57 protein-coding genes (2 of these 57 cut by a window edge) are annotated in these 56460 nt (G+C 66.7%); 10 read left to right on the top strand and 47 right to left on the bottom strand.

The annotated features are described in order from the left end of the window. Positions 1-92 carry the final stretch of an NADPH-dependent 2,4-dienoyl-CoA reductase gene (locus tag EAT51_RS00510; protein WP_130516050.1) on the top strand. 1966 nt of this gene lie to the left of the window's left edge, so only the last 92 of its 2058 coding nucleotides appear in the window; the start codon falls outside the window, past its left edge; its stop codon occupies positions 90-92. Positions 93-418: 326 nt separating this feature from the next. Continuing rightward, positions 419-877 (top strand): cell wall hydrolase, encoded by a 459-nt coding sequence (locus tag EAT51_RS00515; RefSeq protein ID WP_130516048.1) that lies wholly within the window; start codon positions 419-421, stop codon positions 875-877. A 105-nt stretch (positions 878-982) separates the two neighbouring features. Here the strand turns inward: EAT51_RS00515 and prpC are convergent, their stop codons facing one another. The 3 genes from prpC to prpB are packed head-to-tail and all read right to left on the bottom strand — an operon-like array spanning position 983 to position 3700. Beyond that, entirely contained in the window at positions 983-2137 is a 1155-nt protein-coding gene (gene prpC / locus EAT51_RS00520) for a bifunctional 2-methylcitrate synthase/citrate synthase (RefSeq protein ID WP_130516046.1), read from the bottom strand. Between the two features lie 36 nt (positions 2138-2173). Further along, complete coding sequence (locus tag EAT51_RS00525) at positions 2174-2779, bottom strand: DUF1003 domain-containing protein (RefSeq protein WP_130516044.1); 606 nt, start codon at positions 2777-2779, stop codon at positions 2174-2176. Positions 2780-2812: 33 nt separating this feature from the next. Next, the gene (gene prpB / locus EAT51_RS00530) at positions 2813-3700 is read right to left on the bottom strand and encodes a methylisocitrate lyase (RefSeq protein ID WP_130516042.1); all 888 of its coding nucleotides are present in this window, start codon (positions 3698-3700) and stop codon (positions 2813-2815) included. 118 nt (positions 3701-3818) lie between these two features. Here prpB and EAT51_RS00535 point away from each other — a divergent pair, with 118 nt between their 5' ends. Continuing rightward, a complete protein-coding gene (locus EAT51_RS00535; protein WP_130516040.1) occupies positions 3819-5048 on the top strand; it encodes a citrate synthase family protein in 1230 nt (409 codons plus the stop codon). 42 nt (positions 5049-5090) lie between these two features. Here EAT51_RS00535 and prpE read toward each other — a convergent pair whose 3' ends face one another. Both prpE and EAT51_RS00545 read right to left on the bottom strand, forming a co-directional pair. After that, a complete protein-coding gene (prpE, locus tag EAT51_RS00540) occupies positions 5091-6995 on the bottom strand; it encodes a propionate--CoA ligase (RefSeq protein WP_130561149.1) in 1905 nt (634 codons plus the stop codon). 111 nt (positions 6996-7106) lie between these two features. Continuing rightward, the gene (locus tag EAT51_RS00545) at positions 7107-8738 is read right to left on the bottom strand and encodes an acyl-CoA synthetase (protein WP_130561150.1); all 1632 of its coding nucleotides are present in this window, start codon (positions 8736-8738) and stop codon (positions 7107-7109) included. Between the two features lie 365 nt (positions 8739-9103). On the opposite strand from EAT51_RS00545, the gene EAT51_RS00550 reads away from it, so the two are divergent. From EAT51_RS00550 to EAT51_RS00560, 3 genes are all read left to right on the top strand, one after another. Further along, positions 9104-11932: a TonB-dependent receptor plug domain-containing protein gene (locus EAT51_RS00550; RefSeq protein ID WP_130561151.1), complete on the top strand. Its 2829-nt coding sequence runs from the start codon at positions 9104-9106 to the stop codon at positions 11930-11932. Between the two features lie 104 nt (positions 11933-12036). Further along, the gene (locus EAT51_RS00555; protein WP_165422671.1) at positions 12037-12441 is read left to right on the top strand and encodes a c-type cytochrome; all 405 of its coding nucleotides are present in this window, start codon (positions 12037-12039) and stop codon (positions 12439-12441) included. A gap of 70 nt (positions 12442-12511) precedes the next feature. Further along, complete coding sequence (locus EAT51_RS00560; RefSeq protein ID WP_130561153.1) at positions 12512-13747, top strand: FAD-dependent oxidoreductase; 1236 nt, start codon at positions 12512-12514, stop codon at positions 13745-13747. 187 nt (positions 13748-13934) lie between these two features. On the opposite strand, the gene EAT51_RS00565 is transcribed toward EAT51_RS00560, so the two are convergent. The 3 genes from EAT51_RS00565 to EAT51_RS00575 all read right to left on the bottom strand — a co-directional run bounded on the left by EAT51_RS00565 (position 13935) and on the right by EAT51_RS00575 (position 16615). Next, positions 13935-14684 (bottom strand): sel1 repeat family protein, encoded by a 750-nt coding sequence (locus tag EAT51_RS00565; RefSeq protein ID WP_130516028.1) that lies wholly within the window; start codon positions 14682-14684, stop codon positions 13935-13937. 183 nt (positions 14685-14867) lie between these two features. Beyond that, positions 14868-15854, bottom strand: coding sequence for a malate dehydrogenase (locus EAT51_RS00570; protein ID WP_130516025.1), 987 nt, complete (start codon positions 15852-15854; stop codon positions 14868-14870). A 266-nt stretch (positions 15855-16120) separates the two neighbouring features. Continuing rightward, positions 16121-16615 (bottom strand): peptidylprolyl isomerase, encoded by a 495-nt coding sequence (locus EAT51_RS00575; RefSeq protein WP_130516023.1) that lies wholly within the window; start codon positions 16613-16615, stop codon positions 16121-16123. Positions 16616-16716: 101 nt separating this feature from the next. Between EAT51_RS00575 and typA the strand changes: the two genes are divergently transcribed. The 3 genes from typA to EAT51_RS00590 all read left to right on the top strand — a co-directional run bounded on the left by typA (position 16717) and on the right by EAT51_RS00590 (position 20764). After that, positions 16717-18546, top strand: a complete 1830-nt coding sequence (gene typA, locus EAT51_RS00580; RefSeq protein ID WP_130516021.1) for a translational GTPase TypA — start codon at positions 16717-16719, stop codon at positions 18544-18546. Positions 18547-18624: 78 nt separating this feature from the next. Continuing rightward, positions 18625-19101 (top strand): DUF2127 domain-containing protein, encoded by a 477-nt coding sequence (locus tag EAT51_RS00585; protein ID WP_130516019.1) that lies wholly within the window; start codon positions 18625-18627, stop codon positions 19099-19101. 64 nt (positions 19102-19165) lie between these two features. Continuing rightward, the gene (locus EAT51_RS00590; protein ID WP_130516017.1) at positions 19166-20764 is read left to right on the top strand and encodes an amidase; all 1599 of its coding nucleotides are present in this window, start codon (positions 19166-19168) and stop codon (positions 20762-20764) included. A gap of 19 nt (positions 20765-20783) precedes the next feature. Here EAT51_RS00590 and EAT51_RS00595 read toward each other — a convergent pair whose 3' ends face one another. Both EAT51_RS00595 and EAT51_RS00600 read right to left on the bottom strand, forming a co-directional pair. Continuing rightward, entirely contained in the window at positions 20784-21947 is a 1164-nt protein-coding gene (locus EAT51_RS00595) for a mechanosensitive ion channel family protein (RefSeq protein WP_130516015.1), read from the bottom strand. 163 nt (positions 21948-22110) lie between these two features. Beyond that, entirely contained in the window at positions 22111-23502 is a 1392-nt protein-coding gene (locus EAT51_RS00600) for a class II 3-deoxy-7-phosphoheptulonate synthase (protein WP_130516013.1), read from the bottom strand. 198 nt (positions 23503-23700) lie between these two features. On the opposite strand from EAT51_RS00600, the gene EAT51_RS00605 reads away from it, so the two are divergent. Next, the gene (locus EAT51_RS00605; protein ID WP_130516011.1) at positions 23701-25824 is read left to right on the top strand and encodes a TonB-dependent receptor; all 2124 of its coding nucleotides are present in this window, start codon (positions 23701-23703) and stop codon (positions 25822-25824) included. 67 nt (positions 25825-25891) lie between these two features. On the opposite strand, the gene EAT51_RS00610 is transcribed toward EAT51_RS00605, so the two are convergent. The 37 genes from EAT51_RS00610 to rplA form a co-directional block, all read right to left on the bottom strand. After that, positions 25892-26425, bottom strand: a complete 534-nt coding sequence (locus EAT51_RS00610; RefSeq protein ID WP_130516009.1) for a disulfide bond formation protein B — start codon at positions 26423-26425, stop codon at positions 25892-25894. A 145-nt stretch (positions 26426-26570) separates the two neighbouring features. Further along, entirely contained in the window at positions 26571-26942 is a 372-nt protein-coding gene (gene rplQ / locus EAT51_RS00615; protein WP_130516007.1) for a 50S ribosomal protein L17, read from the bottom strand. Positions 26943-27214: 272 nt separating this feature from the next. Next, complete coding sequence (locus EAT51_RS00620) at positions 27215-28213, bottom strand: DNA-directed RNA polymerase subunit alpha (RefSeq protein ID WP_130516005.1); 999 nt, start codon at positions 28211-28213, stop codon at positions 27215-27217. A 49-nt stretch (positions 28214-28262) separates the two neighbouring features. Further along, the gene (gene rpsD / locus EAT51_RS00625) at positions 28263-28892 is read right to left on the bottom strand and encodes a 30S ribosomal protein S4 (RefSeq protein ID WP_014161359.1); all 630 of its coding nucleotides are present in this window, start codon (positions 28890-28892) and stop codon (positions 28263-28265) included. 15 nt (positions 28893-28907) lie between these two features. Continuing rightward, positions 28908-29303 (bottom strand): 30S ribosomal protein S11, encoded by a 396-nt coding sequence (rpsK, locus tag EAT51_RS00630; protein ID WP_130516003.1) that lies wholly within the window; start codon positions 29301-29303, stop codon positions 28908-28910. Positions 29304-29315: 12 nt separating this feature from the next. Continuing rightward, positions 29316-29672 (bottom strand): 30S ribosomal protein S13, encoded by a 357-nt coding sequence (gene rpsM, locus EAT51_RS00635; protein WP_130516001.1) that lies wholly within the window; start codon positions 29670-29672, stop codon positions 29316-29318. 355 nt (positions 29673-30027) lie between these two features. Then, entirely contained in the window at positions 30028-31371 is a 1344-nt protein-coding gene (gene secY / locus EAT51_RS00640; protein WP_130516000.1) for a preprotein translocase subunit SecY, read from the bottom strand. A gap of 7 nt (positions 31372-31378) precedes the next feature. After that, positions 31379-31822 carry a 50S ribosomal protein L15 gene (gene rplO, locus EAT51_RS00645; protein ID WP_165394587.1) on the bottom strand — a complete coding sequence of 148 codons (444 nt, stop codon included), beginning with the start codon at positions 31820-31822 and terminating at the stop codon, positions 31379-31381. Next, complete coding sequence (rpmD, locus tag EAT51_RS00650) at positions 31822-32013, bottom strand: 50S ribosomal protein L30 (RefSeq protein ID WP_014161364.1); 192 nt, start codon at positions 32011-32013, stop codon at positions 31822-31824. The genes rplO and rpmD overlap by 1 nt, the downstream gene beginning before the upstream one ends. After that, positions 32006-32542 (bottom strand): 30S ribosomal protein S5, encoded by a 537-nt coding sequence (gene rpsE / locus EAT51_RS00655; protein ID WP_130515996.1) that lies wholly within the window; start codon positions 32540-32542, stop codon positions 32006-32008. The genes rpmD and rpsE overlap by 8 nt, the downstream gene beginning before the upstream one ends. 155 nt (positions 32543-32697) lie before the next feature. Beyond that, positions 32698-33054, bottom strand: coding sequence for a 50S ribosomal protein L18 (gene rplR / locus EAT51_RS00660; protein WP_130515994.1), 357 nt, complete (start codon positions 33052-33054; stop codon positions 32698-32700). 80 nt (positions 33055-33134) lie between these two features. After that, complete coding sequence (rplF, locus tag EAT51_RS00665) at positions 33135-33662, bottom strand: 50S ribosomal protein L6 (protein ID WP_130515992.1); 528 nt, start codon at positions 33660-33662, stop codon at positions 33135-33137. Positions 33663-33678: 16 nt separating this feature from the next. Next, a complete protein-coding gene (gene rpsH, locus EAT51_RS00670) occupies positions 33679-34077 on the bottom strand; it encodes a 30S ribosomal protein S8 (protein ID WP_130515990.1) in 399 nt (132 codons plus the stop codon). A gap of 186 nt (positions 34078-34263) precedes the next feature. After that, a complete protein-coding gene (gene rpsN / locus EAT51_RS00675; protein WP_130515988.1) occupies positions 34264-34569 on the bottom strand; it encodes a 30S ribosomal protein S14 in 306 nt (101 codons plus the stop codon). 15 nt (positions 34570-34584) lie between these two features. After that, complete coding sequence (gene rplE, locus EAT51_RS00680; RefSeq protein ID WP_130515986.1) at positions 34585-35127, bottom strand: 50S ribosomal protein L5; 543 nt, start codon at positions 35125-35127, stop codon at positions 34585-34587. 11 nt (positions 35128-35138) lie between these two features. After that, the gene (rplX, locus tag EAT51_RS00685; protein WP_130515984.1) at positions 35139-35456 is read right to left on the bottom strand and encodes a 50S ribosomal protein L24; all 318 of its coding nucleotides are present in this window, start codon (positions 35454-35456) and stop codon (positions 35139-35141) included. 15 nt (positions 35457-35471) lie between these two features. Then, complete coding sequence (rplN, locus tag EAT51_RS00690) at positions 35472-35840, bottom strand: 50S ribosomal protein L14 (protein WP_014161372.1); 369 nt, start codon at positions 35838-35840, stop codon at positions 35472-35474. A gap of 15 nt (positions 35841-35855) precedes the next feature. Continuing rightward, positions 35856-36122: a 30S ribosomal protein S17 gene (gene rpsQ / locus EAT51_RS00695; protein ID WP_130515982.1), complete on the bottom strand. Its 267-nt coding sequence runs from the start codon at positions 36120-36122 to the stop codon at positions 35856-35858. Between the two features lie 11 nt (positions 36123-36133). Next, on the bottom strand, positions 36134-36319 hold the full coding sequence (rpmC, locus tag EAT51_RS00700) for a 50S ribosomal protein L29 (protein ID WP_093135061.1): 186 nt from the start codon (positions 36317-36319) through the stop codon (positions 36134-36136). After that, complete coding sequence (rplP, locus tag EAT51_RS00705) at positions 36319-36732, bottom strand: 50S ribosomal protein L16 (RefSeq protein WP_130515980.1); 414 nt, start codon at positions 36730-36732, stop codon at positions 36319-36321. Before rplP ends, rpmC begins: the two co-directional genes overlap by 1 nt. 5 nt (positions 36733-36737) lie before the next feature. Then, entirely contained in the window at positions 36738-37457 is a 720-nt protein-coding gene (gene rpsC, locus EAT51_RS00710; RefSeq protein WP_130515977.1) for a 30S ribosomal protein S3, read from the bottom strand. A gap of 4 nt (positions 37458-37461) precedes the next feature. After that, positions 37462-37803, bottom strand: coding sequence for a 50S ribosomal protein L22 (gene rplV, locus EAT51_RS00715; protein WP_130515975.1), 342 nt, complete (start codon positions 37801-37803; stop codon positions 37462-37464). A 12-nt stretch (positions 37804-37815) separates the two neighbouring features. After that, positions 37816-38091: a 30S ribosomal protein S19 gene (gene rpsS, locus EAT51_RS00720; RefSeq protein WP_130515973.1), complete on the bottom strand. Its 276-nt coding sequence runs from the start codon at positions 38089-38091 to the stop codon at positions 37816-37818. Positions 38092-38097: 6 nt separating this feature from the next. Further along, entirely contained in the window at positions 38098-38925 is an 828-nt protein-coding gene (gene rplB, locus EAT51_RS00725; protein WP_130515971.1) for a 50S ribosomal protein L2, read from the bottom strand. An 11-nt stretch (positions 38926-38936) separates the two neighbouring features. Beyond that, entirely contained in the window at positions 38937-39236 is a 300-nt protein-coding gene (gene rplW / locus EAT51_RS00730) for a 50S ribosomal protein L23 (RefSeq protein ID WP_130515969.1), read from the bottom strand. Continuing rightward, positions 39233-39838, bottom strand: coding sequence for a 50S ribosomal protein L4 (rplD, locus tag EAT51_RS00735; RefSeq protein ID WP_130515967.1), 606 nt, complete (start codon positions 39836-39838; stop codon positions 39233-39235). The genes rplW and rplD overlap by 4 nt, the downstream gene beginning before the upstream one ends. An 11-nt stretch (positions 39839-39849) precedes the next feature. Then, entirely contained in the window at positions 39850-40503 is a 654-nt protein-coding gene (gene rplC, locus EAT51_RS00740) for a 50S ribosomal protein L3 (protein WP_130515965.1), read from the bottom strand. 11 nt (positions 40504-40514) lie between these two features. Beyond that, on the bottom strand, positions 40515-40826 hold the full coding sequence (gene rpsJ, locus EAT51_RS00745) for a 30S ribosomal protein S10 (protein ID WP_014161383.1): 312 nt from the start codon (positions 40824-40826) through the stop codon (positions 40515-40517). A 508-nt stretch (positions 40827-41334) separates the two neighbouring features. Next, positions 41335-42525: an elongation factor Tu gene (gene tuf / locus EAT51_RS00750; RefSeq protein WP_130515963.1), complete on the bottom strand. Its 1191-nt coding sequence runs from the start codon at positions 42523-42525 to the stop codon at positions 41335-41337. 53 nt (positions 42526-42578) lie between these two features. Continuing rightward, positions 42579-44666, bottom strand: coding sequence for an elongation factor G (gene fusA / locus EAT51_RS00755; protein ID WP_130515961.1), 2088 nt, complete (start codon positions 44664-44666; stop codon positions 42579-42581). Between the two features lie 186 nt (positions 44667-44852). Further along, entirely contained in the window at positions 44853-45320 is a 468-nt protein-coding gene (rpsG, locus tag EAT51_RS00760) for a 30S ribosomal protein S7 (protein WP_130515959.1), read from the bottom strand. An 11-nt stretch (positions 45321-45331) separates the two neighbouring features. Further along, positions 45332-45706, bottom strand: coding sequence for a 30S ribosomal protein S12 (gene rpsL, locus EAT51_RS00765; RefSeq protein ID WP_130515957.1), 375 nt, complete (start codon positions 45704-45706; stop codon positions 45332-45334). A gap of 233 nt (positions 45707-45939) precedes the next feature. Continuing rightward, a complete protein-coding gene (gene rpoC, locus EAT51_RS00770) occupies positions 45940-50163 on the bottom strand; it encodes a DNA-directed RNA polymerase subunit beta' (protein WP_130515956.1) in 4224 nt (1407 codons plus the stop codon). A 133-nt stretch (positions 50164-50296) separates the two neighbouring features. Next, positions 50297-54490: a DNA-directed RNA polymerase subunit beta gene (gene rpoB, locus EAT51_RS00775; RefSeq protein ID WP_130515953.1), complete on the bottom strand. Its 4194-nt coding sequence runs from the start codon at positions 54488-54490 to the stop codon at positions 50297-50299. Positions 54491-54785: 295 nt separating this feature from the next. Next, complete coding sequence (gene rplL / locus EAT51_RS00780) at positions 54786-55154, bottom strand: 50S ribosomal protein L7/L12 (RefSeq protein WP_130515951.1); 369 nt, start codon at positions 55152-55154, stop codon at positions 54786-54788. A gap of 42 nt (positions 55155-55196) precedes the next feature. Then, entirely contained in the window at positions 55197-55733 is a 537-nt protein-coding gene (gene rplJ, locus EAT51_RS00785) for a 50S ribosomal protein L10 (RefSeq protein WP_130515950.1), read from the bottom strand. A 408-nt stretch (positions 55734-56141) separates the two neighbouring features. Continuing rightward, positions 56142-56460 carry the end of a 50S ribosomal protein L1 gene (gene rplA / locus EAT51_RS00790; RefSeq protein WP_130515948.1) on the bottom strand. Its footprint extends 380 nt past the window's final position, so 319 of the gene's 699 nt are visible here — the last part of the coding sequence; its start codon lies beyond the right edge, outside the window; it ends in the stop codon at positions 56142-56144.

The following is a 56460-nucleotide window of genomic DNA, read 5'->3' on the forward strand; positions in this document are numbered from 1 at the left end:
CGCCGCATCTGATCGGCGGTGCGGATGTGGCGGCCGAACTCGATGCCAAGCGTGCGATCGATCAGGCCAGTCGTCTCGCCGCAACGCTTTGAAAAACGCGCATCACGCGCGCTGCGAACGTGCTGCATCGCGGCATCAACATCGCACTGTCATGAGACGCTGACTGCCGTAGTCAGCGTCGTGATGCAAGCGTCGATATTCAGTTGACGTTTTGAATTCGGCCCGTACCTTGCGCCGACTTTCCGACCCGCCGCCCAGTTCAGGTGGGTCTTGCCTGGCCACCCTTTCATTCAAGGCCAGCATCCGGGTAGCCCGTGAGATGGCTGCCTCCCCATGACGCCCAACCGCTGTGCCGGCCGTCTTCCCCAGTTTCGTGGGACGACCCCTTCGCATGCGGCCAAACGGAGCAAGGAGTTCGATGAAACTGGCCTGGATCTTATGGCTGTCGTCACACGTGATGCCACAGCCGGCCGCCGATTCGCTATGTCTGTCCACCACCGTCTATCTCGAGGCGCGGGACCAGAGCATGCGTGGACAAGAAGCCGTTGCGGAAGTCGCGCTGCGACGCCGCGACAGCGGGCTGTGGGGCAACTCGCTGTGCGAGGTGGTCACCGCACGGCATCAATTCGCCCCTGGCATCGTGCCCAGCTCCACGCGTCTGCAGAACGGCGGCGCATGGGCGCGCTCTGTGTCGGTGGCGCTGGATTCGGAGCGCAACTGGGCGCTGCCGCGCGGCGCGCGGCGCGAGATCGTCCCGGGTGCCAGTCACTTCGCCGCGCACGAACTGGTCGCACCCAGCTGGGCCAACGCCTACACCGTGGCCACGATCGGCGATCACACCTTCTATCGCGTGCAGTCGCTCAAGCCACGCTCGTGAACACGCCGGCTTGCTGACGCAAGCGACTTCATCGCGACGCACAAAGAAGGAGGGCCGGCATTGCCGGCCCTCTTTCTTTTTTTCAGCGCCACATCGCGCGTCGCATCAGCTGCGCTTGTCGATCGGCACGAAGTCGAGATCTTCCGGACCGGTGTAGTTGGCGCTGGGACGGATGATCTTGCCGTCGATGCGCTGCTCGATCACATGCGCGCTCCAGCCCGCCGTGCGCGCGATGACGAACAGCGGCGTGAACATCGCCGTCGGCACGCCCATCATGTGATAGCTGACCGCACTGAACCAATCCAGGTTGGGGAACATCTTCTTGATGTCCCACATCACCGTCTCCAGGCGCTCGGCGATGTCATACATCTTGGTGCTGCCCTGCGCCTTGGACAGGTCGTGGGCGACCTGCTTGATCACCTTGTTGCGCGGATCGCTGACCGTGTACACCGGGTGGCCGAAGCCGATCACCACTTCCTTACGCTCAACACGCGCCTTGATGTCGGCCTCGGCCTCGTCGGGCGTGTCGTAGCGCTTCTGCACTTCGAAGGCCACTTCGTTGGCGCCGCCGTGCTTGGGCCCGCGCAGCGCGCCGATGCCGCCGCAGATGGCGCTGTACATGTCACTGCCGGTGCCGGCGATGACGCGACAGGTGAAAGTGGAGGCGTTGAATTCGTGCTCGGCGTAGAGCACCAGCGAGGTATGCATCGCCTCGACCCATTCCTTGCGCGGCTCCACACCGTGCAGCAGATGCAGGAAGTGGCCGCCGATCGAATCGTCGTCGGTCTCCACGTCGATGGCGCGGCCGTTGTGGCTCCAGTGATACCAGTACAGCAGCATCGAACCGAGGCAGGCCATCAGCTTGTCGGCGATGTCGCGGGCGCCGGGATGGTTGTGATCGTCCTTCTCGGGCAGCACGCAGCCCAGCGCCGACACGCCGCTGCGCATCACATCCATCGGGTGGGCCGAAGCGGGCAGCTCCTCGAGCACGGCCTTGACCGCGGCGGGCAGGCCGCGCAGCGACTTGAGCTTGGCCTTGTAGCCGCGCAGCTCGTCGCGCGTGGGCAGCTTGCCGTGTACCAGCAGGTAGGCGACTTCCTCGAACTCGCTCTTGGCCAAGTCCAGGATGTCGTAGCCGCGGTAGTGCAGATCGTTGCCGGTGCGGCCGACGGTGCACAGCGCGGTGTTGCCCGCCGGCGTGCCGGACAGCGCGACGGATTTCTTCGGCTTGAAGCCGGTGGCGGTGGGTTGCTCGGACACGGTGTTTCCTCCCGGGGTTTGCTTCGATGTGACGTGTTAAGGCGCAGCGGTCGGCGGCGCGTCGCGCTGGACCAGCAGCTGCTGCAGCATTTCGATCTGGCGGTTCTGCAGTTCGACCAGCGTGGCCCAGTCCTGCTCGCGCAGCTGGTTGAGCTTCTCGTGCACCTGCAGGATCTCCAGCTCGGACTTGACGTTGACCTGGTAGTCGTTCTCCGCGCGCAGGCGGTCGGCGGCGGCCTGGCGGTTCTGGCTCATCATGATGATCGGCGCCTGTATCGCGGCCAGGCAGGACAGACACAGATTGAGCAGGATGTAGGGATAGGGATCGAAGGCCTTGGCCAGCACGAAGCTGTTGATCGCCATCCATACCGCCAGGAACACGCCGAAGGCGATGATGAAGCTCCAGCTGCCACCGACCTCGGCGACCCGGTCGGCCACGCGCTCGCCCAGGCTGCGGTTCTGGCTGAACTCGCGCGCCACGTTGCGTGCGACCTGGCGCTTGGCGATGAAGCGCTCGACGATCGCGCGCTCCTCGCCCTGCAGCTTCTCCAGTTCGGTCTGCAGCAGGTGGCGCGCGGTCTCGCGCCGGTCGATGCGGGTACGGCGCTGGCGTTCTGCGGCGGGCGGACGCGAAAAGTTCATGGCATGCGCAAGATCAGGTCGAAGGGAGCCCGATCATGCCCGCTTGCCGGCGAACAGTGCGTCCAGCTTGTGCTCGAAGGCGTGGTAGCCGATGCGTTCGTACAGCTCCTCGCGGGTCTGCATGGTGTCCAGGACGGCCTGCTGCGTGCCGTCCTGGCGGATCGCCTGGTAGACGCGCTCGGCGGCCTTGTTGGCGGCACGGAAGGCCGACAGCGGGAACAGCTGGATCGCCACGCCCACGCTGGCCAGTTCGTCGCGGGTGAACAGCGGCGTGGCGCCGAACTCGGTGATGTTGGCCAGCACCGGCACCTTGACCGCCTCGACGAAGCGCCGATAGGTGTCCAGGTCGTAGGCGGCCTCGGCGAAGATGCCGTCGGCGCCGGCCTCCACGCAGGCGATGGCGCGGGCGATCGCCGCGTCCACGCCCTCGGCCTGGATCGCGTCGGTGCGGGCGATCAGGAAGAAGTCCGGATCGGTCTTGGCGTCGGCCGCGGCCTTGACCCGGTCCACCATCTCGCCCTGGCTGACGATCTCCTTGCCCGGGCGATGACCGCAGCGCTTGGCGCCGACCTGGTCCTCGATGTGGCAGGCGGCCGCGCCGGCCTTGATCAGCGACTTGATGCTGCGCTCGATGTTGAACGCGCTGGCGCCGAAGCCGGTGTCGATGTCCACCAGCAGCGGCAGCTCGCACACATCGGTGATGCGGCGGGTGTCGATGAGCACGTCTTCCAGCGTGTTGATGCCCAGGTCCGGCAGGCCCAGCGAGCCGGCCGCCACGCCGCCTCCGGACAGATAGAGCGCCTTGTAGCCGGCGCGCTTGGCCAGCAGGGCGTGGTTGGCGTTGATCGCGCCGATCACCTGCAGCGGCGACTCGGCGGCCAGGGCGGCGCGGAAGCGGGCGCCAGGGCTGGAAGTGGACATGGCGGAACTCCTGGATCGGGACGGGCGTGCGGCGCGGCAGTGGCGCACTCGCGGGGCGAGGCGCAATCTGGCACCCTGCGATGCATTGATCAATCTTGATCGCACAAATCAACCTGTCATGGACCACGACCTGATTCCGGCCGCCACGGCCTGCGAGCTACTCGGCATCACCAGCGCCACGCTCTACGCCTACGTCAGCCGCGGCCTGCTGGAATCGCGCCCCGGTCCTGACCATCGCAGCCGCATGTACCGGCGCCAGGACGTGGAGCGCCTGGCGCAGAACAAGCGCGCCGGCCGCGGCGCGGCGCGCGGCGCCGCGCAGAGCCTGGATCGCGGCCTGCCCGTCCTGGAGACCGGCATTTCATTGATCCAGGCCGATGGTCCCTATTACCGCGGCCGCTCGGCGGTGGCTGCGGTCCGCGAGGGCGCCACGCTGGAGCAGACCGCGCGGCTGCTGTGGGACAGCGCCGGTCACGATCCCTTCGCCGCCTCGCCAGCGGCCTGGCCGCCGACGGTGGTGCGACTGGCGCTGGACCAGGGCCTTCCGCCGCTGGAGCGCACCCTGGCCTGCATCCCGCTGCTGGCGCTGGAGGTGCGGCATTCGTTCAACCTGGCCCCGGCGGTGCGCTTCGACGTGGCCGCGCAGCTGGTGCGGCAGAACGCAGCGCTGCTGATCGGCCAGCAGCCCGCGTCCACTCCCGTGCATCTTCAACTGGCCCAGGCCTGGGTGCCGGGCGATGCGGACTTCGCCGCACTGGTGCGTGCCGCGCTGGTGCTGTGCGCGGACCACGAACTCAATGTCTCGGCCTTCGCCGCGCGCGTGGTGGCTTCCACCGGCGCGCACCTGCATGCCACGGTCTGCAGTGGACTGGCGGCGCTGTCCGGTCCTCGCCACGGCGGCGCCACCGCGCGCGCCTACGCGCTGCTGCAGGCCGGCGCCGACGAGGTGGCCGCCCGCTGGGCGCGCGGCGACGACCTGCCCGGCTTCGGCCATGCGATGTATCCGCATGGCGACCCGCGCGCGGCCGAACTGCTGTCGATGCTGCGCACCCACCGCGCCGACTGTCCGCGTCTGGCGCAGCTCGAAGCGCTGATCGCGCGCGCCGAGGAGGCCAGCGGCCTGCGCCCCAATATCGATCTGATGCTGGCGGCCCTGTGCTTTCTCTACGACCTGCCCGCCTCGCCCGCGCTGGTGGTCTTCGCCAGCGGCCGCCTCGCCGGCTGGCTGGCGCACGCGCTGGAACAGCAGACGCTGGGCAAGCTGATCCGTCCGCGGGCGCGGTACGTGGGCCTGCCGCCGGAGGAGCGAGCAGCGAGTGAGCAGCAGCGAGGAACGAAAGAGGAGTAGAAGCGGAAGCGTCGCTGCCGCTTTCCACGCATTCCTTTCTACTCAGCTCCCCGCGTCCGGTCCGCGCGACAGCGCGCGGCGCACTTCCTCCAGCGCGTTGGGATCGTCCAGCGTGGACAGGTCGCCCGGATCGGCGCCCTGGGCCAGGGCCTGGATCGAGCGCCGCAGCAGCTTGCCCGAGCGCGTCTTGGGCAGCGCGTTGACGATATAGACCCGCGCCGGCCGCGCCACCGCGCCCAGATCGGTCTCCACGATCCTGCGCATGCCGTCGGCCGCGCTGTTGCGTGCGGCCACCTCGTCGGTGGCCTGGCGCAGGGTGGCGAACACGATCGGCACCTGCCCCTTGACCTCGTCGGCCACGCCCACCACCGCTGCCTCGGCCACCGCACCGAAGCCGGACACCGACTCCTCGATCTCGCGCGTGCCCAGCCGGTGCCCGGCCACGTTGATCACATCGTCGGTGCGGCCGAGGATGAAGGTATAGCCGTCCTCGTCGCGGATCGCCCAGTCCAGCGAGCTGTACAGCAGCTCCTTGAAATGGCTGAAGTAGCTGTCGAGGAAGCGCTGGTCGTCGTTCCAGATCGTGCTCATGCAACCCGGCGGCAGCGGCGGCTGCATCACCAGCACGCCCTTCTGGTTGGGCGCGACTTCTTCGCCGGTGGCCTCGTCGATGACCTTCATCCGGTAGCCGAGATTCGGGAAGCCCGGCGAGCCGAAGCGCACCGGCTTCATGTCCACGCCCGGCAGCACGCACAGCGCCGGCCAACCGGTCTCGGTCTGCCAGTAGTTGTCGATCACCGGCTTGCGCAGCGCGTCGGTGATCCAGTGCGCGGTGGGCTCGTCCAGCGGTTCGCCGGCGAGGAACAGGTACTTCAGCTCGGACAAGTCGTGGCGCCGGATGAAGTCGACGTCGTGCTTCTTCAGCACGCGGATCGCGGTCGGCGAAGAGAACATCGTACGCACGCCGTACTGCTCGCACAGCGCCCACCAGATGCCCGGATCGGGATGGGTGGGCAGGCCTTCGTACAGCAGCGAGGTGCAGCCGCCGATCAGCGGCCCGTACACGTTGTACGAATGCCCCACCGCCCAGCCCACGTCCGAGGTGGAGAACATCACCTGCCCCGGCGCGCAGTCGAAGATGGTGCGCATCGACTGCGCCATCGCCACCGCGTAGCCGCCGACGTCGCGCTGCACGCCCTTGGGCTTGCCCGTGGTGCCGGACGTGTAGAGCAGATAGCTGGGCTCGTTGGATTCCAGCCATTCCACCGGCACCTGCATCTGCCCGACCTGCGCGCGCAGGGTGGCGTAGTCCTCGTCGCGCCCCGGCACCTTCGGCTCGGCCGGATCCAGATCGCGCGAGACGATCAGCACCTTGGACGGTGCGAATTTGGCCTCGGCGCAGGCCGCATCGATCATCGGCTTGTACGGAATCACCTTGCCGCCGCGGATGCCCGCGTCGGCGGCGATCAGCAGCTTGGGCTTGGCGTCGTCGATGCGCAGCGCCAGGTTGTGCGCGGCGAAGCCGCCGAACACCACCGAGTGGATCGCCCCGATGCGCGCGCAGGCCAGCATGGCGAACACCGCCTCGGCCATGTTGGGCATGTACACCACCACCCGATCGCCGCGGCCGACGCCCAGCTGCTTGAGCACGGCAGCGAAGGCGTTGACCTCCTCATGCAGCTGCCGATAGGTGATCTCGCGGGTGACGTTGGTCTCGGTGGACACGGCCACCAGCGCCAACTGGTCGGGTCGCGTCTCCAGGTGGCGGTCGACGGCGTTGTAGCAGAGGTTGGTCTGCCCGCCGACGAACCACCTGCGGAACGGCGGATTGGAATAATCCAGGATCTGCTGCGGCGGGACATGCCAGTGGATGGCCTTGGCTTCCTGCGCCCAGAACGCCTCCGGTTCCTCGACCGAACGGCGGTACACCTCTTCATACGATGACATCCAAGCCCCCTCCCGAGCGCCGATGCCAGCGAGCATAGAGGGCGCCCGCGCGCCAGACCGTTGGACCATGGTCGATGCTTGGACCATGGTCGAAGCCGCGCCGGCCCTGCCTCAGCCGTCGAGCTCCCTGGCCCGGTCGCGCAGCACGAACTTCTGCACCTTGCCGGTGGCCGTGCGCGGCAGTTCGCCGAAGACGAAGGCGCGCGGCACCTTGAACCCGGCCAGGTGCGAGCGGCAATGCAGCTGCAGGGTGGCCGCATCCAGCGGGTCGGCGCCCGACTTGAGCTCGACGAAGGCGCACGGGGTCTCGCCCCACTGCTGGTCCGGCCGCGCCACCACGGCCGCGGCCATCACCGACGGGTGCCGGCACAGTGCGTCCTCGACCTCGATGGAGGAGATGTTCTCGCCGCCGGAGATGATCACGTCCTTGGAGCGGTCGCGGATCTTGGCATAGCCATCGGGATACACCACGGCCAGGTCGCCGGTATGGAACCAGCCGCCTTCGAACGCCCGCGCCGTGGCGTCGGGATTCTTCAGATAGCCCTTCATGGTGAGGTTGCCGCGGTACATGATCTCGCCCACGGTCGTGCCGTCCCACGGCACCGGCTCCAGCGTGTCCGGGTCGAGCACCTGCATGTCCTCCTGCAGCAGGCAGGCCACGCCCTGGCGGCTGTTGCGCTCGGCGCGCTGCGCGATGTCCAACGCATCCCATTCCGGGCGCGGAATGCACAGCGAGGCCGGCCCGTAGACCTCGGTCAGGCCATAGACGTGGGTGATGTGGAAGCCCATGCGCTCCATGCCCTCGATCACCGCCGCAGGCGGCGCGGCACCGGCGATCTGCGCCCGCACGCCGCTGATGCCCTGCTTCCACGCCTCCGGCGCGGCCACCAGCGCGCTGTGGATGATCGGCGCGCCGCAGTAATGGGTGACGCCATGCTCGCGCATCAGCGCGAACACGCGCTGGGCATCGAACCGGCGCAGGCACACCTGCAGTCCGGCCACCGCCGCCATCGTCCACGGGAAGCACCAGCCGTTGCAGTGGAACATCGGCAGCGTCCACAGATAGACCGGATGCTGCGGCATGCCCCAGTCGATGATGTTGGCCACGGCATTCAAGTACGCGCCGCGGTGGTGGTAGACCACGCCCTTGGGATCGCCGGTGGTGCCGGAGGTGTAGTTGAGCGAGATCGCCTCCCACTCGTCCTGCGGCAGCTGCATCTCGAACCCGGCATCGCCTCCGGCGAGGAACGCCTCGTACTCGGTCTCGCCGAGGAAGGCGCCCTCGGTCACCTGCGCATCGTCCACATCGATCACCCGCGGCCGGTGCGTGCACAGTTCCAGCGCCTGGGCGATCACCGGCGCGAACTCGCGATCGGTGAACAGCACCTTGGCCTGCGCATGGTCGAACATGAAGGCCAGCGTCGCCGCGTCCAGGCGCGTATTGAGCGTATTGAGCACCGCACCGAGCATGGCCGGGCCGTAATGCAGCTCGAACATCGCAGGCGTGTTGGGCAGCATCGCCGCCACCGTATCGCCCTTGCCCACGCCCCAGCGCTGCAGCGCGCTGGCCAGGCGTCGGCAGCGCGCGTACTCATCGGCCCAGGTCAGTTGGCGTTCGCCATGGACCAGGGCCACGCGCTGCGGATGCACCAGCGCGGCCTTGCGCAGGAAGGTCAGCGGCGAGAGCGCGGTGAAGTTGGCCGGGTTGCGCTCCAGCCCGGCGGCATAGGCCTGCTGCGACATGACAAGTCCCTGATGGCGGAGGCGCCAGCGTAGCGACGCACCCCAGGCGGCGCGGCTCGACCTTCGTCGAAGCCGGCGCTCCACAGCGCCGATTCCCGCCACATCGATTCTGACAATAACGTCAGGATCCTTGCCACCCGCGTGATGCGGCGCACCTACCCACCCAGCAAGACCCCACTCGCGGCGATCGTCACCCGCTGTTAACGCTTACACATACTGCAGAACGTGTCCGACGCATGTCAGGCACCGCAATAGGGGATCACAGACCGTCATCCGTCCGCGCGGCCAGCAGGCCGCGCGTCGATCCCTGCATGGCCGTAGTCGTTGTCGCGCCCTCCCCTCCCCTCGCCTGGATAGAGCCCAACATGACCACCCGCCGTCTCCGCTCCCACCGCAGCCCGCGCCCGCTCCGCCGCGCCCCCCTGACCCGCCTGATCCTCCTGGCTCTGGCGATCGCCGCCACGGCGCCCGCCCAGGCGCAGGAAACCTCCGAATCCAACGCCGCCAAGACGCTGGACAACGTCATCGTGACCGGCACCCGCCGCGTGGGCATGTCGGTGGACGACAGCCCGGCCCCGGTCCAAGTCGTCACCGCCGAGGCGCTGGAGCAGTCCGGCGCCCCGGACCTGATGAATCAGCTGGCCTTCCAGGTCCCCAGCTTCAATGCCAGCCAGCAGGGCACCGACATGACCAGCGCCACGCTGGTGGCCAACATGCGCGCGCTCTCGCCCAACCACACGCTGATCCTGATCAACGGCAAGCGGCGGCACTTCACCTCCAACGTCGCGGTCACCGGCGGCTATGCGGGCGCGGCCTCGACCGACCTGAGCTTCATCCCGACCAGCGCGATCGCCAGCGCCGAGGTGCTCACCGACGGCGCCGCGGCGCTGTACGGCTCGGACGCCATCGCCGGCGTGATCAACCTGATCACCAGGAAGAACGCCAGCGGCGGCAGCGTCTCGGCCGGCACCTCCGGCTATGACGATGGCGGCGGCTTCACCACCAACTATCAGGGCGACTTCGGCATCGGCGACGACACCACCTACTTCAACCTGGCCCTGGAAAGCGAACGCCGCCAGACCATCAACCGGCCCGGCGCGCCCTACGGCGCGGCCGCCTGCGTGGCCGACCGCCTGGCCAATCCGACCCGCGGCTGCCCGGCCACCGGCACCGCGACCACGCCTAGCGGCTACCCCAGCTCGACCGGCAACGCGGCGCTGGGACGCGAGAACGAATACAACATGATCTACAACCCCTGGTTCCCCAATAACAGCCACCAGGGCGATTCGCCGGCGATCCAGCGCGATGTGGGCTTCCTGAGCGCCGGGATGTTCCTGGACGACAGCACCGAGCTCTACGGCACCGGCAGCTTCGGCAAGAAGAAGACCCAGAGCTGGCAGAGCTACCGCCGCCCCTCGCAGGACGGCGGCGTGGACCGCAATGGCGACGGCGACCGCACCGATCCCATCGGCGGCACCGGCCCGCGCAGCGGCAGGCCGCTGACCGAGGCGGACATCAACAAGTATCCCTACGGCTTCTCGCCCTCGATCGATACCGACGAGAAGGACTGGGAGGTGGGCGTGGGCATCACCGGCGAGCTGGCCGGCTGGCGCTACGACCTGTCCACCAACTACGGCAAGAACCAGATGGAAATCGACGTCACCAAGTCGATGAATTTCACCTTGTGGAACCGCACCGGCGCCTCGCCCGAGAGCTTCTACGTCGGCCGCTTCAGCGCGACGCAATGGGATACCGCGCTGGACCTGAGCCGCGACTTCGACTGGGGCCTGGCCGCGCCGACCACCATCGCGGCCGGCCTGGAGTATCGCGAGGACACCTACGGCATCGACCCGGGCGATGCGGCCTCGTACACCGGCGCGGGCTCGGCCTCCTTCCCCGGCTACAACCCGGCCGCGACCGGCAGCTGGGAGCGCAACAACAAGGCCGCCTTCGTCAACGTGATCCTCAACCCGACCGAGCACTGGATCGTCGACGCGGCCGCGCGCTACGAGCGCTACAGCGACTTCGGCAGCAAGGCGGTCGGCAAGCTGACCACACGCTACGACTTCAACGAGCGCTTCGCCGTGCGCGGCACCTACAGCACCGGCTTCCGCGCCCCGACCATGGGCGAGAGCTACTACACCGCCATCCAGGTCGGCCCGACCGCGGCCACCGCGACGCTGCAGGCGGCCAACGTCGGCAGCGGCCTGAAGCCGGAAACCAGCCGCAACTTCAGCGTGGGCCTGGTGTTCAAGCCGCTGGACAACCTGACCACCACCCTGGATGCCTACCAGATCCGCATCGACGACCGCATCCGCCTGGGCAGCACGCTGCTGTACTCGACCAGCCAGTCGGTGGACACCTTGTGCGGACGCACCGCCGGCTGCGTGCCCAACCCCAACCTGCCCGACCCGGCCGACACCAACCGCGACGGTCGCCCCGACGATGCCTACAACCAGACGCTCGGCGCCGCGCTGGTCGCGGGCGGCTTCATCTCCAACGGCAGCGATCCCACCGCGCCGGGCGGCAGCATGGACGCCACCGCGCGCGCCAACATCGGCCTGAACTTCTTCACCAACGCCATGGACACCAAGACGACCGGCGTGGACTGGGTGACGACCTACAGCATCGCCTTCGACTGGGCCGCGATCGACTGGACCCTGGCGGCCAACTACAACAAGACCGAAGTCACCCGCGTCGGCAACGCGCCCGCCGACCTCGGCGGACGCGCGCTGCTGACCGATGCCGACGTCGCCACCATCCAGTACAACAGCCCGAAGTACCGGGTCAACCTGGGTGCGAACATCCGCTTCGGCGAGCGCCTGGCCCTGAACATCCGCGAGAACGTCTACGGCCCGCAGTACACGCTGGGCACCACCAGCGCGTATGCCGCGTTCCCGCAGATCATGAACACGCTGGATCTGACCACCATCAACGGGGTGACCTACTACAAGGCCAAGATCGGCACGCTCTACACCACCAACATCGAACTGGCCTACACCCTCGATCAGCGCCTGCGTTTTAGCATCGGCGCCGACAACCTGTTCAACGCCTACCCGGACAAGACGCCCGCGGCGATCCGCCAGTACAACATCGAGCGTTATGCCACCACCGGCGCGCGCGACTACCTGCTCGGCAGTCCGCTGGGCTTCTTCGGCACGCGCTGGTTCGCCAAGGTGTCCTACACATGGTGAGCGACCGGGCCGGCGTCCGCGCATCGGCCACGGCGTCCCCGCCTTCGGGCGGGGGCGCCGGCGCGCAGACGCCTTCTTCCAGTTCCAGGTCCGCTCGCCATCGCATGCCTGGCGTGTTGGCCTTCCTGCTGCTCGCTTCGCCGGCCGTGGGCGCAAGCGGGCAGGCGGCGGACGCGGTGCCTTTCACCGCGCAGCAGAGCGCACAGGGCGCACGCGTCTACGCCCAGCACTGCGCCGCCTGCCATGGCCAGCAGCTGGAAGGCTTCTCCGGGCCGGTGCTGGCCGGCCCGGCGTTCTACGGCCGCGACATGGGCGTGCCGCTGCATGCGACCTTCCAGTACATGGCCCGGGAAATGCCGGTCGGCCGCCCCGGCTCGCTGCGTCGCGAGGACTACGCCGCGCTGATGGCCCTGATCCTGGAGAAGAACGGCTACCCCGCCGGTGACGTTGCGCTGGACTACGACACCGCCCTGCACGCCGACGCCCCGCTCTACTTCCATCGCCCCTGAGCGTGCATGCGGCGGGTGGGGGCCAGTCTCCAGCCGCGCCGCATGAATGCCCCATCCGAGGACTGCTTCGATGCAACGACGAGACTTCATGATTGGCGCGGGGGCCGCGACGCTGGCCACGCTCGGCGCGGCCGCACCGCCGGCTACTGCGGGAACGGCGACCGCACAGGCCGCGCCGCCCGGAGGGGCCTTGGCCGACCCGCTCGGCGCGCGCACGCCGCCGCCGGCGTTCGTCCCCACCTCCGGCACCATCGCACCCGTGCGTGCGCGCACCGACCGCATCGCGCGCATCACCGTCTGCACGCGCCCGTTCCGGGCGCAAGGCCCGCGCATCGAGCGCGAGAAGATCGCCGGCAGGGAGGTCATCCACAACTACGGGCACGGCGGCAGCGGCTGGTCGCTGTCCTGGGGCTCGGGCCTGGCGGCCGCGGCCGAGGTGCGCAGCACCGGCGTGCGCCAGGCCGCCGTCGTGGGCTGCGGCGTGATCGGCCTGACCACCGCCGTCGTCCTGCAGCGCCAAGGCATCAAGACCCGCATCTACACCCGCGAACGCGCCCCGGACGTGCGCTCGTTCAACGCCACCGGCCTGTGGACGCCGGACTCGCGCGTGGGCACCGTGGAGCAGGCCGACGGCGCGTTGTGGGAGGAGTTGTGCCGCAACTCCTTCCGCATGTTCCAGGCGATCATGGGCCTGCCCGGCAACCCGGTCGAATGGATCGAGTCCTACGCGCTCTCGGACATCCCCTTCGACCAGGCGCGCAGCGAGCATCTGGCCCAGGCGGCCGGCAATGCGGTCCACTTCGCCAGCTTCGCCGACCGCGTGCGCGACCTGACACCGGCGTCGGAGGATGTCCCGGCGGGCAGCCATCCGTTCCCGGCGCGCTATGTGCGGCGCGCCTCGACGATGATGTTCAACATCCCGGCCTACATGAACTGGCTGGAGCACGAATTCCTGCTCAACGGCGGCGCCATCGATTTCATCGACCTGCGCACGCCGAAGGACTTCGGCCTGATCCGCGAGAAGACCATCGTCAATGCCACCGGCTACGGCGCGCGTGCACTGATGGGCGACGAGACGCTGGTCCCCGTGCGCGGCCAGATCGCGCATCTGGTGCCGCAGCCGGAGGTCGATTACGCGCTGCGCGTCGAAGGCGTAAGCATGGTCCCCCGCCGCGACGGCCTGCTGGTGCAGGCCATCGGCGATGAGATGGACGGCTACAACAACCCCTCGGTCGTGCCCAACCGCAAGGAGTCTGAGGCCGCCGTGCTCAAGCTGGCCGCGCTTTGCGAGCGCTTCACCCGGTAACGCGGCCGGCGACAGCGCTAGAACGCAGAAACGCCGGCCCTCAAGGCCGGCGTTTGTGTTCTACGTCCCGCAGCGCCGAGGCGCGCAGGAAGATTCGACGCATCAGATTAACCGCGTGGCGAGTCGTCCGCTGCGCGGCTCGACTCTGGCCTGGACGGCGTCCGGTCGGATCCTGGCGTCTCGCCGTCTATCTGCCCGGACCGATGTCCTCGACTTCGCCTGTCCTGACCCGCCCGCTCCAGTCCTGGAAATAGATGTCATAGCGGGCCTGCAGCCCGTTGAGGACACGCTGTTCGGACAAGAGCGAGCACGGATAGACGGACTCCGGGTTTCGCGGGTTGGCGAACCCCATGCTGTTGACGCCTCTGATGCACTTGCCCGAACCGTAGACCGGATTGCTGGCCAGCTCGCGCATCTTGCGACGGAACAGTTTGTCGGCGCGGACGGCGGCGACGTCATCGGCATACTTGGCGCGCATCTGCTTGTACAGCACATCCGCCCTAGCCTTCTGCGCCGGCGTCACCTTCTCCAGCGCGGAGTTGAACAGCCCCACGTTCTCCGGCTGCATGCGTTCGGTCGAGAGCCCCAGCCAGGCCAGACCCAGCGCGCGGTCCTGGGTCGCGCCCTCGCCATTGAAATAGGCCACGCCCAGCACCTTCTGCGCCGACTTGTCGCCCCACGCCGCCGCCTCGAGCATGCGCGACAGGGCTTGGGGCATGTCGCCCTTTCGCATCGCGGCCGCCCCCATGCAGAAGTTGTAATCGCCGGGAAGCAGTTGTTCCAGCAGTTGGCTGCAAGGCGAGACGTCGACCGCGGCCCCCCGGTGCGGACGCTCTTTCGCGGCGCCCGGCGGGGAATGAACGGTAATAAAGACCACGAACGATGCCAGTAGACCGCACCGCAGGATGTGGCCGAGGGAGTGCGCGATGCGTTCCATGCAACGTTCCTCGCTGAGGCTGTCGCCCTCGATACTACGCCTGCATCACGGCGAATGCGGATCGCATTGAATCGAAGTTATTGCACGGAGTTTCCGGCCGACGGAACGGCCGGCGGCGCCCGCAAAGCAAAACGCCGGACCTCACGGCCCGGCGTCTGCGTCGCAGCGACCTCCAGCGGAGGATCAACCCAGCAGGTGGGCCACGCCGCTGCGCTCTTCTTCCAGCTCGGCCAGGGTCTTGTCGATGTACTTCTGGCTGAAGTCGTCGATCGGCAGATCCTTGACCAGGGTGTACTCACCGTTCTGGGTGGTCACCGGGAAGCCGAAGATCACGCCCTCCGGGATGCCGTAGGAGCCGTCGGACGGCACGCCCATGGTCACCCACTTGCCGTTGCTGCCCAACGCCCAGTCGCGCACGTGATCGATGGCGGCGTTGGCGGCCGAGGCGGCCGAGGACGAACCGCGCGCCTCGATGATCGCCGCGCCGCGCTTGCCCACGGTCGGGATGAAGGTGTTGGCGTTCCATTCCTGGTCGTTGATCGCCTCGCCGATCGAGGCGCCGTCGGCGGTGGCGAAGCGGTAGTCCGGATACATGGTCGGGCTGTGGTTGCCCCACACCACCAGCTTCTCCATGCCGGCCACCGGCTTGCCGAGCTTGAGCGAGAGCTGGCTCAGGGCGCGGTTGTGGTCCAGACGCAGCATCGCGGTGAAGTTCTTCGCCGGCAGGTCCGGGGCGGACTTCATGGCGATGTAGGCGTTGGTGTTGGCCGGGTTGCCGACCACCAGCACCTTCACGTTGCGCGAGGCGACCTTGTTCAGCGCGGCGCCCTGGGCGGTGAAGATCTTGGCGTTCTCCAGCAGCAGGTCCTTGCGCTCCATGCCCGGGCCGCGCGGACGGGCGCCGACCAGCAGGGCGTAGTCGGCTTCCTTGAAGGCCACTTCCGGGTCATCGGTGCCGACCATGCCGGCCAGCAGCGGGAAGGCGCAGTCCTCCAGCTCCATCATCACGCCCTTCAGCGCGGCCTGGGCCTTCTCCATCGGCAGCTCGAGCAGCTGCAGGATGACCGGCTGGTCCTTGCCCAGCATCTCGCCGGAGGCGATGCGGAACAGCAGGGCGTAGCCGATCTGGCCGGCGGCACCGGTGACGGCGACTCGGACGGGTTGTTTCATGGTGTGGATTCCTCGTGCATCGGATGGCGGGTGCGATGCCCGCCTGATGGGATAGGCGCTAGGCGCGCCAGGCGGATGGAGGGGTCACGCAGGCCGACGTCACGATCTCGCAGGCATCCAGCGGATGGCAGCGCGAAATCGGCATGGACGGCGGCTCCTGGTGGCGCCGCCTCGATTGTGCGGCGCGGAATTTTAGCACGCGCGCCCGGCGCGGCCGCGTTCGACCAATGGTCTACTTGCGGACGCACCGGGGGCGGGGGCCGTGTTCAGGCAGCCAGGAGCTTGTTCCATTCGGCCACGCGGTCGGCCTTGGCGGCCAGGACGGCGTCGGCGTCGCCCTCGATCACCACCGAGTCGATGGTGTCGCCCTGCTTGACCGCATCGACGGCCTCCAGGCCCGAGACGACCTTGCCGAACACGGTGTGCTTGCCGTCCAGCCACGGGGTGGCCACGTGGGTGATGAAGAACTGGCTGCCGTTGGTGTTGGGGCCGGCGTTGGCCATGGACAGCACGCCGCGCTCGTGGCGCACGCCGTTGTTGGTCTCGTCCTCGAAACGGTAGCCCGGGCCGCCGCGGCCGGAGCCTTCCGGGCAGCCGCCCTGGATCATGAAGTCCGGGATGACGCGGTGGAAGTTCAGCCCGTCGTAGAAGCCGCGCTTGGCCAGGTTGACGAAATTGGCCACGGTCAGCGGCGCCTTGTCCGGGTACAGCTCGACCTGGATCGGGCCGCGGGAGGTGTTGAAGGTGGCGGTGAGGGACATCGTGGAACTCCTTTGGAGCAGGCAGCCCGGTCGTGGGCGGTAACCGGCTATAATACGCGCTTCCCTCCACACCTCTGCGCGCACCGCCGCGCCCGTGCCGCATGTCCATTGAAAACCTTCGCAACATCGCCATCGTCGCCCACGTTGACCATGGCAAGACCACCCTCGTCGACTGTCTGCTGAAGCAGTCCGGCACCTTCTCCGAGCGTGCCGTCATCGCCGAGCGCGTGATGGACAGCAACGACCAGGAAAAGGAACGCGGCATCACCATCCTGGCCAAGAACACGGCCATCAAGTGGAATGGCAACCGCATCAACATCGTCGACACCCCGGGCCACGCCGACTTCGGCGGCGAGGTCGAGCGCGTGCTGTCGATGGTGGACACCGTGCTGATCCTGGTCGACGCGATGGACGGCCCGATGCCGCAAACCCGTTTCGTGACCCAGAAGGCCTTCGCGATGGGCTTCAAGCCGATCGTGGTGGTCAACAAGATCGACCGTCCCGGCGCGCGTCCGGAATGGGTCGTGGAGCAGGTGTGGGACCTGTTCGACCGCCTGGGCGCCACGCCCGAGCAGATGGACTTCCCGATCGTCTACGCCTCGGCGCTGAACGGCTACGCCTCGCTGGACGAGAACGCCCGCGACGGCGACATGACCCCGCTGTACGAGGCGATCATGCAGCACGCGCCCAAGCCGGAGGTCGATCCGGAAGGCCCGTTCCAGATGCGCATCAGCCAGCTGGACTACAACAACTTCGTCGGCGTGATCGGCATCGGCCGCATCCAGCGCGGCACGCTGCGCAAGAACATGCCGGTGGCCGTGATCGACCGCGAAGGCAAGAAGCGTCAGGGCAAGGTGCTGCAGGTGCTGGGCTTCCTCGGCCTTGAGCGCATCGAGCAGGAGACCGCCGAGGCCGGCGACATCGTGGCCATCTCCGGCATCCAGGAGCTGACCATCTCCGACACCGTCACCGCCCTGGAGGCGCCCGAGGCGCTGCCGGCGCTGACCGTGGACGAGCCGACCATCTCGATGACCTTCCAGGTCAACAACTCGCCCTTCGCCGGCAACAAGGACCTGTCCGGCGGCAAGTTCCTGACCAGCCGCCAGCTCAAGGACCGCCTGGAGCGCGAGACCGTGCACAACGTGGCGCTGAAGGTCGAGCAGCTGGAGGACGCGGACAAGTTCCTGGTCTCCGGCCGCGGCGAGCTGCACCTGTCGGTGCTGATCGAGAACATGCGCCGCGAAGGCTACGAGCTGGCCGTCTCGCGCCCGGAGGTCATCATCAAGGAGATCGACGGCCAGCAGATGGAGCCGATCGAGCAGCTGGTGGTGGACGTGGAAGAGATCCACCAGGGCGGCGTGATGGAGAAGCTGGGCGTGCGCAAGGGCCAGCTGAAGAACATGGAGCCCGACGGCAAGGGCCGCGTGCGCCTGGACTATGAAATCCCGGCGCGCGGCCTGATCGGCTTCCAGAACGAGTTCAAGACCCTGACCCAGGGCTCGGGCCTGCTGTTCCACGTGTTCGACCACTACGGCCCGAAGGAACAGGGCGCCATCGCCAAGCGTCCCAACGGCGTGATGATCGCCAATGCGCCGGGCGCCACGCCGGCCTATTCGCTGGGCCCGCTGCAGGAGCGCGGCAAGCTGTTCGCCGCCGAGGGCGACAACGTCTACGAGGGCCAGCTGATCGGCATCCACTCCAAGGACAACGATCTGACGGTCAACGCGATCAAGACCAAGCCGCTGACCAACATGCGCGCCTCGGGCAAGGACGACGCCATCCAGCTGACCCCGGCGATCAAGTTCACCCTGGAGCAGGCCCTGGACTTCATCGACGACGACGAGCTGGTGGAGATCACCCCCAAGGAGATCCGCCTGCGCAAGAAGCACCTGACCGAAAGCGAGCGCAAGAAGGCCTCGCGCGCGGCGTAAGGCGGTCTGTGCAAGCTGGCGCGGGTGGCGGCCCACGGGTCGCCGCCCGCGCACCAACCGGCGTATCCTTCCGGCCCGATGCCTCATACCCAACGTCCCTACGATCCGGATCCGCACGCGCATCCGGGCCTGCATGCGCTGGCGTTGTTCGAACTGGCCAAGGGTCTGCTGGCCCTGATCGCCGCGGCCAGCCTGGAAGTCCTCGGGCCCGACCCGATCCGGCGCGCGGTGTACTGGCTGATCGAGCGCTTCCATCTGGACCCGGCGCACGGCGCCCTGCCCTCGCTGCTCAAGCAGATCGACCCCAAGGCGGTACACCTGGCCGTGGCCGTGGTGGCCATCTATGCGCTCTGGCGGCTGGTGGAATCCTGGGGCCTGTGGCGGGCCAAGGCCTGGGCCTCGTGGCTGGGCTGCGTGGGCACGGCGGTCTACCTGCCCTTCGACATGTACGCGCTGGTCCGGCACCCGGGCTGGCATACGGCCGTGGTGGTGCTGATCAACGTGATCGTGGTGGCCGTGCTGGCCCGCGACCTGATCCGCCGCCGGCGCCACTGAGCCGCTTGCGGCCCCCGCGCCGCTGCGTTTAGCCTGCGACGATCCGCATGAGGGGATCGAACCGATGCACGCCTTCAGGCTTGCACTGACGCTGTCGTGCCTGGCCGCGCTGGCCGGCTGCACCGCCCCGGCGTCCGCGCCGCCCAAGACCGCCGCGCCCGCCCAGTTCCGCTATGCCGAGCTGACCATCGCCCAGTTGCAGGAGCAGATGCAGCGCGGCGCGCTGGACAGCCGCACCCTGACCCGCGCCTACCTGGACCGCATCGCCCAGGTCGATCGCGCCGGGCCGCACCTCAATGCCGTGATCCAGCTCAATCCCGAGGCGATGACAGAGGCGGCGCTGCGCGACCGCGAGCGCGCCGGCGGCACCGTGCGCGGGCCGCTGCAGGGCATCCCGATCCTGCTCAAGGACAACATCGACGCCACGCCGATGGCCACCACCGCCGGCTCGCTGGCGCTGCGCGATTTCCATCCCAAGGCCGACGCCTTCCTGGTCAAGCGCCTGCGCGAGGCCGGCGCGGTGATCCTGGGCAAGACCAACCTCTCGGAGTGGGCCAACTTCCGCTCCAGCGACTCGATCTCCGGCTGGAGCGCGGTCGGCGGCCAGACCCATAACCCCTATGTGCTGGACCGCAACCCCTGCGGGTCCAGCGCCGGCAGCGGCGTGGCCGCCTCGGCCAATCTGGCCGCGGCCACGGTCGGCACCGAGACCGACGGCAGCATCATCTGCCCGGCGGCGGTCAACGGCGCGGTGGGGCTGAAGCCCACCGTCGGCCTGGTCAGCCGCGACGGCATCGTGCCGATCTCCTGGAGCCAGGACACCGCCGGGCCGATCACCCGCACTGTGGCCGATGCGGCCATCCTGCTGGCGGCGATGGCCGGTCGCGACAGCGCCGATGCCAGCACCGGATACGCCACACTCAATGCCCCGCTGGACTACGTCTCGCGCCTGCGCCCCGGCGCGCTCAAGGGCGCACGCATCGGCGTGGTCCGCAGCAGCTTCAAGTTCGGCCCCGACGTGGCCAAGGCGATGGAAGGCGCGGTCGCGACCCTGCGCGCGGCGGGCGCGACCGTGGTCGACGCCGAGATCCCCACCGCCGGCCAGTGGGACCAGGACGAACTGCTGGTGCTCAAGACCGAGTTCAAGAACGGGCTGGCGCGCTATCTCACCAGCAAGGGCGCGCCGGTGGACTCGCTGCAGCAGCTGATCGGCTTCAACCAGCAGCATGCGCGCGAGGAGCTGGCGCTGTTCGGGCAGGACCTGTTCGAAGAGTCCGCGGCGATGGGCGGCCTGAACGACCCGGCCTACATCCAGGCCCGTTCGCGCATCAAGCGGCTGGCCGGCCCGGAAGGCATCGATGCGGCGCTCAAGGCGCAGCACCTGGACGCCCTGGTCGCCGCGGCGACGGGCCCGGCCTGGCGCACCGACCCGGCGTTCAAGGATCCCTTCCCCGGCGCCGGCTACGGCGCGGCGGCGGTGGCCGGCTATCCCAGCCTGACCATCCCGATGGGCGACAGCCGCGGGCTGCCGCTGGGCCTGCTGTTCATGGGCACCGCCTGGAGCGAGGCAAAGCTGATCGGGCTGGGCTACGACTACGAGCAGCGCACCCAGGCGCGCGTCCCGCCCGCGTATCGCGCCACGCTGGAACCGCGCACGCCCTGAGTGTCGCGCGCCCGGCGGATCAGTGCGACGGCGGTGGCACCGGGCCAGGCGACTCTGGCGAAACCGGCGGCGGGCCGTCCTCGGCGCCGGGCGAGGAGGTCTGGCGCGCGCTGGGCAACACCTGCGGCGTGTCGGGCGGGGTCTGTTCGCGGGTGAGCATGTTGCGCTGACGCGGCAGCGCGTCGGGATACTCGCGCGCCAGGTAGTCCAGCACGCGCTCGCGCACCACGCAGCGCAGGTCGAAGGCATCGCCGGAACTGCGCGCGCTGACCAGCAGGCGCACCTGCATGGCGGTCTCGGAGGTCTCGGTGACCTGGGCGATGCAGACCCGGCCGTCCCAGCGCGGATCCTCGCGGCACACGCGTTCGGTCTCGGCGCGCACGGCGGCCATCGGGGTGCGGTAGTCCAGCCACAGGAATACCGTGCCGAGCATGTCGGCGCTGCGCCGCGTCCAGTTCTGGAACGGATTCTCGATGAACCAGGTCAGCGGCACCACCATGCGGCGCTGATCCCAGATGTGCACCACCACGAAGGAACTGGTGATCTCCTCGATGCGGCCCCATTCGCCCTCGACGATGACCACGTCGTCCAGGCGGATCGGCTGGGTCAGCGCGATCTGCAAGCCGGCGATCAGGTTGCCGAACACCGGCTTGGCCGCGATGCCCGCCACCAGCCCGAGGATGCCGGCCGAGGCCAGCAGCGTGCGACCGAGCTGACGCACCTCGTCGAACTGCAGCAGCACCACCGAGGCGCCGACCAGGATCACCGCGCCGGAGGCCACGCGCCCCAGCACGCGCGCCTGGGTATGGATGGTGCGCGCATGCAGGTTGTCGGCCACGTCGATGCGGTTGTCGCGCAGGATCGCCGCCACGATGCCGGCCACTACGCGCACCAGCAGCCAGGTCACGCAGGCGACGATGCCGATATGCAGCAGTTGCTTGACCAGCTGCAGCTGCGCGTCCTTGAGCGGTGTGGCCTCGAGCCCGGCGCGCAGAAAGATCAGCGGCAGCACAAAGGCCAGCGGCAGGCTGAGGATGCGGGTGATGCGTGCGCGCCGGAAATCCTTGCCGCGCGAGCGCCGCTCCAGCCAGGCGAACAATCCCCAGGCGAGCACGCCCAGCGCCAGGGAAATTCCCAGCGGGATCACGTAGTCGCGCGCGGTCGTCCAGTGCAGGTCAGCCATCCCCACCGGAGACTGCCAAAACGCGCGTCGAGGGCATGTGGGCGCGCGTCTCGAACGACTGGGCGCATCACGCCTTAGAAGGGCTTGTGGGAGCCGCCATGGCGGCGATGAGGCTTTCCCGGGAAGGCCTCATCGCTGCCACGGCGGCTCCCACCGAAGACCTCTAGCCCGCCGTCGCCTGCAGCTGCCGCTGCTTGCGCACGATCGACATGGCGATCTCCAGCGACTGCTCATAGTTCAGGCGCGGATCGACGGTCGAGCGGTAGGCGCGCTCCAGGTCCACATCGGTCAGCTCGCGCGCGCCGCCGGTGCATTCGGTGACGTCCTCGCCGGTCAGCTCCAGGTGCACGCCGCCCAGGCGCGTGCCGACCGCGGCATGGATGTCGAAGGCCTGCTCGACCTCGCCGCGCACGTTGTCGAAGCGGCGCGTCTTGAAGCCGTTGCTGGTCGACTCGGTATTGCCATGCATCGCATCGCACACCCACAGCACGCGCCGGCCGTCGCGCTTGACCGCCTCCAGCAGCGGTGGCAGCTTCTCGGCGATCTGCGCCGCGCCCATGCGATGGATGAAGGTCAGCCGGCCCGGCTCGTCGTCCGGATTGAGGATGTCCATCAGCGCCAGCAACTGATCGGGCTTCACCGACGGGCCGACCTTCACCGCGATCGGATTGTGCACGCCGCGCAGATATTCCACGTGCGCGCCATCGACCGCCGCGGTGCGCATGCCGATCCAGGGATAGTGCGTGGACAGGTTGAACCAGCCGTGCTGACGCGGGACCTCGCGGGTCAGCGCCTGCTCGTAGGGCAGCAGCAGCGCTTCGTGCGAGGTGTAGAAATCGATGCGGTTGAGGTTGTGCACCTCGGCGCCGGCCAGGGTTTCCATGAAGCGCACCGCGCCGCCGATGTCGGCCACCATCTGCTGGTATTCGTTGGCCAGCGGCGAGTAGCCGACCCAGCTGAGGTTCCAGTACTCGGGATGGTGCAGGTCGGCGAAGCCGCCGTCGATCAGCGCCCGCACGAAGTTCATCGTCATGGCCGAGCGCGAATGCGCGCGGATCATGCGCTGCGGATCGGGAATGCGCGCCTGCGCGGTGAACTCGGGCCCATTGACCAGGTCGCCGCGATAGCTCGGCAGGGTGATCTCGCCGCGGGTCTCCATGTCGGTCGAACGCGGCTTGGCGTACTGCCCGGCGAAGCGCCCGACGCGCACCACCGGCAGCTGCAACCCGTGCACCAGCACCAGGCTCATCTGCAGCAGCACCTTCAGCCGGTTGGAGATCAGCCCGGACTCGCAGTCGGAGAAGCTCTCGGCGCAGTCGCCGCCCTGCAGCACGAAGCGCTTGCCTTCCTGTGCCTCGGCCAGCTGCTTCTTCAGCGCGAAGATCTCCCATGAGGTCACCAGCGGCGGCAACCGGCCGAGCTCCTCGACCGCCCGGTCCAGCGCCTCGGCGTCGGGATAGGTCGGCAGCTGCATCGCCGGGCGCGCGCGCCAGCTGTCGGGGCGCCAGTCGCCGGAGGCGGCAGGAAAGGGAATGGCGGGGGCTGCGGCGGACATGCGGGGCTCCTGGAGAAGCCGCCATGATCGCAGAGCGCGGGGCCTCGCACGCACTTCCTGTCAATTCCGACAGTTTTCTGAGGTCTCTAAACCCCAGGAAACGTAAGACACGCGCCCATGACTTTCGGCCTAGGCATGACAGTCCTGACAGGAGGACCGTTACTTCATAACATTTTCCCAACGGCCCACGCCCCCTCCATGAAGACCCCGACCCTGCTCGCCTCCGCCATCGCCCTGGCCCTGGCGACCACACCCCTGCTTGCCCTGGCCGATGACGCCCCCACCGACGCCACCGTCGACCTGGACGTGGTCAAGGTCCACGCCAAGCTGGACGAGGCGCGCAATGCGCTCTCCCCGGACATCGGCAGCAGCCAGTTCACCATCACCGCGGCCGACATCGACCGGCTGCCGCTGGGCGCCTCCACGCCGATGAACCAGGTGCTGCTGCAGGCGCCGGGCGTCGTCCAGGACTCCTACGGCGGCGTCCACGTGCGCGGCGACCACGCCAATCTGCAGTACCGCATCAACGGCGTGATCCTGCCCGAGTCGATCTCCGGCTTCGGCCAGAGCCTGGACCCGCGCACCGTGTCCAGCATCCGGCTGCTCGACGGCGCGCTGCCGGCCCAGTTCGGCGACCGGACCGCCGCGGTGGTCGACATCACCACCAAGAGCGGCCAGGCGCTCGGCAACGGCGGCAGCGTCGGGGTGACCGCGGGCTCGTTCGGCACCTTCAATCCCTCGCTGGCCTGGTGGGGCAGCCAGGGCCGCTGGAGCTGGTTCGTGACCGGCGACTATGACCAGAACAAGATCGGCCTGGAGAACCCGACCAACAGCCGCACGCCCGATCACGACAAGACCCACCAGGGCAAGGCCTTCGCCGACCTGACCTATCTGGTCAACGAGGACACGCGCCTGAGCGTGATGGCCGGCTACGCCAACAACCGCTTCCAGGTGCCCAACAACCCGGGCCAGACCCCGGCCTTCGACGACCAGGGCCAGACCGACTTCGATTCCAGCGCGCTGGACGAACGCCAGCGCGAGAACACCCGCTTCGCCACCGTCGCCCTGCAGGGCCTGGTCGGCGACAGCGCCTATCAGGTCTCGCTGGGCCAGCGCTACAGCAGCGTGGCCTTCGATCCGGACGTCACCGGCGATCTGATCTTCGACGGCGTCGCCTCGCAGGTCGATCGCGGCAACCGCGCCAACGTGCTGCAGGCCGATATCTCCACCCCGCTGGGCGCCTCGCACACCTTGCGCTACGGCCTGTACGGCGACTTCGAACACGCCACCGCCAGCAACAACAGCTGGGTCTTCCCGGCCGACGCCGACGGCAACCAGACCAGCAACATCCCCGAGCTGATCGGCGACAGCAGCCGCTTCCACGCGAGCACCACCGCGCTCTACCTGCAGGACGAGTGGAAGCTCGGCGAGGACTGGACGGTGAACTACGGCCTGCGCGGCGATCGCTACAAGGCCTTCGGGCGGACCGAGAGCCAGCTCAGCCCGCGCGTAGGCGCGATCTGGCGCGCCACCGACAGCACCACCCTGCACGCCGGCTACGCGCGCTACTTCACCCCGCCAGCCAGCGAACTGATCTCCTCCGGGGACATCGCCCTGTTCGATGGCACCACCAACCAGCAGCTGGCCGCCGGCGCGCAGATCCCGCTCAGCGAGCGCAGCGACTACTACGACCTGGGCATCTCCCAGCAGGTCGGCGACCACCTGACCCTGGGCCTGGACGCCTACGACCGCCTGGCCGACCGCCTGCAGGACGAAGGCCAGTTCGGCGCCGCCTACATCTATTCGACCTTCAACTACCGCTACGGCCACGTCCATGGCCTGGAGTTCTCGGCCGACTACAGCAACGGCCCGGTGAGCGCCTACTTCAATGCGGCCTACAGCCGGGCGATGGGCAAGCAGGTCATGACCGGCGCCTACAACTTCGACCCCGATGCCCTGGCCTATGTGGCGGACAACTGGATCCACCTGGACCACGACCAGAAGCTCACCTCGTCGGGCGGCATCAACTACAGCTTCGCCGGCAACAACCGGGTGGGCGCCAACTATCTCTATGGCAGCGGCCTGCGTACCGATACCGCCACGGTGCCCAATGGCGCGGCGCTGCCGTCCTACTTCCAGCTCAACCTGAGCGCGGGGCACGACTTCGAGGCCGACACCTCGCATCCGCTGCATGTGCAGGTCGCCGCGGTCAACGCGCTGGATCGCAGCTACCAGCTGCGCGACGGCGGCGGCATCGGCGTGTTCGCGCCGCAGTGGGCGCCGCGTCGCGGCGTGTTCCTCAGCGTGCAGCAGGACTTCTGAGGCGACCTGCGCCGCGTCCAGGCTGCGGACCGGTCGACGCGCGCGACCGGTCCGGCGCCAGGTTCGCTCAGGACGGGCGCAGCTCGCGCAGCAGCGTGCGCTTGCGCCGGCGGAAGGCGGCGAGCAGCAGCCACAGCGTCAGCACCACGAACCACAGCAGGCTCCACTCGGGCATCGACAGGCCCAGCAGACGCCAGGTCACCTCGGCGCACTCGCCCGAGCCGGTCAGCACCTGGCGCAGCACATCGCCCAGCGGGAAGGCTTCCATCATGTAGGCCAGGTCGGGGCCGCAGGCCGGCACCTTGTCGGCCGGCAGATGCTGCAGCCACACGTGGCGCCCGGCGATGCCGATGCCGATCAGCGCCGGCACCAGCCCCAGCAGGCCGTAGACGATGCGCCCGCCACGACTGCGCGGCCCATGCAGGCCGCCGATCAGGAAAACCAGGCCCAGCAGCGCGAACGCGCCGCGCTGGAAGCTGCACAGCGGACACGGGATCTGGTGCTGGTAGTACTGGGTGTACAGCGCGGCGCCCAGCAATCCGACGCACACGAGGAAACCGGCCAGGAATTGCGCGCGGAAGGACCAACGGAAAGGATTCATGGGCAGCGGCAACGGGGAAGTCCCCGCATTATCGCCACCCCGCGCGCCCAGGGCCAAATCCGCCCCTCCACGCGACCTGCGCCCCAAACGCAAAACCCCGGCCAGGAGCCGGGGTCTGCAGGTGACGCGTGCGGGACTGGGTCGATTACTCGGCCGCTTCCGGACGATCGACCAGTTCCACGTAGGCCATCGGCGCGTTGTCGCCAGCGCGGAAGCCGCACTTGAGGATGCGCAGGTAGCCGCCCGGACGCGACTGGTAGCGCGGGCCCAGGGTGGTGAACAGGGTGCCGACCGCTTCCTTGTCGCGCAGACGCGCGAAGGCCAGACGGCGGTTGGCCACGCCATCGACCTTGGCCAGGGTGATCAGCGGCTCGGCGACGCGGCGCAGTTCCTTGGCCTTGGGCAGGGTGGTCTTGATCAGGCCGTGCTTGATCAGCGAGGCGGCCATGTTGGAGAACATCGCGGCGCGATGCGAGCTGGTGCGGCTGAACTTGCGGCCGGCTTTCTGGTGACGCATGAGGTAGATTCCTGATGAATGGTGCGGCTGTTGAGGTTCGCTGTCGCCTTCGTGGCGTTGTTGCCTGGACTGCGGTTGGTCCTGATCCGGTCATCCTGTCCGGACATCGCGCGGGCCTTTGCGGCCCGTCGTCGAGGTGTTGCGGGTGAAGCGGTATCGCTGGACTTAACTGTGGTGAAGCATCGAGCCGAGACGGATCGCCCGTCCCGGCCCGGCGCAGCGCGCCGGGCGTTCGCCCAAGCGCGCGGCAGTGCCGCGCAAGCGGCTTGGGCTTACCCCATCATCCCGTGCTGGGAAACACCGGCCGGCGGCCAGTTCTCCAGCTTCATGCCGAGCGACAGGCCGCGCTGGGCCAGGACTTCCTTGATCTCGGTCAGCGACTTCTTGCCGAGGTTCGGGGTCTTGAGCAGCTCGACTTCGGTCTTCTGGATCAGATCGCCGATGTAGTAGATGCTCTCGGCCTTGAGGCAGTTGGCCGAACGCACGGTCAGCTCCAGGTCGTCGATCGGGCGCAGCAGCACCGGATCCACGCCGCCGGTCTGCTGCTTCGGCGCGCCGCGGTCGCGGTGCGTGAAGTCGCCGAACACCGACAGCTGGTCGCTCAGGATGTCGGCGGCGGTGCGCACGGCTTCCTCGGCGTCGATCGTGCCGTTGGTCTCGATGTCCAGGACCAGCTTGTCCAGGTCGGTGCGCTGTTCGACGCGAGCGGACTCGACGGCGTAGGCGACGCGACGGACCGGCGAGAACGAGGCGTCCAGCACCAGGCGGCCGATGGCGCGGTTCTCTTCGTCCGGACGACGACGGGCGGCAGCCGGCTGATAGCCGAAGCCGCGCTCGATCTTCAGGCGCAGGTTGACCGCGATGTCCTTGGTCAGGTGCGCGATCACGTGGTCGGGATTAAGGATCTCGACGTTGTGGTCGGTCTTGATGTCGCCGGCGGTGACCACGCCCGGGCCCTGCTTGGTCAGGCTCAGGGTGGCGTTGTCGCCGGTGTGGATGCGGATGGCCACATCCTTGAGGTTCAGCAAGACTTCCAGCACGTCTTCCTGCAGACCCTCGATGGTGCTGTACTCGTGCAGCACGCCGTCGATCTCGACCTCGGTGATGGCGAAGCCGGGGATGGACGACAGCAGCACGCGGCGCAGCGCATTGCCCAGCGTATGGCCGTAGCCACGCTCCAGCGGTTCGATGACCACCTTGGCGCGGTTGTCGGTCAGGCGCTCGATCTGCGGGCCGCGGGGGCGCAGCACTTGCTGAGTGATACCCGTCATGTTGCTTTGTCTCCTGCAAACCCCCGCCAGGGCGGGGGTGCGTGTGTGATTACTTCGAGTACAGCTCGACGATCAGCGCTTCGTTGATGTCGGCGGGCAGGTCCGAACGGACCGGCACGGCCTTGAACACGCCGGCGAACTTCTTCGAATCCACCTCGACCCAGGACGGGCTCAGGTCCAGCTGCTCGGCCACGGTCAGGGATTCCTGCACGCGCAGCTGCTTCTGGGCTTTCTCCGACAGCTCGATCGCGTCGCCGGCCTTGACCTGGTAGGAAGGCAGGTTGACCGACTTGCCGTTGACCAGCACGCCGCGGTGCGAGACCAGCTGGCGGGCGGCCGGACGGGTGACCGCAAAACCCATGCGGTAGATCACGTTGTCCAGACGGGTTTCCAGCAGCTGCAGCAGGTTCTCGCCGGTGTTGCCCTTCTTGGTCGAGGCCTTCTTGTAGTAGTTGCGGAACTGGCGCTCCAGCAGACCGTAGATACGCTTGACCTTCTGCTTCTCGCGCAGCTGGGTGGCGTAATCGGACAGCTTGCCCTTGCGGGCGGTGGCACCGTGCTGGCCGGGCTTCTGCTCCAGCTTGCACTTGGAGTCCAGCGCGCGCGCCGGGCTCTTGAGGGACAGGTCTGCGCCTTCGCGACGAGCGAGTTTGCAGGTAGGACCGATATAACGAGCCATTTCTAATCGCTCCCTTTAGACGCGACGCTTCTTCGGCGGACGGCACCCGTTGTGCGGGATAGGCGTCACGTCGATGATGTTGGTGATCTTGTAGCCGACGTTGTTGAGCGAACGTACGGCCGACTCACGGCCCGGACCCGGACCCTTGATGCGGACTTCCAGCGACTTCAGGCCGTAGTCCAGCGCGGCACGGCCGGCCTTCTCGGCGGCGACCTGCGCGGCGAACGGGGTGGACTTGCGCGAACCGCGGAAGCCCGCACCGCCCGACGTGGCCCACGAGAGCGCATTGCCCTGGCGGTCGGTGATGGTGACGATGGTGTTGTTGAACGAAGCGTGGACGTGGGCGACGCCGTCGGTGACGACGCGCTTGATCTTCTTCTTCGGTGCCTTGGCGGCGGACGGCTTTGCCATGATGTTCGCCCCTTACTTCTTGATGGCTTTACGCGGACCCTTGCGGGTACGGGCGTTGGTACGGGTGCGCTGGCCACGCAGCGGCAGACCACGACGATGGCGCAGGCCGCGGTAGCAGCCCAGGTCCATCAGGCGCTTGATCGCCATGCCGACTTCGCGACGCAGGTCGCCCTCGACGATGTACTTGCCGACTTCGGCGCGCAGGCGCTCGACTTCCGGCTCGGACAGGTCGCGGATCTTGGTGGTCACCGTCACGCCTGCGGCTTCGCAGACCTTCTTGGACCGGGTACGGCCAATGCCGTAAATGCTCTGCAGCCCCACCCAGACGTGCTTCTGGGCAGGCAGGTTGACACCTGCAATACGCGCCATGACGCGATTCTCCAAACTGTTTGATGGCCGGCTGCACGCCCTCCGTGAACACGGATTGACGGCATATGGCGTAGGGAACTGGAAATTGTACCAAGGTCTCGGGTTGCTTGGAAGTCCATGGAACCTGGGGAGGTTCCACGGACCCGGCATGGGGAGTGTGCCCATGCTCCGGCGCCGGAAGCCGCTTACCGGACAGACCCGCAAGGGTCCACCGGTGCCCGCGCTACTCTGGCGCAGGGACGAGCCGCTTCACACTCGCGCGCGAGACCGCCGCACGAGCCGCCCATTTTGAAAGTCCGGCCGATGGCCAGGCTTGGTGGCGGATGGGACCGCCTTAAATCACGAACCGAAGAGGTCAGCCGCGCGACAGGCCGCGGTTGCCGCCCTTCAGGTTGGCCTTCTTCAACAGGCTCTCGTACTGGTGGGACATCAGGTGCGCCTGGATCTGCGCGATGAAGTCCATCACCACCACCACCACGATCAGCAGCGAGGTGCCGCCGAAGTAGAACGAGGTACCCAGCTGGGTGCGCATCACTTCCGGCAGCAGGCACACCGCCACCAGATACAGCGAACCGGCGGCCGTCAGGCGGGTCAGCACGCCGTCGACGTAGTCGGCGGTGGCCTTGCCGGGACGGATGCCCGGGATCAGCGCGCCGGACTTCTTCAGATTCTCGGCGGTTTCCTGCGAGTTGAAGACCAGCGCGGTGTAGAAGAACGCGAAGCCGATGATCATCGCCGCGAACACGATCATGTGCAGCGGCTCGCCCGGCGACAGCGCCTGGGAGATGCGCTGCAGGGTCACCGCCATCGGCGACTGACCGGACCACATCGCCAGCGTGGCCGGGAAGGCCAGGATGGACGAGGCGAAGATCGGCGGGATCACGCCGGCCATGTTGAGCTTGAGCGGCAGGAACGAGGTCTGGTTCATGTACGCGTTGCGACCGCCCTGGCGGCGCGCGTAGTTGACCGTGATCCGGCGTTGCCCGCGCTCGACGAACACCACGAACCAGGTGAACGCGAACACCACCACCGCCACGATGATCAGCGCGATGGGGCTCATCGTGCCGTCGTTGACGGCGCCGAAGGTGTGGATCACCGCGGCCGGCAGGCCGGCGACGATGCCCGAGAAGATGATCAGCGACACACCGTTACCGATGCCGCGCTCGGTGACCTGCTCGCCGACCCACATCAGGAAGATGGTGCCCGCGGTGAGCGCCACGATCGCGGTGACCACGAAGCCCAGGCCCGGGGCATACACCACCGGCGCGCCGCCCGGCGCGGTCTGATGCTGCAGCGCCAGCGCGATGCTGCCGCCCTGCACCACCGCCAGCAGCACCGCGCCGATGCGCGAGTACTGGGTGATCTTGCGACGGCCGGACTCGCCTTCCTTCTGCAGCGCCTTGAGCGCCGGGAAGATGTGCGCACCCAGCTGGATGACGATGGACGCCGAGATGTACGGCATCACGTTCAGCGCGAAGATGCTGAAACGGTGCAGGGCGCCGCCCGAGAACATGTTGAACATGTCCACGATGCCGCCGCCCTGCGCCTGCATCAGCGCGAGCATCGCGTCCGGGTTGACGCCCGGAACCGGAACGAAGCAACCGATCCGGTAGACGACCAGGGCCCCCAGCACGAACAGCAGACGCTGCCGCAGCTCGGTGAATTTGCCCAGACCACCCGCGATGCCCTGCTGCGCCATGCCGTGCTTACTCCTGGATGCTGCCGCCGGCAGCTTCGATGGCGGCCTTCGCGCCCGCCGTGGCCTGCACGCCCTTGAGCGTGAACGCCTTGGTCAACTCGCCCTTCTTCACGATCTTGGCGCGCTTGGCGGTGCTGGGCACCAGCTTGGCAGCGCGCAGGGCCGCGAAGTCGATCTCGCCGGCTTCCAGACGATCCAGCTGATAGGACAGCACCTCGGCGGTGTCCTTCTTCAGCTTGGAGCGGAAGCCGACCTTCGGCAGACGCTTGATCAGCGGCATCTGGCCGCCTTCGAACTTCGCCTTGATCTTGCCCTTACCGGCGCGGGCGAACGAACCCTTGTGGCCGCGGCCGGCGGTCTTGCCCAGGCCCGAACCGATGCCGCGACCGACGCGCTTGCGCTCGGTGCGGGCGCCTTCTGCAGGCGACAGAGTGTTGAGACGCATGTTGATTACTCCTCGACGCGGACGAGGTAGTGAACCTTGGCGATCAGACCGCGTACCTGCGGGCTGTCTTTGAGTTCACGCACATCGTTGAGCTTGTTCAGGCCCAGCGCCTTCACCGACAGGCGGTGACGCGACTGGGAACCACGCAGGCCGCGCACCAGGCGCACCTTGACGGTCTTGTTGGACTCATTAGCCATGGGTGAGTTCCTCCACCGACTTGCCGCGCTTGGCCGCGATGCGGGCCGGCGACTGCATGTCTTCCAGGCCGCGCAGCGTGGCGCGCACCAGGTTGATCGGGTTACGCGAACCGACCGCCTTGGCCAGCACGTTCTTCACGCCCACCGCTTCCAGCACGGCGCGCATGGCGCCACCGGCGATGACACCGGTACCTTCCGAGGCCGGCTGCATGAACACGCGGGCCGCGCCGTGGCCGGCCTTGACCGGGTGCCACAGGGTGCCGTTGTTCAGATCGACGTTGAGCATGCCCTTGCGTGCGTACTCCATCGACTTCTGAATCGCCACCGGGACTTCGCGGGCCTTGCCGTAGCCGAAACCGATGCGACCGTTGCCGTCGCCCACCACCGTCAGCGCGGTGAAGGTGAACTGGCGACCACCCTTGACCGTCTTGCTGACGCGGTTGACCGCGATCAGCTTCTCGATCATGCCATCGTCGACTTTCTCTTCGCGGTTGCGATCGCGCCCGCGCGAGCGTTGTTCTTCTGCCATGTTGTTGATTCCTGTTGAGAGGGTCTGTACGGCTTGGCCGCTTATGGTTGTGGTCTACCGCGGTGGAGCGTGACGCGGCTGCAGAAGAGCCGCGGCGCCCGGCGCAATCCGCGCCGGCAGAGGTTGCGTGGGGATGGACCCCGCGCGGTTCAAGCTTAGAACTGCAGGCCGCCTTCGCGCGCGGCATCGGCCAGCGCCTTGACGCGGCCGTGGTAGCGGTAGCCCGAGCGGTCGAAAGCGACCTTCTCGACGCCAGCGGCCTTGGCGCGCTCGGCGATCAGCTTGCCGACCTTGGCGGCGGCGTCGCTGTTCTTGCCGTTCTTCAGGCCTTCCTTGACGTCGGCCTGCAGGGTGTTGGCCGAAGCCAGCACCTTGGAGCCGTCGGCAGTGAAGATCTGCGCGTACAGGTGCTGGCCGGTGCGCAGGACGCTCAGGCGCGGCACACCCAGGTTGCGGATGTGGGCGCGGGTCGACTTGGCGCGGCGCAGGCGGGCGGTGTTCTTGATGCTCATGTTCAGTGACCTCGTGGAAGCGGATCGGCGTTGAGCCAGTGGGGAAGCAGCGGCGGTGTGCGCTCGCCTCCCGACTGCCGTTAAGCCTTCTTGGCTTCCTTGCGGATGATGGTTTCGTCGGAGTACTTCACGCCCTTGCCCTTGTAGGGCTCCGGCGGACGGAATCCGCGGATCTTGGCGGCGACTTCACCGACGCGCTGCTTGTCGGCGCCCTGCACCAGGATCTCGGTCTGGGTCGGGGCGGCCAGCGTGATGCCTTCCGGGGCCTTGAACAGGATCGGGTGGGAGAAACCCAGCGACAGGTTCAGGTCCTTGCCGGACATCGCGGCGCGGTAACCCACGCCGACCAGCTCGAGCTTGCGCTCGAAGCCATCGGACACGCCCTTGACCATGTTGGCCAGGATCGCGCGGATGGTGCCGGTGATGGCGTCGTGGTCCAGCGAGGACGGCGACAGGCTCACGGTGCCGTTCTCGACGGCGATGTTCACGCCCTCGGGCTGGGCGATCGTCAGAGTGCCCTTGGGGCCCTTGACGGTCACGGTGCCGTTGGCGTTGTTCAGTTCGGTGCCCTTGGGCAGGGCAATCGGCTTCTTGGCGACGCGGGACATGTAAGAACTCCTTCCCTTAGGCCACGAAGCACAGGACTTCACCACCCACGCCGGCCGCACGGGCCTGCGCGTCGGTCATGATGCCCTTCGACGTGGAGATGATGGCAACGCCCAGGCCGTTGAGGACCTTGGGGAGTTCGTCCTTGCCGCGGTACTGGCGCAGACCCGAGCGCGACACACGCTTGAGCGTGTCGATGACCGGCTTGCCTTCGAAGTACTTCAGGACGACCTCGAGCTCGGCCTTGTTGTTCTCGGTCTTGGTGACGCGAGAATCGGCGATGTAGCCCTCGGACTTCAGGACGCCGGCGATGGCGACCTTGATGTTGGACGACGGCATCTTCACCGTCTGCTTGCCGACGGCGGCCGCATTCTTGATGCGGACCAGCATGTCGGCGATGGGATCAGTCATGCTCATGTGCGATTCCTATGAGTAGCACCGATATCCGCTTTCGCGAAAATCTCGTGTTGTGGGTGGCGCGGGCCTTGAGGCCTGCGCCCTTGCGCGGAAGATCTCTAGCACCAAAGCCTGGCGCCCATCGGGCCGCCAGGCTCTAGGTGGTGAAATTCCGGGGAGCGGATTCTACACCACTCCCTAGCTGTGTTACCAGCTGGCCTTGCGCAGGCCGGGTACGTCGCCACGCATGGTGGCTTCGCGCAGCTTGTTGCGGGCCAGGCCGAACTTGCTGTACACGGCGCGCGGACGGCCGGACAGCTCGCAACGGGTGCGGAAGCGGCTGGGCGAGGAGTCGCGCGGCAGCTTCTGCAGCTTGGTCGAGGCCTCGATCTTCTCGTCGTAGGACGCGTCCTGGCTGGAGATGATCTTCTTGAGTGCTTCGCGCTTGGCCGCGTACTTCTTGGCCAGCTTCGCCCGCTTCAGGTCGCGGTTGACCATGGAGGTCTTTGCCATGTCGTAGTCCTCGACTTAGTTGCGGAACGGGAACTTGAACGCTTCGAGCAGCGCCTTGGCTTCGGCGTCGGTCTTGGCGGTGGTGGTGATGGCGATATCCATGCCGCGGACCGCGTCGACCTGGTCGAAGTCGATTTCCGGGAAGATGATCTGTTCCTTCACGCCCATGTTGTAGTTGCCGCGGCCGTCGAACGACCGGCCGGACACGCCACGGAAGTCGCGCACGCGCGGCAGCGAGATGCTGATCAGGCGGTCCAGGAATTCGTACATGTGGGCGCGACGCAGGGTCACCTTGCAGCCGATCGGCCAGCCGTCACGGATCTTGAAGGACGCGACCGAGACGCGCGACTTCGTCGTGACCGGCTTCTGGCCGGAGATCTTGGCCAGGTCGGCGACGGCGTTCTCCAGGATCTTCTTGTTGGTCGCAGCCTCACCCACACCCATGTTGATGGTGATCTTGGTGAGCCTGGGGACCTCCATCGGGTTGGAGTAGCCGAACTTCTTGGTCAAGGCCGGGACGACCTCTTCCTTGTAGATTTTTTCGAGACGAGTGGTCATGACCTCATTCCTCAGGCGTCGAGCGCCTCACCGCTGGAGCGGAACACACGCAGTTTGCGTCCATCCTCCAGCACCTTGAAGCCAACGCGCTCGCCCTTGCCGGAAGCGGCATTGAACAAGGCGACGTTGGAGATATGGATCGAGGCTTCGCGCTCGACGACGCCGCCGGCGACACCCGCCTGCGGGTTCGGCTTGGTGTGGCGCTTGACGATGTTCACGTTGGACACGACCACACGGTCGCCATCCACGCGCAGCACATCGCCCTGCTTGCCCTTGTCCTTGCCGGTGATGACGACCACCTGGTCGCCCTTCTTGATACGGTTAGCCATTGTGATTTCCTCCGCTCACAGCACTTCGGGTGCGAGCGAGACGATCTTCATGAACTTCTCGGAGCGCAGTTCGCGGGTCACCGGTCCGAAGATACGGGTGCCGATCGGCTCCTGCTTGTTGTTCAGCAGGACGGCGGCGTTGCCGTCGAAGCGGATCAGCGAACCGTCGGCGCGACGCACACCCTTGCGGGTACGCACGACCACGGCGTCATAGACCTCGCCCTTCTTGACCTTGCCACGCGGGATCGCGTCCTTGACGGTCACCTTGATGATGTCGCCGATGCCGGCGTAACGGCGCTTGGAGCCGCCCAGCACCTTGATGCACATCAGCTCCTTGGCACCGGAGTTGTCGGCCGCATCGAGATAGCTCTGCATCTGGATCATGATTCAGGACTCCTCTTATTCGGCCGCGCGGGCGACGATCTCGACCACGCGCCAGTTCTTGGTCTTGGACAGCGGCGCGATTTCCACCACGCGGACCAGGTCGCCTTCGTTGCAGGCGTTGTCGGCGTCGTGGGCGTGCAGCTTGGTCGAGCGCTTGATGTACTTGCCGTACAGCGCGTGCTTGACCTGACGCTCGACCAGAATGGTGACCGTCTTGTCCATCTTGTTGCTGACGACACGACCTTCGATCGTGCGCTGCGTTTTCTGTTCGTTATCACTCATGTCGGCGGTCCTTACTTCTTGCTGCCGAGCAGGGTCTTGACGCGAGCAATCTCGCGGCGGACCCGGCGGGTTTCGTGGGTCTTCGGCAGCTGGCCGGTCGCCTTCTGCATGCGCAGGGAGAACTGCTCCTTGCGCAGCTCGCCCAGATGGGCGTTCAGCTCGTCGGCAGACTTCTCGCGGAGTTCCTTGATAGCCATTAGCGCACCGTCCGGGTCACGAAAGTGGTGGTGACCGAGAGCTTGGCGGCGGCCAGGCGGAACGCCTCGCGTGCCGTTGCCTCGTCCACGCCCTCGATTTCATAGATCATGCGGCCCGGCTGGATCTGGGCCACCCAGTACTCCACGTTGCCCTTACCGGAGCCCATGCGGACCTCGATCGGCTTCTTGGTGATGGGCTTGTCGGGGAACACGCGGATCCACATCTTCCCGCCGCGCTTGACGTAGCGGCTGATGGAACGGCGCGCGGCCTCGATCTGGCGCGCGGTCAGCTGACCGTGCGCGGTGGCCTTCAGGCCGTACTCGCCGAACGAGACGAGATTTCCGCTCCAGCTCAGGCCTTCGTTACGGCCCTTGTGCATCTTGCGGTATTTGGTTCGCTTGGGTTGCAACATTGCCGTTACCTCGCATCACGATCGCGGGACGGGCGCGACGGACGTTCGCTGCGCTCGGGGCGCGCGTCGTCCTGCTTCTCCTGACCCACCTGGCTGAAGTCGAACACTTCGCCCTTGTAGACCCACACCTTGATGCCGATGATGCCGTAGGTGGTCTTCGCCTCGGCAAAGCCATAGTCGATGTCGGCGCGCAGGGTGTGCAGCGGCACACGGCCTTCGCGGTACCACTCGGAACGGGCGATCTCGGCGCCGTTCAGACGGCCGGCGACGTTCACCTTGATGCCCAGAGCACCCAGGCGAATCGCGTTGCCGACCGCGCGCTTCATCGCACGGCGGAACATGATGCGGCGCTCCAGCTGCTGGGCGATGGACTCGGCGACCAGCTGGGCGTCCAGCTCGGGCTTGCGCACTTCGGTGACGTTGATGTGCGCCGGGACGCCCATCAGATCGCTCACTTCCTTGCGCAGCTTCTCGATGTCCTCACCGCGCTTGCCGATCACCACGCCCGGGCGGGCGGTGTGGATCGTCACGCGGGCGGTCTTGGCCGGACGCTCGATCAGGATCTTGCTGATCCCGGCCTGGGCCAGCTTCTTGCGGAGCATCTCGCGGACCTTGAGGTCAGCGGCCAGGTAGCTGGCGTACTCGCGCTTGTTGGCGTACCACTTGGAATTCCAGTCCTTGGCGATGCCCAGGCGAATACCGGTCGGATGTACTTTATGGCCCATAGTCTTATTTGCCCTTGCCTTCGCCAACCACCACGGTGATATGGCTGGTGCGCTTGAGGATGCGCGTGCCGCGGCCCTTGGCGCGGGCCATGAAACGCTTCAGCGTCGGGCCCTCGTCGACCATGATGGTCTGGACCTTCAGCTCGTCGACGTCGGCGCCCTGGTTGTTCTCGGCGTTGGCGATCGCCGACTCCACCACCTTCTTGATCAGGTGGGCGGCCTTCTTGTCCGAGAACTTCAGCAGGTTGACGGCGCGCTCGGCCGACAGACCACGCACCTGGTCGGCGACCAGGCGGGCCTTCTGCGGGGAGATGCGCGCGGTGCGCAGGATGGCTTTCGCTTCCATTGTCATCTCTCCTTACTTCTTGCCGCCGGCTTTCTTGTCGCCACCGTGACCCTTGAAGGTCCGGGTGACGGCAAACTCGCCGAGCTTGTGGCCGACCATGTTCTCGTTGACCAGCACCGGAACGTGGTTCTTGCCGTTGTGCACGGCGATGGTGAAACCCACCATCTCCGGCAGGATCATGGAGCGACGCGACCAGGTCTTGATCGGGCGCTTGCTACCGGCCGCAGCCTCCACCTTCTTGACCAGGTGGTGATCGACGAACGGGCCTTTCTTGAGTGAACGTGCCATGGTCGATTAGCCCCTACGATCGCGGACGATGAATTGCTGCGTGCGCTTGTTATGGCGCGTCTTGTAACCCTTGGTCGGCACGCCCCACGGGGTGACCGGATGCGGGTTGCCCTGGCCAGCCTTGGCCTCACCACCACCGTGCGGGTGGTCGACCGGGTTCATGGCCGCACCGCGAACGGTCGGACGCACGCCGCGCCAACGCTTGGCACCGGCCTTGCCCAGCTTCTCGAGGCTGTGCTCGTCGTTGCCGACTTCGCCGATGGTGGCGCAGCACTCGGCCGGAACCTTGCGCATTTCGCCCGAACGCAGGCGCAGCGTGGCGAAGCCCTGCTCGCGCGCAACCAGCTGGACCGAGGCGCCGGCGGCACGGGCGATCTGGGCGCCCTTGCCGACCTTCAGCTCGATGCAGTGCACCGTGGTGCCGACCGGGATGTTCAGCAGCGGCAGGGTGTTGCCGGTGCGGATCGGGGCGTCGCGGCCCGCGATCACCTGGTCGCCGGCCTTCAGGCCCTTGGGCGCGATGATGTAGCGGCGCTCACCGTCGACGTAGCACAGCAGCGCGATGTGCGCGGTGCGGTTCGGGTCGTACTCGATGCGCTCGACACGGGCCGGGATGCCGACCTTGTCGCGCTTGAAGTCGATGACACGGTAGTGCTGCTTGTGACCACCACCGATATGACGGGTGGTGATGCGACCGTGGTGGTTGCGACCGCCGGACTTGCTCTGCTTCTCCAGGAGCGGAGCGTGCGGAGCACCCTTGTGCAGGTCGGGCGTCACCACGCGCACGGCCGAACGGCGGCCGGCGGAAGTGGGTTTGAATTTCATCAATGGCATGTGGGTCTACCTCAGGCCGTGGCCGACACGTCGATGGCCTGGCCGTCGGCCAGACGCACATACGCCTTGCGCCAGTCGCCGCGACGGCCACCGCGGTTACGGAAGGACTTGTTCTTGCCCTTGACGTTCACCACGTTGACGGCCTCGACCTTGACGTCGAACAGCTGCTCGACCGCGGCCTTGACATCGGCCTTGGTGGCGTCGTTCGAGACTTCGAAGACGTACTGATTGCTTACTTCCTGCAGACGTGCAGTCTTTTCGGACACGCGCGGGGCGCGCAGCACGCTGAAGATTTTCTCGTTGCTGATCATGCCAGCCACTCCTCGATCTTCTTCACCGCATCGGCGGTGATCACGACAGTGTCGGCACCGACCAGCGACGCCGGATCCAGCGCCTGGACGTCGCGCACTTCCACGTAGGGAAGGTTGCGAGCGGACAGATACAGGTGCTCCGAAGCATCCTCGGTGACGATCAGCGGACGCTTGCCGACGTTCAGTTCCTTGAGCTTGGAGACCAGGCCCTTGGTGCTGGAGGCATCGATGTTGAAGGCGTCGACGACGGCCAGGCGGTCCTGACGAGCCAGCTCGCTCAGGATGGCCTTCATCGCGGCGCGGTACATCTTGCGGTTGACCTTCTGGTCGAAGCTACGCGGCTTGGCCGCGAAGGTCACGCCGCCGCCGACGAAGATCGGGGCAGTCAGGGCGCCATGACGCGCGCCGCCGCCCTTCTGCTTCTTCGACTTCTTGGTGGTGCCGTTGACTTCCGCACGGGTCTTCTGGGCCTTGGTGCCCGCACGACCGGCGTTGCGGTAGGCGACGACGACCTGGTGCACCAGGTCCTGACTGAATTCGCGACCGAACACTTCGTCGGAGACCGACAGTTTGTTGGCGCTGCCGTTAATGGCGAGTTCCATGTTGGTTCTCCTTATGCCTTGCTCGCCGGACGCACGATCACGTCGCCACCCGGCGCACCCGGCACGGCGCCGCGAACGGCGATCAAGCCGCGCTCGGCGTCCACGCGGACGACTTCCAGGTTCTGCGTGCTCTGCTGCGCGGCGCCCATGTGGCCGGACATCTTCTTGCCCGGGAACACACGGCCGGGGGTCTGACGCTGGCCCAGCGAACCCGGCGCGCGATGCGACAGCGAGTTACCGTGGGTGGCGTCGCCCATGCGGAAGTTCCAGCGCTTGATCGTGCCCTGGAAGCCCTTGCCCTTGGTCACGCCCTGGACGTCGACCTTCTGGCCCACTTCAAAGATGTCGGCCTTGATCTCGCCGCCGACGCTGAAGTCGCCGATCTTGTCGGCTTCCACGCGCAGCTCCCACAGGCCGCGACCGGCTTCGACCTTGGCCTTGGCCAGGTGACCGGCGACCGGCTTGGTGATCAACGCAGCGCGGCGCGAACCCACGGCGACCTGCACGGCGCTGTAGCCGTCGGTCTCGGAGGTCTTGATCTGGGTGATGCGGTTCGGGGTGGCTTCGATCAGGGTGACCGGAATGGACTTGCCATCTTCGGTGAACACCCGGGTCATGCCGGCCTTGCGGCCAACGATGCCCAACGAATATTTCTTCGCAGTCATGGTCGGTGCCTTTAGGTCAGCTTGATCTGGACGTCAACGCCAGCCGCCAGCTCGAGCTTCATCAGCGCGTCGACGGTCTTGTCGTTGGGATCGACGATGTCCAGCACGCGCTTGTGCGTACGGGTCTCGTACTGGTCGCGCGCATCCTTGTCGGCGTGCGGCGACACCAGGATGGTGTAGCGTTCAATCTTGGTCGGCAGCGGGATCGGGCCGCGCACCTGCGCGCCGGTCCGCTTGGCCGTTTCGACGATCTCGCTCGCCGAGCGATCGATCAGGCGATGATCGTAGGCCTTGAGCCTGATACGGATCTTCTGGTCCGCCATGACGGTTTCCTGTGTTGAAAGAGCGACGGGCGCGGCCTCTGGGATGCCTTGCCCCGGTAATGGTCCACAAGCTTTTTTCTCGAAGTCCCTGCGCCTTGAGTCACCCCTTGCCGAGGGACGCGCCGGGGCCGAGAGGGCCCGGGAATCTTCCTGAAAAACAAGGCAGACCGATGAACGGCCTGCCCAGACGAAAGAGTATAGAACGCGTCAACTACGCCCGTCAACAACCCGGACGCATCGCGACGCGAAAAGTCGCCTTTTCGCGCCACCGGTTCACACGTTCAACATCCTTATCTGGCGAACACGAGGCGCTTCCTGCACCTCTTTTCGCGGTAGGCCGGCCACACCTCCCAGGGAGGGGCCGGCGGGTATTGCGGTGTTGCCTTATTACTTGGTCCCGGGCTGGCCGGGGCGCGAAGTGTACTTCATCGGAGCGGCGGATCCCCGCTTTCGCGGGGATGACGTTCCGGCAAAGGCGCTCGCGCTGACGCGCGAGCGCGCCGTCACGTCACTTGAGGATCTTGGCCACCACGCCGGCGCCGACGGTACGGCCGCCCTCGCGGATCGCAAAGCGCAGGCCTTCGTCCATCGCCACCGGGTTGATCAGCGTGACCTTCATCTTCACGTTGTCGCCCGGCATCACCATCTCGGTGCCTTCCGGCAGCTCGATCGCACCGGTGATGTCGGTGGTGCGGAAGTAGAACTGCGGACGGTAGCCCTTGAAGAACGGCGTGTGACGGCCACCCTCGTCCTTGGACAGCACGTATACCTCGGCCTCGAACTCGGTGTGCGGGGTGATCGAACCCGGCTTGGCCAGCACCTGGCCGCGCTCCACGTCGTCACGCTTGGTGCCGCGCAGCAGCAGACCCGCGTTGTCGCCCGCCTGGCCCTGGTCCAGCAGCTTGCGGAACATTTCCACGCCGGTCACGGTCGTCTTCTGGGTCGGGCGGATACCGACGATCTCGATTTCCTCGCCCACCTTGATCACGCCGCGCTCGATACGGCCGGTCACCACGGTGCCGCGGCCCGAGATCGAGAACACGTCTTCCACCGGCATCAGGAACGCCTTGTCGACGTCACGCTCCGGGGTCGGGATCCAGGTGTCCAGCGCCTCGACCAGCTTCAGGATCGCCGGCACGCCGATCTCCGACTGGTCGCCTTCCAGCGCCAGACGGGCCGAACCGTGGATGATCGGGGTGTCGTCGCCCGGGAACTCGTACTTGCTCAGCAGCTCGCGGACTTCCATCTCCACCAGCTCCAGCAGCTCGGCGTCGTCCACCATGTCGGCCTTGTTCAGGAACACGACGATGTACGGCACGCCCACCTGGCGCGAGAGCAAGATGTGCTCGCGGGTCTGCGGCATCGGGCCGTCAGCGGCCGAGCACACCAGAATCGCACCGTCCATCTGGGCGGCGCCGGTGATCATGTTCTTCACGTAGTCGGCGTGGCCCGGGCAGTCCACGTGCGCGTAGTGGCGGCTCGGCGATTCGTATTCCACGTGCGCCGTGGAGATCGTGATGCCGCGCGCCTTCTCTTCCGGCGCCGCGTCGATCGCGTCGTAGGCCTTGAACTCGCCGCCGAAACGCTCCGCGCCCACCTTGGTCAGCGCCGCCGTCAGCGTCGTCTTGCCATGGTCAACGTGACCAATCGTGCCCACGTTCACGTGCGGCTTGGTGCGCTCGAACTTACCCTTTGCCATTGTCGTAATCCTTCAAAAGTTGTGTCAGTTGGAATGCGGTGCGAAGCGGTCGATTACTTCTTGGTGACCGCTTCGGCGATGTTGGCCGGCGCTTCGGCATAGTGGTCGAACTCCATCGAGAAGGTCGCGCGACCCTGCGACATCGAGCGCAGCGTGGTGGCGTAGCCGAACATCTCGCCCAGCGGCACCATGGCGTTGATGACCTTGCCCGACGGGCTTTCGTCCTGGCCTTGCAGGATGCCGCGACGACGGCTCACGTCGCCCATCACGTCACCCAGGTAATCCTCGGGCGTGACGATCTCGACCTTCATCATCGGCTCGAGCAGGACCGGCGAGGCCTTGGAGAAGGCTTCCTTGAACGCCATCGAGCCTGCGACCTTGAACGCCATTTCGTTGGAGTCCACGTCGTGGAACGAACCGTCGACGGCCTTGACCGCGACGTCCACCACCGGGAAGCCGGCCAGCGGACCATTGCGCATGGCCTCTTCGATGCCCTTGCCCGCGGCGGCGACGTATTCCTTCGGCACCACACCGCCGACGATCGCGCTCTCGTAGCTGAAGCCCGCGCCACGCTCGGCCGGCTCCATCTCGATCACGATGTGGCCGTACTGGCCGCGACCGCCCGACTGGCGCACGAACTTGCCGTCCTGCTTGACGCCCTTGCGGATCGTCTCGCGGTAGGCCACCTGCGGCTTGCCGACGTTGGCTTCAACGTTGAACTCGCGCTTCATGCGGTCGACGATGATTTCCAGGTGCAGCTCGCCCATGCCGGCGATGATGGTCTGACCGGATTCCTCGTCGGTCCGCACGCGGAACGAGGGATCTTCCTGCGCCAGGCGACCCAGCGCCAGGCCCATCTTCTCCTGGTCGGACTTGGTCTTCGGCTCGACCGCCATCGAGATCACCGGCTCCGGGAACGTCATGCGCTCCAGGGTGATGATCTTGTCCTGCGCGCACAGCGTGTCGCCGGTGGTGACGTCCTTCAGACCCACCGCCGCGGCGATGTCGCCCGCGCGCACTTCCTTGATCTCTTCGCGGTTGTTGGAGTGCATCTGCAGGATGCGGCCCACGCGCTCCTTCTTCGACTTGACCGGGTTGTAGACCTGGTCGCCGGAGTTGAGCACGCCCGAGTAGACGCGGAAGAAGGTCAGCGAGCCCACGAACGGGTCGGTCATGATCTTGAACGCCAGCGCCGAGAAGGGCTCGTTGTCGCCCGCCTTGCGGCTGTCTTCCTGCTCGTTCTCGTCGATGCCCTGCACCGGCGGACGATCCACCGGCGACGGCAGCAGCTGGATCACGCCGTCGAGCATGGCCTGCACGCCCTTGTTCTTGAAGGCAGTGCCGCAGTAGACCGGCACGATCTCCACGCGCAGGGTGCGCTCGCGCAGACCGCTCAGGATCTCGGCCTCGGACAGGTCGCCGCCGCCCAGGTACTTGTCCATCAGCTCTTCGCTGGCCTCGGCCGCGGCCTCGACCATGAAGCTGCGGGCCTCGTCGGCCTTGGACTGCAGCTCGGCGGGGATGTCGCGGTACTCGAACACGGTGCCCTGCGAAGCGGTATCCCAGTGGATCGCCTTCATCTTGACCAGGTCGATCACGCCCTCGAAGCCGTCCTCGGCGCCGATCGGCACCTGCATCGGCACGGCGTACGCGCCCAGGCGGGCCTTGAGCTGGTCCACGACCTTGTCGAAGTTGGCGCCGGTGCGGTCCATCTTATTGACGAACGCCAGACGCGGCACGGCGTACTTGTTGGCCTGACGCCACACGGTCTCGGACTGCGGCTGCACGCCACCGACGGCGCACAGCACGAACACGGCGCCGTCGAGCACGCGCAGCGAACGCTCGACTTCGATGGTGAAGTCGACGTGGCCGGGGGTGTCGATGATGTTGAAGCGGTGCTGTGGCATGGACTTGTCCATACCCGTCCAGAACGCCGTGGTGGCGGCGGACGTGATGGTGATGCCGCGCTCCTGCTCCTGCTCCATCCAGTCCATCGTGGCGGCGCCATCGTGCACCTCACCGATCTTGTGGCTGACACCGGTGTAGAACAGGATGCGCTCCGACGTGGTGGTCTTGCCCGCGTCGATGTGGGCCATGATGCCGAAGTTGCGGTAACGCTCGATGGGAGTGGTGCGAGCCACGAGGAGTCTCTCTTTTTGATGAAAAGAACGTCGCGCCATGGGCGCGAACGGGGGCGATGATCACACAGGTCCTAAAGACCGAATGCCGCCCGGGGGCGGCTTTCGCTGTCGTGCGCGATGATCAGCGCGTTGTGTGGCGCCTAGGTGGCGCCTGGGGCCCGAAGATTCAAGGCCCCCGGTACTGCCTTACCAGCGATAGTGCGCGAACGCCTTGTTGGCTTCGGCCATGCGGTGGGTTTCTTCACGCTTCTTGATGGCGCCGCCACGGTTTTCCGAGGCGTCGATCAGTTCGGCGGCCAGCTTGCGCGGCATGGTGTTCTCACCGCGCTTGCGGGCCGACTCGATCAGCCAGCGCATGGCCAGGGCCAGGCGGCGCGAGGCGCGCACTTCGACCGGCACCTGATAGGTGGCACCACCGACGCGGCGCGACTTGACCTCGACGGCCGGCGCGACGTTGTCCAGCGCCTTCTCGACCAGCTCGAGGGCGTTGGGATTCTTTTCGCCGATGACGTCCATCGCGCCGTAGACGATCTTCTCGGCGACGGACTTCTTGCCGCTCAGCATCACCATGTTGATGAAGCGGGCGATGGTGTGGCTGCCGTGCTTGGGATCGGGCAGAACGGTGCGCTGCGGCGCGGAACCTTTACGAGACATGTCTTATTCCCTTAGCTCTTCGGACGCTTGGCGCCGTACTTGGAACGGGCTTGGCGGCGCTTGGCAACGCCGGCGGCGTCGAGCGAACCGCGCACGGTGTGGTAACGCACGCCCGGCAGGTCCTTGACGCGACCGCCGCGGATCAGCACCACCGAGTGCTCCTGCAGGTTATGCCCTTCGCCACCGATGTAGCTGATGACTTCTTCCTGGTTGGTCAGGCGCACCTTGGCCACCTTGCGCAGCGCCGAGTTCGGCTTCTTGGGCGTGGTGGTGTAGACGCGCGTGCAGACGCCGCGGCGCTGCGGACAGTTGTCGAGTGCCGGCGAGGCGCTCTTGTAGGTCGTCGCCTGCCGCGGCTTGCGGACCAGCTGGTTGATCGTTGCCATCTTTGGATTCTTTGGATGAAGGCCGTGACGCCGGGCCTTTTGCGTGAAAACGACGGCAGGCCGTAGATGCGGCCTGCCGAGACAGGAGAGTATAGCTGGCAGCGGAATTTGTCGTCAACCGACGAAATCCTCACCACCGTCTGGCCGGTCCCGGGCCGGGATACGGGGCACATCCTGCGCCCCCTTCCGCTTGGTCAGGCCGGCCCCGCCTGGGGCCGGCCCGTCTTGCTGGCTTACTGCTCGGTGCTGCTTTCCGACTCGGCCTCGCCACCTTCGGCCACGGCCTCGGCGGTCACCGGCCCGGACAGGGCGGCCATCTCCGACTCGGTCAGGCCCGAGGCGTTGCGACGGCGCTGACTGTGGTAGGTCAGACCGGTACCGGCCGGGATCAGACGGCCGACGATCACGTTCTCCTTCAGACCGCGCAGGCTGTCGCGGGTGCCGCGCACGGCCGCCTCGGTCAGCACGCGGGTGGTCTCCTGGAAGGAGGCCGCGGAGATGAACGACTCGGTCGCCAGCGAGGCCTTGGTGATGCCCAGCAGGACCGGCTCGTACTGCGCCGGCAGCTCGTTGCGGGCCACCAGCCTGGCGTTCTCCTCGATCATGCGCTGCTTCTCGACCTGCTCGCCGGCCAGGAACTTGCTGTTGCCCGCATCGGTGATCTCCACCTTGCGCAGCATCTGGCGGGTGATCACCTCGATGTGCTTGTCGTTGATCTTCACGCCCTGCAGGCGGTAGACGTCCTGGATCTCCTTGACCAGGTACGCGGCCAGCGGCTCGACACCCAGCAGGCGCAGGATGTCCTGCGGGCTCGGCTCGCCGTCCACGATGGTCTCGCCCTTGGCCACGTGCTCGCCTTCGAACACGATGATCTGGCGGAACTTGGGAATCAGCTCCTCGTGCTCGTTGCCGTCGGTGTCCTTGATGATCAGGCGCTGCTTGCCCTTGGTGTCCTTGCCGAAGCTGATCACGCCCGAACGCTCGGCCAGGATCGCAGGATCCTTCGGCTTGCGCGCCTCGAACAGGTCGGCCACGCGCGGCAGACCACCGGTGATGTCGCGGGTCTTGGACGCTTCCTGCGGCACCTTGGTGACCACGTCGCCCACGCCGACGGCGGCGCCGTCCTGCAGGTTGACCACCGAACGCGGCGGCAGCAGGTACTGGGCCGGCATGTCGGTGCCCGGGATCGACAGATCCTTGCCGTCCTTGTCGACGATGCGCACCAGCGGACGCAGGTCCTTGCCCTGCGAGCCGCGACGCTTGGGATCGGTGATCTCGCGCGAGGCCAGGCCGGTCAGTTCGTCGGTCTTCTCGATGACGGTGATGCCGTCGACGAAGTCCACGAAGCGCACGAAACCGGCCACTTCCGACACGATCGGGTGGTTATGCGGATCCCAGTTGGCCACGGTCTGGCCGGCCTTGACCGCATCGCCGTCCTTGACGGTGATGGTGGCGCCATAGGGCAGCTTGTAGCGCTCGCGCTCGCGGCCGTGGGCGTCCAGCACCGACAGCTCGCCCGAACGCGACACCGCCACCAGCGAGCCGTTGGCATGCTCGACCGACTTGAGGTTGTTGAACTTCACCGAGCCGGTGGTCTTGACCGTGATGTTGTCCACCGCGGCGGCACGCGAAGCGGCACCACCGATGTGGAACGTGCGCATAGTCAGCTGCGTGCCGGGCTCGCCGATCGACTGGGCGGCGATGACGCCGACCGCTTCGCCGATGTTGACGGTGTGGCCACGGGCCAGATCGCGGCCATAGCACAGGGCGCACACGCCGAAATCCGAGGTGCAGGTGATGGTCGAGCGGACCTTCAGGGACTGCACGCTGGCGTCTTCGAGCTTCTGCACCCAGGCTTCGTCGAGCAGCGTGTTGCGGGTGACGATCGGATCCTCGTCGTTGCCCGGCAGGAACACGTCCTCGGCCACGATGCGGCCCAGCACGCGGTCCTTCAGCGGCTCGACCACGTCGCCGCCTTCCACGATCGGGGTCATGGTCAGGCCGTCGGTGGTGCCACAGTCGACCTCGGTGATCACCACGTCCTGCGCCACGTCGACCAGGCGACGGGTCAGGTAACCGGAGTTGGCGGTCTTCAGCGCGGTATCGGCCAGACCCTTACGGGCGCCGTGGGTGGAGTTGAAGTACTCCTGCACGTTCAGGCCTTCGCGGAAGTTCGCCTTGATGGGCGTCTCGATGATCGAGCCATCGGGACGCGCCATCAGGCCGCGCATGCCGGCCAGCTGACGGATCTGCGCCTGGCTACCACGCGCGCCGGAGTCGGCCATGATGTACAGCGAGTTCATCGACTTCTCGTTGATGGTCTCGCCCTTGGCGTTGAGCACCTTGTCGGTACCGATGGTGTCCATCATCGCCTTGGCGATGCGCTCGTTGGTGCGCGACCAGATGTCCACGACCTTGTTGTAGCGCTCGCCGGCGGTGACCAGACCGGACTGGTACTGCTCCTGGATCTCGAGCACTTCCTGCTCGGCCTCGCCCAGGATGCCCTTCTTCTCGTCCGGGATGACCATGTCGTCGATGCCGATCGACACGCCCGCGCGGGTGGCGTAGGCGAAGCCGGTGTACATCAGCTTGTCGGCGAACACGACCGTGTCCTTCAGACCCAGCTGGCGGTAGCTGGAGTTGATCAGACGCGAGATGTTCTTCTTGGTCAGGTCGGTATTGGCCAGCGCGAACGGCAGGCCGTCGGGCAGGATCTCGGCCAGCAGCGCGCGCCCGACCGTGGTGTCCACGATCGAGGTCTTCTTCTCGCGGCTGCCGTCCTCGGCGATCACCGTCTCGGTGATGCGCACCTTGACCTTGGCGTGCAGTTCGACCACGCGGTTGTCGTAGGCGCGCTTGACCTCGGCGATGTTGGCGAAGGCCATGCCCTCGCCCGCCTTGTTCTCCAGGGCGCGGGTCATGTAGTACAGACCCAGCACCACGTCCTGCGAGGGCACGATGATCGGCTCGCCGTTGGCCGGCGAGAGGATGTTGTTGGACGACATCATCAGCGCGCGCGCTTCCAGCTGGGCTTCCAGCGAGAGCGGCACGTGCACGGCCATCTGGTCACCGTCGAAGTCGGCGTTGAACGCGGTGCAGACCAGCGGGTGCAGCTGGATGGCCTTGCCCTCGATCAGCACCGGTTCGAACGCCTGGATGCCCAGGCGGTGCAGGGTCGGGGCGCGGTTCAGCAGCACCGGGTGCTCGCGGATGACTTCTTCCAGGATGTCCCAGACCTCGCCTTCCTCGCGCTCGACCAGCTTCTTAGCGGCCTTGATCGTGGTGGCCAGACCGCGACGCTGCAGCTTGGCGAACACGAACGGCTTGAACAGCTCCAGCGCCATCTTCTTGGGCAGGCCGCACTGGTGCAGCTTGAGGTACGGACCGACCACGATGACCGAACGGCCCGAGTAGTCCACGCGCTTGCCGAGCAGGTTCTGGCGGAACCGGCCCTGCTTGCCCTTGATCATGTCGGCCAGCGACTTCAGCGGACGCTTGTTGGTGCCGGTGATGGCGCGACCGCGACGGCCGTTGTCCATCAGCGCGTCGACCGATTCTTGCAGCATGCGCTTTTCGTTGCGCACGATGATGTCCGGGGCGTTGAGCTCCAGCAGGCGGCGCAGACGGTTGTTGCGGTTGATGACGCGGCGGTACAGGTCGTTGAGGTCGGAGGTCGCGAAGCGGCCACCGTCCAGCGGCACCAGCGGGCGCAGATCCGGGGGCAGCACCGGCAGCACGGTCATGACCATCCACTCCGGACGGTTGCCGGACTCCAGGAAGGCCTCGACCAGCTTGATGCGCTTGGTCAGACGCTTGAGCTTGGTCTCCGAACCGGTGCTGGCGATCTCCTCGCGCAGCTTGACCATCTCGGCCTGCAGGTCGATGTGGCGCAGCAGTTCGAACACGGCCTCGGCGCCCATGGCGGCGTCGAAGTCGTCGCCGTGCTCCTGGCGCGCGGTCAGGTACTGCTCTTCGGTCAGCAGCTGGCGGCTTTCCAGCGGGGTCAGGCCCGGCTCGGTCACCACGTAGGCTTCGAAGTACAGCACGCGCTCGATGTCGCGCAGGGTCATGTCCAGCATCAGGCCGATGCGCGAGGGCAGCGACTTGAGGAACCAGATGTGCGCGACCGGCGAGGCCAGGTCGATGTGGCCCATGCGCTCGCGGCGCACCTTGGCCAGGGTCACCTCGGTGCCGCACTTCTCGCAGACCACGCCGCGGTGCTTCATGCGCTTGTACTTGCCGCACAGGCACTCGTAGTCCTTGATCGGTCCGAAGATGGCGGCGCAGAACAGGCCGTCACGCTCGGGCTTGAAGGTACGGTAGTTGATGGTTTCCGGCTTCTTCACTTCGCCGAAGGACCACGAGCGGATCAGATCCGGCGAGGCCAGCGCGATCTTGATCGCGTCGAAGTCCAGGGTCTGGCGCTGCTGGTTGAAGAGGTTGAGCAGGTCTTTCATGTTCTTCTCCGGGAATCGGGAATTGAGAATGGGGAATCGTCAGAAGCGGGGAATCGGGTGACTGGGGATGGTCGGCGGCGCCTGCGCGCCGGCTTTGACCATTCCCTATTCCCGATTCCCCATTCCCGCCTCCTCAGTTGTCTTCCAGCTCCATGTTGATGGCCAGCGAGCGGATTTCCTTCACCAAGACGTTGAAGGACTCCGGCATGCCCGCGACCATCTCGTGTTCGCCATCGACGATGTTCTTGTACATCTGGTTGCGGCCCTGCACGTCGTCGGACTTGACGGTCAGCATTTCCTGCAGGGTGTGCGCCGCGCCGTAGGCTTCCAGCGCCCAGACTTCCATTTCGCCGAAGCGCTGGCCGCCGAACTGCGCCTTGCCGCCCAGCGGCTGCTGGGTGACCAGCGAGTACGGGCCGGTGGAACGCGCGTGCATCTTGTCGTCGACCAGGTGGTTCAGCTTCAGGTAGTGCATGTAGCCGACCGTGGTCTTGCGATCGAACGCCTCGCCGGTGCGGCCGTCGTACAGCTGCATCTGCGTCTTGCTGGCGTTGAAGCCGAGCAGTTCGGTTTCCGCATCGCCGTCCGGATAGGCCAGGTTGAGCATCTCGCGCAGCTCGTCCTCGTGGGCGCCGTCGAACACCGGGGTGGCCATCGGCACGCCGTCGGTGAGGTTCTGCGCCAGGCCGATCAGCTCCTCATCGCTGAACTGGTCCAGGTCCACACGATCACCGGCCAGGGCCTTGTCGTGGTTGTAGACCTTGGCCAGGAACGCGCGCAGCTCGCTGACCGCACGCTGCTGCTCCAGCATCGTCTGGATGCGCTTGCCCAGGCCCTTGGCGGCCCAGCCCAGGTGCACCTCGAGGATCTGGCCGATGTTCATGCGCGAAGGCACGCCCAGCGGATTCAGCACGATGTCCACGGTCTGGCCATTGGCCATGTACGGCATGTCCTCGACCGGCACCACGTTGGAGACCACGCCCTTGTTGCCGTGACGGCCGGCCATCTTGTCGCCCGGCTGGATGCGGCGCTTCACGGCCAGGAACACCTTGACCATCTTCAGCACGCCCGGCGCGAGATCGTCGCCCTGGGTGATCTTGCCGCGCTTGTCGGCGAAGCGACGCTCGAACTCCTTCTCGTGCGCCTGGACCTGCTTCTGCGCACGCTCGATGGCGTCGGCCGCGTCGTCATCCTTCATGCGGATGGCGAACCAGTCGGCCTTCTTCAGGCCGTCCAGGTAGGCGTCGGTGATGGTGTCGCCCTTCTTCAGGCCGGCACCGCCGTTGGCCACCTTGCCGACCAGCTGCGAGCGCAGGCGGGCGAAGATCGCGTTCTCCAGGATGCGGAACTGGTCGTCGAAGTCCTTCTTGACGCGCTTGATCTCGGAATCCTCGATCTGGCGCGCGCGCTTGTCCTTCTCGATGCCGTCGCGGGTGAACACCTGCACGTCGATGACCACGCCGTCCATGCCCGGGGGCACGCGCAGCGAGCTGTCCTTCACGTCCGAGGCCTTCTCGCCGAAGATCGCGCGCAGCAGCTTCTCTTCCGGGGTCAGCTGGCTCTCGCCCTTCGGCGTGACCTTGCCCACCAGGATGTCGCCGGCGCGCACTTCGGCGCCGATGTACACCACGCCGGACTCGTCGAGGCGGTTCAGCGCGCTCTCCGAGACGTTGGGGATGTCGGCCGAGATTTCCTCCGGCCCCAGCTTGGTGTCGCGCGCCTGGACGGTCAGTTCCTCGATGTGGATCGTGGTGTAGCGATCCTCTTCCACCACGCGCTCGGAGAGCAGGATGGAGTCTTCGAAGTTGTAGCCGTTCCACGGCATGAACGCGATCAGCATGTTCTGGCCCAGGGCCAGTTCGCCGATGTCGGTGGACGGACCGTCGGCCAGCACGTCGCCGCGCGCCACCACGTCGCCCACGTTCACCAGCGGACGCTGGTTGATGCAGGTGTTCTGGTTGGAGCGGGTGTACTTGATCAGGTTGTAGATATCCACGCCGGCATCGTGCTCGCCGGAGATCTCGTCCTCGTTGATCTTGACCACGATGCGGGCCGCGTCGATCTGCACCACTTCACCGCCGCGACGGGCATTGACCGTCACGCCCGAGTCACGCGCCACGGCGCGCTCGATGCCGGTGCCGACCAGCGGCTTCTGCGCACGCAGCGTCGGCACGGCCTGGCGCTGCATGTTGGCGCCCATCAGCGCGCGGTTGGCGTCGTCGTGCTCCAGGAACGGCACCAGCGCCGCGGCGATGGAAACGGTCTGCATGGGCGAGACGTCCATGAAGTCCACGTCCGACGGCGGCTTGAGCAGCGACTCGCCCTGGTAGCGGCACGGCACGAACTGCTCGGTCAGCTGGTTCTTGGCATCGCTGAGCGCGTTGGCCTGGGCGATGACGTACTCGTTCTCCTCGATCGCCGACAGGTACTCGATCTCGTCGGTGATGCGGCCGTCCACGACCTTGCGGTACGGCGTCTCGAGGAAGCCGTAGGCGTTGGTGCGGGCATACACCGCCAGCGAGTTGATCAGGCCGATGTTCGGGCCTTCCGGCGTCTCGATGGTGCAGACGCGGCCGTAGTGGGTCGGGTGCACGTCGCGCACTTCGAAGCCGGCGCGCTCGCGGGTCAGGCCGCCCGGGCCCAGGGCCGAGACGCGACGCTTGTGCGTGACTTCCGACAGCGGGTTGTTCTGGTCCATGAACTGGGACAGCTGCGAGGAGCCGAAGAACTCCTTGATCGCGGCGGCCACCGGCTTGGCGTTGATCAGCTCCTGCGGGGTCAGGCCTTCGGACTCGGCCATCGACAGGCGCTCCTTGACCGCGCGCTCGACGCGGACCAGGCCCACGCGGAACACGTTCTCGGCCATTTCGCCGACCGAACGCACGCGACGGTTGCCCAGGTGGTCGATGTCGTCGACCACGCCGCGGCCGTTGCGGATCTCGGTCAAGACCGAGATCACGTCCAGGATGTCCGAGCTCTGGCCATTGGTGGCGACCAGGCGCTTGGATTCCTCGTCGTTGCGCACGCTGAAGTACTTGTGGTCGTACAGCACCGACTCACCGGTGGTTTCCTTGCGGCCCACGCGGCGGTTGAACTTCATGCGGCCCACGGCCGACAGGTCGTAGCGCTCGAAGGTGAAGAACAGGTTGTGGAACAGGTTCTGCGCGGCGTCCTTGGTCGGCGGCTCGCCCGGACGCATCATGCGGTAGATCTCGACCAGGGCCTCGAGCTGGGTCTTGGTCGGGTCGATGCGCAGGGTGTTGGACAGGTACGGGCCACGATCCAGATCGTTCACCCACAGCGTGCCCACCACCTCGACGCCGGCCTTGCGGAACGCGGCCAGCTGGTCGTCGGTGATCTCGTCGTTGGCGTTGGCCAGCAGCTCGCCGGTCGAGGCATCGACCACGTCGTGCGAGAGGATGCGGCCCACCAGGTACTCATCGGGCACGGCCAGCGCGGCGATGCCGGAGGCTTCCAGCTGCTTGACGTGGCGCGCGGTGATGCGCTTGCCGGCCTCGACGATGACCTTGTCGCCATCGGCCAGGTCGAAGTTCAGCGTCTCGCCGCGCAGGCGCTCGGGCACCAGCTCCAGCTGCACGCCTTCGCTCGGGTCGATGTGGAAGGTGTTGATCTCGAAGAAGTGGTTGAGCATCTCCTCGTTGGAGTAGCCCAGCGCACGCAGCAGGATCGACACCGGCAGCTTGCGGCGACGGTCGATACGGGTGAACAGCGCGTCCTTCGGATCGAACTCGAAGTCCAGCCAGGAGCCGCGGTAAGGGATGATGCGGGCGCTGTAAAGCAGCTTGCCCGAGCTGTGGGTCTTGCCACGGTCGTGGTCGAAGAACACGCCCGGCGAACGGTGCAGCTGGGAGACGATGACGCGCTCGGTGCCGTTGACGATGAAGGTGCCGTTGTCGGTCATGAGCGGGATCTCGCCCAGATAGACCTCCTGCTCCTTCACGTACTTGATGGCCTTGGTCGAGGACTCGCGGTCGTAGATGACCAGGCGCACGGTCACGCGCAGCGGGGCGCCGTAGCTCATGCCACGCTGGCGGCACTCGCGCTCGTCGAAGGCCGGCTCGCCCAGCTTGTAGCCGACGTATTCCAGCGCGGCGTTGCCGGAGTAGCTGGAGATCGGGAACACGGACTTGAGCGCGGCGTGCAGGCCACGGTCCTCGCGCTTGGCGGCGTCAACGTGCTCCTGCAGGAACTCGCGGTAGGAATCGACCTGGATGGCGAGCAGGAACGGGACCTCGAGGATCGACCGCTGCTTGCCGAAGTCCTTGCGGATGCGCTTCTTTTCAGTGAACGAGTATGTCGTCGACATGGGACATTGCCTCTGGCATCGGGGGGCCACGCGTCCGCGACCCCTGGGGAACATTCTTTCGAATGGGAAGAACTGTCAGTTGGAAGTCGCTGGTATTGCCGGCACCAGCACGCCATCTCCCGCTACTTCCAACTACCAACTCGTGGATTTTCTCGCCGCGGTGCGGCGGACAACGAACGGCGTTGTTTGCTACGACTTACGTGTTGCGGACTGCTTTTTCAACAACGACCGAAGGCCAGGGGCTTTCGCCCCCGGCCTTTGGGTGTCGCCGATGGAACTAGGCGACGAATTGCAATTACTTCACTTCGACGGTCGCGCCAGCGGCCTCGAGGTCCTTCTTCATCTTCTCGGCATCTTCCTTCGACACGCCTTCCTTCAGGACGCCGCCGGCCTCGGTGAGGTCCTTGGCTTCCTTCAGGCCCAGGCCGGTGATGGCGCGGACGGCCTTGATGACGTCGACCTTCTTGGCGCCGGCGTCCTTCAGGATGATGTTGAACTCGGTCTGCTCTTCGACGGCGGCGGCCGGGCCAGCGGCGGCGGCAACGGCAACCGGGGCGGCGGCGGAGACGCCAAACTTGTCTTCGATCGCCTTGACCAGCTCCATGATCTCCATGAGGGTCTTTTCAGCGATGGCGTCGACGATCTGCTCGGTGGACAGGGACATTGTGTTTACCTTCGGTCAAATTTCTGGAATGGGATACGGGAATCAGGCCGTTTCAGCCGGGGCTTCCGCCTCGGCCGGCGCTGCATCGCCACCGCCCTGCTGCTCGGCCACGGCCTTGATGGCGCGGGCGAACATCGTGACGGGTTCGGCCAGGACGCGGGCCAGCATGGCCAGGGCCTGATCGCGGGTCGGCAGCGAAGCCAGGACGTCGACGTGGCTGGCCGGATACAGCTGGCCGCCCACGGCCACAACCTTGGGCTGCAGCTTGTCGTTGGACTTGGCGAATTCCTTGATCAGGCGACCGGCAGCGCCGGGCTCCTCGGTCGAGAACGCGTACAGCAGCGGTCCGACCAGCGAGTCCTTGGCGCACTCGTATTCGGTACCTTCGACAGCACGGGCGGCCAAGGTGTTCTTGACCACGCGCAGGTACACGCCGGACTCGCGCGCCTGCTTGCGCATCGCGGTCATCTGGGAGACCGTGGTGCCTGCGTACTCGGCGGCGATCAAGGAGTGCGCCTTGGCGGCGACGTCTGCCAGCTCGGCGACAACTTCTTGCTTCTGGGACAGATTGAGAGCCATTAATCACTCCTCATTGTGAACTCCGCTCACGGCTCCTGCCGCTTGCGGTCCAGGGCAGCGTCCGTCCTGGACGCCGGGGACGCCTTCGCGTCCCACTGGTGGCCTTATCAACTGGCCTGCGCGAAGCAAGACCAGAAACCGATGAAGGCGGCACCATCTGCGCGGGCTGGCCCAAGGCCAATCAAGCAGTCCCGCTAGCGCCGACGCCGAATCCTTGCCAGGACCGAGCTTCCCTGCCCGTCGTCGGAGCGCGCTGACCGCACCTGCGGTCTTTGACGGCTTTCTGCGGCTCGCACCGCAGATCGCCCCCAAACGCGGGAACACATGGCGGGGATCGAGAGACGAGTGGCCGGCGCTGTTCCTTTGCCTTGACTCGTCGCCCTGCCCCGCTACGCGTTCCCGTCTTTCTTACTTCAGGTTCAGCGAGGACTGGTCCACGGTCACGCCGGGGCCCATGGTCGAGCTGATCGAGATCTTCTGCAGGTACTGGCCCTTGGCGGTCGAGGGCTTGGCCTTGACCAGGTCGGCCAGCAGGGCCTGCAGATTGTTCTTCAGGGCTTCGTCCTCGAAGGAGGCCTTGCCGATGGTGCAGTGGATGATGCCGGCCTTGTCGGTGCGGTAGCGCACCTGACCCGACTTGGCGTTCTTCACCGCTTCGGCCGGGTTCGGCGAGACGGTGCCGACCTTCGGGTTCGGCATCAGGCCGCGCGGGCCCAGGACCTGACCC

This window comes from Pseudoxanthomonas winnipegensis, from assembly GCF_004283755.1.
Lineage (GTDB): Bacteria > Pseudomonadota > Gammaproteobacteria > Xanthomonadales > Xanthomonadaceae > Pseudoxanthomonas_A > Pseudoxanthomonas_A winnipegensis.

Bases quoted from the DNA above. Each gene is read 5' to 3' on its own strand.
- EAT51_RS00515 (WP_130516048.1), top strand. From the start codon at position 419: ATGAAACTGGCCTGGATCTTATGGCTGTCGTCACACGTGATGCCACAG.
- EAT51_RS00525 (WP_130516044.1), bottom strand. From the start codon at position 2,779: ATGAACTTTTCGCGTCCGCCCGCCGCAGAACGCCAGCGCCGTACCCGC.
- prpB (WP_130516042.1), bottom strand. From the start codon at position 3,700: ATGTCCACTTCCAGCCCTGGCGCCCGCTTCCGCGCCGCCCTGGCCGCC.
- EAT51_RS00535 (WP_130516040.1), top strand. From the start codon at position 3,819: ATGGACCACGACCTGATTCCGGCCGCCACGGCCTGCGAGCTACTCGGC.
- prpE (WP_130561149.1), bottom strand. From the start codon at position 6,995: ATGTCATCGTATGAAGAGGTGTACCGCCGTTCGGTCGAGGAACCGGAG.
- EAT51_RS00545 (WP_130561150.1), bottom strand. From the start codon at position 8,738: ATGTCGCAGCAGGCCTATGCCGCCGGGCTGGAGCGCAACCCGGCCAAC.
- EAT51_RS00550 (WP_130561151.1), top strand. From the start codon at position 9,104: ATGACCACCCGCCGTCTCCGCTCCCACCGCAGCCCGCGCCCGCTCCGC.
- EAT51_RS00555 (WP_165422671.1), top strand. From the start codon at position 12,037: ATGCCTGGCGTGTTGGCCTTCCTGCTGCTCGCTTCGCCGGCCGTGGGC.
- EAT51_RS00560 (WP_130561153.1), top strand. From the start codon at position 12,512: ATGCAACGACGAGACTTCATGATTGGCGCGGGGGCCGCGACGCTGGCC.
- EAT51_RS00565 (WP_130516028.1), bottom strand. From the start codon at position 14,684: ATGGAACGCATCGCGCACTCCCTCGGCCACATCCTGCGGTGCGGTCTA.
- EAT51_RS00570 (WP_130516025.1), bottom strand. From the start codon at position 15,854: ATGAAACAACCCGTCCGAGTCGCCGTCACCGGTGCCGCCGGCCAGATC.
- EAT51_RS00575 (WP_130516023.1), bottom strand. From the start codon at position 16,615: ATGTCCCTCACCGCCACCTTCAACACCTCCCGCGGCCCGATCCAGGTC.
- typA (WP_130516021.1), top strand. From the start codon at position 16,717: ATGTCCATTGAAAACCTTCGCAACATCGCCATCGTCGCCCACGTTGAC.
- EAT51_RS00585 (WP_130516019.1), top strand. From the start codon at position 18,625: ATGCCTCATACCCAACGTCCCTACGATCCGGATCCGCACGCGCATCCG.
- EAT51_RS00590 (WP_130516017.1), top strand. From the start codon at position 19,166: ATGCACGCCTTCAGGCTTGCACTGACGCTGTCGTGCCTGGCCGCGCTG.
- EAT51_RS00595 (WP_130516015.1), bottom strand. From the start codon at position 21,947: ATGGCTGACCTGCACTGGACGACCGCGCGCGACTACGTGATCCCGCTG.
- EAT51_RS00600 (WP_130516013.1), bottom strand. From the start codon at position 23,502: ATGTCCGCCGCAGCCCCCGCCATTCCCTTTCCTGCCGCCTCCGGCGAC.
- EAT51_RS00605 (WP_130516011.1), top strand. From the start codon at position 23,701: ATGAAGACCCCGACCCTGCTCGCCTCCGCCATCGCCCTGGCCCTGGCG.
- EAT51_RS00610 (WP_130516009.1), bottom strand. From the start codon at position 26,425: ATGAATCCTTTCCGTTGGTCCTTCCGCGCGCAATTCCTGGCCGGTTTC.
- rplQ (WP_130516007.1), bottom strand. From the start codon at position 26,942: ATGCGTCACCAGAAAGCCGGCCGCAAGTTCAGCCGCACCAGCTCGCAT.
- EAT51_RS00620 (WP_130516005.1), bottom strand. From the start codon at position 28,213: ATGACGGGTATCACTCAGCAAGTGCTGCGCCCCCGCGGCCCGCAGATC.
- rpsD (WP_014161359.1), bottom strand. From the start codon at position 28,892: ATGGCTCGTTATATCGGTCCTACCTGCAAACTCGCTCGTCGCGAAGGC.
- rpsK (WP_130516003.1), bottom strand. From the start codon at position 29,303: ATGGCAAAGCCGTCCGCCGCCAAGGCACCGAAGAAGAAGATCAAGCGC.
- rpsM (WP_130516001.1), bottom strand. From the start codon at position 29,672: ATGGCGCGTATTGCAGGTGTCAACCTGCCTGCCCAGAAGCACGTCTGG.
- secY (WP_130516000.1), bottom strand. From the start codon at position 31,371: ATGGCGCAGCAGGGCATCGCGGGTGGTCTGGGCAAATTCACCGAGCTG.
- rpmD (WP_014161364.1), bottom strand. From the start codon at position 32,013: ATGGCTAATGAGTCCAACAAGACCGTCAAGGTGCGCCTGGTGCGCGGC.
- rpsE (WP_130515996.1), bottom strand. From the start codon at position 32,542: ATGGCAGAAGAACAACGCTCGCGCGGGCGCGATCGCAACCGCGAAGAG.
- rplR (WP_130515994.1), bottom strand. From the start codon at position 33,054: ATGAGCATCAAGAACACCGCCCGCCTGCGCCGCGCCAAGTCGACCCGC.
- rplF (WP_130515992.1), bottom strand. From the start codon at position 33,662: ATGTCCCGCGTCGCCAAGAAGCCGATTGCCCTGCCCAAGGGCACCGAA.
- rpsH (WP_130515990.1), bottom strand. From the start codon at position 34,077: ATGAGCATGACTGATCCCATCGCCGACATGCTGGTCCGCATCAAGAAT.
- rpsN (WP_130515988.1), bottom strand. From the start codon at position 34,569: ATGGCAAAGACCTCCATGGTCAACCGCGACCTGAAGCGGGCGAAGCTG.
- rplE (WP_130515986.1), bottom strand. From the start codon at position 35,127: ATGACCACTCGTCTCGAAAAAATCTACAAGGAAGAGGTCGTCCCGGCC.
- rplX (WP_130515984.1), bottom strand. From the start codon at position 35,456: ATGGCTAACCGTATCAAGAAGGGCGACCAGGTGGTCGTCATCACCGGC.
- rplN (WP_014161372.1), bottom strand. From the start codon at position 35,840: ATGATCCAGATGCAGAGCTATCTCGATGCGGCCGACAACTCCGGTGCC.
- rpsQ (WP_130515982.1), bottom strand. From the start codon at position 36,122: ATGAGTGATAACGAACAGAAAACGCAGCGCACGATCGAAGGTCGTGTC.
- rpmC (WP_093135061.1), bottom strand. From the start codon at position 36,319: ATGGCTATCAAGGAACTCCGCGAGAAGTCTGCCGACGAGCTGAACGCC.
- rplP (WP_130515980.1), bottom strand. From the start codon at position 36,732: ATGTTGCAACCCAAGCGAACCAAATACCGCAAGATGCACAAGGGCCGT.
- rpsC (WP_130515977.1), bottom strand. From the start codon at position 37,457: ATGGGCCATAAAGTACATCCGACCGGTATTCGCCTGGGCATCGCCAAG.
- rplV (WP_130515975.1), bottom strand. From the start codon at position 37,803: ATGGAAGCGAAAGCCATCCTGCGCACCGCGCGCATCTCCCCGCAGAAG.
- rpsS (WP_130515973.1), bottom strand. From the start codon at position 38,091: ATGGCACGTTCACTCAAGAAAGGCCCGTTCGTCGATCACCACCTGGTC.
- rplB (WP_130515971.1), bottom strand. From the start codon at position 38,925: ATGCCATTGATGAAATTCAAACCCACTTCCGCCGGCCGCCGTTCGGCC.
- rplW (WP_130515969.1), bottom strand. From the start codon at position 39,236: ATGATCAGCAACGAGAAAATCTTCAGCGTGCTGCGCGCCCCGCGCGTG.
- rplD (WP_130515967.1), bottom strand. From the start codon at position 39,838: ATGGAACTCGCCATTAACGGCAGCGCCAACAAACTGTCGGTCTCCGAC.
- rplC (WP_130515965.1), bottom strand. From the start codon at position 40,503: ATGACTGCGAAGAAATATTCGTTGGGCATCGTTGGCCGCAAGGCCGGC.
- rpsJ (WP_014161383.1), bottom strand. From the start codon at position 40,826: ATGGCGGACCAGAAGATCCGTATCAGGCTCAAGGCCTACGATCATCGC.
- tuf (WP_130515963.1), bottom strand. From the start codon at position 42,525: ATGGCAAAGGGTAAGTTCGAGCGCACCAAGCCGCACGTGAACGTGGGC.
- rpsG (WP_130515959.1), bottom strand. From the start codon at position 45,320: ATGTCTCGTAAAGGTTCCGCGCCGCAGCGCACCGTTCTGCCCGATCCC.
- rpsL (WP_130515957.1), bottom strand. From the start codon at position 45,706: ATGGCAACGATCAACCAGCTGGTCCGCAAGCCGCGGCAGGCGACGACC.
- rpoC (WP_130515956.1), bottom strand. From the start codon at position 50,163: ATGAAAGACCTGCTCAACCTCTTCAACCAGCAGCGCCAGACCCTGGAC.
- rpoB (WP_130515953.1), bottom strand. From the start codon at position 54,490: ATGTCGACGACATACTCGTTCACTGAAAAGAAGCGCATCCGCAAGGAC.
- rplL (WP_130515951.1), bottom strand. From the start codon at position 55,154: ATGTCCCTGTCCACCGAGCAGATCGTCGACGCCATCGCTGAAAAGACC.
- rplJ (WP_130515950.1), bottom strand. From the start codon at position 55,733: ATGGCTCTCAATCTGTCCCAGAAGCAAGAAGTTGTCGCCGAGCTGGCA.